55 protein-coding genes and 3 tRNA genes (2 of these 58 only partly in view) are annotated in these 55,910 nt (G+C 62.0%); 22 read left to right on the forward strand and 36 right to left on the reverse strand.

The genetic code is table 11. The annotated features are described in order from the left end of the window. Window positions 1-16, forward strand: the 3' portion of a protein-coding gene (gene nadA, locus ACQZAB_RS08880; protein WP_428389027.1) for a quinolinate synthase NadA. It extends 1,178 nt beyond the left edge of the window; only the last 16 of its 1,194 coding nucleotides appear in the window; the start codon falls outside the window, past its left edge; its stop codon occupies window positions 14-16. A gap of 80 nt (window positions 17-96) precedes the next feature. Beyond that, window positions 97-1,200, forward strand: a complete 1,104-nt coding sequence (locus ACQZAB_RS08885; RefSeq protein WP_428389029.1) for a P1 family peptidase — start codon at window positions 97-99, stop codon at window positions 1,198-1,200. A gap of 37 nt (window positions 1,201-1,237) precedes the next feature. Here the strand turns inward: ACQZAB_RS08885 and ACQZAB_RS08890 are convergent, their stop codons facing one another. The 3 genes from ACQZAB_RS08890 to ACQZAB_RS08900 all read right to left on the reverse strand — a co-directional run bounded on the left by ACQZAB_RS08890 (window position 1,238) and on the right by ACQZAB_RS08900 (window position 5,289). Continuing rightward, complete coding sequence (locus tag ACQZAB_RS08890) at window positions 1,238-2,836, reverse strand: MFS transporter (protein ID WP_428389031.1); 1,599 nt, start codon at window positions 2,834-2,836, stop codon at window positions 1,238-1,240. A gap of 206 nt (window positions 2,837-3,042) precedes the next feature. Further along, window positions 3,043-4,467: a Si-specific NAD(P)(+) transhydrogenase gene (sthA, locus tag ACQZAB_RS08895; RefSeq protein ID WP_428389033.1), complete on the reverse strand. Its 1,425-nt coding sequence runs from the start codon at window positions 4,465-4,467 to the stop codon at window positions 3,043-3,045. A gap of 186 nt (window positions 4,468-4,653) precedes the next feature. Further along, on the reverse strand, window positions 4,654-5,289 hold the full coding sequence (locus ACQZAB_RS08900) for a superoxide dismutase (RefSeq protein ID WP_428389035.1): 636 nt from the start codon (window positions 5,287-5,289) through the stop codon (window positions 4,654-4,656). Between the two features lie 223 nt (window positions 5,290-5,512). Here ACQZAB_RS08900 and ACQZAB_RS08905 point away from each other — a divergent pair, with 223 nt between their 5' ends. Next, a complete protein-coding gene (locus ACQZAB_RS08905; protein WP_428389036.1) occupies window positions 5,513-6,484 on the forward strand; it encodes a sigma-70 family RNA polymerase sigma factor in 972 nt (323 codons plus the stop codon). A gap of 283 nt (window positions 6,485-6,767) precedes the next feature. On the opposite strand, the gene ACQZAB_RS08910 is transcribed toward ACQZAB_RS08905, so the two are convergent. The 9 genes from ACQZAB_RS08910 to ACQZAB_RS08950 all read right to left on the reverse strand — a co-directional run bounded on the left by ACQZAB_RS08910 (window position 6,768) and on the right by ACQZAB_RS08950 (window position 16,296). After that, the gene (locus ACQZAB_RS08910; protein WP_428389038.1) at window positions 6,768-7,550 is read right to left on the reverse strand and encodes a type II secretion system protein; all 783 of its coding nucleotides are present in this window, start codon (window positions 7,548-7,550) and stop codon (window positions 6,768-6,770) included. Between the two features lie 116 nt (window positions 7,551-7,666). Continuing rightward, window positions 7,667-8,425, reverse strand: coding sequence for a DUF481 domain-containing protein (locus tag ACQZAB_RS08915; RefSeq protein ID WP_428389040.1), 759 nt, complete (start codon window positions 8,423-8,425; stop codon window positions 7,667-7,669). Window positions 8,426-8,502: 77 nt separating this feature from the next. Next, window positions 8,503-9,396: a mechanosensitive ion channel family protein gene (locus ACQZAB_RS08920; protein ID WP_428389042.1), complete on the reverse strand. Its 894-nt coding sequence runs from the start codon at window positions 9,394-9,396 to the stop codon at window positions 8,503-8,505. A gap of 173 nt (window positions 9,397-9,569) precedes the next feature. Further along, entirely contained in the window at window positions 9,570-10,448 is an 879-nt protein-coding gene (locus ACQZAB_RS08925; protein ID WP_428389044.1) for a PEP-CTERM sorting domain-containing protein, read from the reverse strand. Between the two features lie 246 nt (window positions 10,449-10,694). Then, window positions 10,695-11,570 carry a PEP-CTERM sorting domain-containing protein gene (locus ACQZAB_RS08930; protein WP_428389046.1) on the reverse strand — a complete coding sequence of 292 codons (876 nt, stop codon included), beginning with the start codon at window positions 11,568-11,570 and terminating at the stop codon, window positions 10,695-10,697. Between the two features lie 214 nt (window positions 11,571-11,784). Next, window positions 11,785-13,623: a CTP synthase gene (locus tag ACQZAB_RS08935; RefSeq protein ID WP_428389048.1), complete on the reverse strand. Its 1,839-nt coding sequence runs from the start codon at window positions 13,621-13,623 to the stop codon at window positions 11,785-11,787. 58 nt (window positions 13,624-13,681) lie between these two features. After that, entirely contained in the window at window positions 13,682-13,981 is a 300-nt protein-coding gene (locus ACQZAB_RS08940; protein ID WP_428389050.1) for a hypothetical protein, read from the reverse strand. Next, window positions 13,978-14,748, reverse strand: coding sequence for a 3-deoxy-manno-octulosonate cytidylyltransferase (kdsB, locus tag ACQZAB_RS08945; RefSeq protein ID WP_428389053.1), 771 nt, complete (start codon window positions 14,746-14,748; stop codon window positions 13,978-13,980). The genes ACQZAB_RS08940 and kdsB overlap by 4 nt, the downstream gene beginning before the upstream one ends. 63 nt (window positions 14,749-14,811) lie before the next feature. Continuing rightward, window positions 14,812-16,296, reverse strand: coding sequence for a tetratricopeptide repeat protein (locus tag ACQZAB_RS08950; RefSeq protein WP_428389055.1), 1,485 nt, complete (start codon window positions 16,294-16,296; stop codon window positions 14,812-14,814). A gap of 286 nt (window positions 16,297-16,582) precedes the next feature. Here ACQZAB_RS08950 and ACQZAB_RS08955 point away from each other — a divergent pair, with 286 nt between their 5' ends. Both ACQZAB_RS08955 and ACQZAB_RS08960 read left to right on the forward strand, forming a co-directional pair. Next, window positions 16,583-17,533, forward strand: a complete 951-nt coding sequence (locus ACQZAB_RS08955) for a deoxyhypusine synthase family protein (protein WP_428390151.1) — start codon at window positions 16,583-16,585, stop codon at window positions 17,531-17,533. A gap of 16 nt (window positions 17,534-17,549) precedes the next feature. Then, window positions 17,550-18,647: an MraY family glycosyltransferase gene (locus ACQZAB_RS08960; protein ID WP_428389057.1), complete on the forward strand. Its 1,098-nt coding sequence runs from the start codon at window positions 17,550-17,552 to the stop codon at window positions 18,645-18,647. 76 nt (window positions 18,648-18,723) lie between these two features. Here ACQZAB_RS08960 and ACQZAB_RS08965 read toward each other — a convergent pair whose 3' ends face one another. After that, window positions 18,724-21,990 (reverse strand): hypothetical protein, encoded by a 3,267-nt coding sequence (locus ACQZAB_RS08965; protein ID WP_428389059.1) that lies wholly within the window; start codon window positions 21,988-21,990, stop codon window positions 18,724-18,726. A 380-nt stretch (window positions 21,991-22,370) separates the two neighbouring features. Here ACQZAB_RS08965 and rpmA point away from each other — a divergent pair, with 380 nt between their 5' ends. The 5 genes from rpmA (at window position 22,371) to ACQZAB_RS08990 (ending at window position 26,142) form a co-directional block, all read left to right on the forward strand. Next, the gene (gene rpmA / locus ACQZAB_RS08970; protein ID WP_428389061.1) at window positions 22,371-22,616 is read left to right on the forward strand and encodes a 50S ribosomal protein L27; all 246 of its coding nucleotides are present in this window, start codon (window positions 22,371-22,373) and stop codon (window positions 22,614-22,616) included. 100 nt (window positions 22,617-22,716) lie between these two features. After that, window positions 22,717-23,763: a GTPase ObgE gene (gene obgE / locus ACQZAB_RS08975; protein ID WP_428389063.1), complete on the forward strand. Its 1,047-nt coding sequence runs from the start codon at window positions 22,717-22,719 to the stop codon at window positions 23,761-23,763. A 50-nt stretch (window positions 23,764-23,813) separates the two neighbouring features. Next, window positions 23,814-24,593: a type III pantothenate kinase gene (locus tag ACQZAB_RS08980; protein WP_428389065.1), complete on the forward strand. Its 780-nt coding sequence runs from the start codon at window positions 23,814-23,816 to the stop codon at window positions 24,591-24,593. After that, on the forward strand, window positions 24,590-25,099 hold the full coding sequence (locus tag ACQZAB_RS08985; protein ID WP_428389066.1) for a hypothetical protein: 510 nt from the start codon (window positions 24,590-24,592) through the stop codon (window positions 25,097-25,099). The genes ACQZAB_RS08980 and ACQZAB_RS08985 overlap by 4 nt, the downstream gene beginning before the upstream one ends. Beyond that, window positions 25,096-26,142 (forward strand): GTPase, encoded by a 1,047-nt coding sequence (locus ACQZAB_RS08990; RefSeq protein WP_428389068.1) that lies wholly within the window; start codon window positions 25,096-25,098, stop codon window positions 26,140-26,142. Before ACQZAB_RS08985 ends, ACQZAB_RS08990 begins: the two co-directional genes overlap by 4 nt. Window positions 26,143-26,154: 12 nt before the next feature. Here the strand turns inward: ACQZAB_RS08990 and floA are convergent, their stop codons facing one another. Then, window positions 26,155-27,189: a flotillin-like protein FloA gene (gene floA, locus ACQZAB_RS08995; RefSeq protein ID WP_428389070.1), complete on the reverse strand. Its 1,035-nt coding sequence runs from the start codon at window positions 27,187-27,189 to the stop codon at window positions 26,155-26,157. A 141-nt stretch (window positions 27,190-27,330) separates the two neighbouring features. On the opposite strand from floA, the gene ACQZAB_RS09000 reads away from it, so the two are divergent. Further along, window positions 27,331-28,446 (forward strand): AAA family ATPase, encoded by a 1,116-nt coding sequence (locus tag ACQZAB_RS09000; protein WP_428389072.1) that lies wholly within the window; start codon window positions 27,331-27,333, stop codon window positions 28,444-28,446. Here ACQZAB_RS09000 and ACQZAB_RS09005 read toward each other — a convergent pair. Next, complete coding sequence (locus ACQZAB_RS09005; RefSeq protein WP_428389074.1) at window positions 28,443-28,790, reverse strand: winged helix-turn-helix transcriptional regulator; 348 nt, start codon at window positions 28,788-28,790, stop codon at window positions 28,443-28,445. The genes ACQZAB_RS09000 and ACQZAB_RS09005 overlap by 4 nt on opposite strands. 135 nt (window positions 28,791-28,925) lie before the next feature. Between ACQZAB_RS09005 and ACQZAB_RS09010 the strand changes: the two genes are divergently transcribed. Then, the gene (locus ACQZAB_RS09010) at window positions 28,926-29,159 is read left to right on the forward strand and encodes a thioredoxin family protein (RefSeq protein WP_428389077.1); all 234 of its coding nucleotides are present in this window, start codon (window positions 28,926-28,928) and stop codon (window positions 29,157-29,159) included. A 159-nt stretch (window positions 29,160-29,318) separates the two neighbouring features. Here ACQZAB_RS09010 and ACQZAB_RS09015 read toward each other — a convergent pair whose 3' ends face one another. From ACQZAB_RS09015 to ACQZAB_RS09030, 4 genes are all read right to left on the reverse strand, one after another. Further along, window positions 29,319-30,086: a PEP-CTERM sorting domain-containing protein gene (locus ACQZAB_RS09015; RefSeq protein ID WP_428389079.1), complete on the reverse strand. Its 768-nt coding sequence runs from the start codon at window positions 30,084-30,086 to the stop codon at window positions 29,319-29,321. A 358-nt stretch (window positions 30,087-30,444) separates the two neighbouring features. Then, the gene (locus ACQZAB_RS09020; protein WP_428389081.1) at window positions 30,445-31,230 is read right to left on the reverse strand and encodes a hypothetical protein; all 786 of its coding nucleotides are present in this window, start codon (window positions 31,228-31,230) and stop codon (window positions 30,445-30,447) included. A gap of 225 nt (window positions 31,231-31,455) precedes the next feature. After that, window positions 31,456-31,695: a hypothetical protein gene (locus ACQZAB_RS09025; protein WP_428389083.1), complete on the reverse strand. Its 240-nt coding sequence runs from the start codon at window positions 31,693-31,695 to the stop codon at window positions 31,456-31,458. Then, complete coding sequence (locus ACQZAB_RS09030; protein ID WP_428389085.1) at window positions 31,688-32,971, reverse strand: anthranilate synthase component I family protein; 1,284 nt, start codon at window positions 32,969-32,971, stop codon at window positions 31,688-31,690. The genes ACQZAB_RS09025 and ACQZAB_RS09030 overlap by 8 nt, the downstream gene beginning before the upstream one ends. A gap of 74 nt (window positions 32,972-33,045) precedes the next feature. On the opposite strand from ACQZAB_RS09030, the gene ACQZAB_RS09035 reads away from it, so the two are divergent. Genes ACQZAB_RS09035 through ACQZAB_RS09050 form a run of 4 tightly spaced genes read left to right on the forward strand, consistent with a single transcriptional unit; the run spans window position 33,046 to window position 36,516 of the window. Beyond that, entirely contained in the window at window positions 33,046-33,696 is a 651-nt protein-coding gene (locus ACQZAB_RS09035; RefSeq protein ID WP_428389087.1) for a CheB methylesterase domain-containing protein, read from the forward strand. 34 nt (window positions 33,697-33,730) lie between these two features. Further along, entirely contained in the window at window positions 33,731-34,438 is a 708-nt protein-coding gene (locus ACQZAB_RS09040) for a hypothetical protein (protein WP_428389088.1), read from the forward strand. Beyond that, window positions 34,435-36,075 (forward strand): ArnT family glycosyltransferase, encoded by a 1,641-nt coding sequence (locus ACQZAB_RS09045; protein ID WP_428389090.1) that lies wholly within the window; start codon window positions 34,435-34,437, stop codon window positions 36,073-36,075. Before ACQZAB_RS09040 ends, ACQZAB_RS09045 begins: the two co-directional genes overlap by 4 nt. 9 nt (window positions 36,076-36,084) lie before the next feature. Continuing rightward, window positions 36,085-36,516 carry a DUF3293 domain-containing protein gene (locus tag ACQZAB_RS09050; RefSeq protein ID WP_428389091.1) on the forward strand — a complete coding sequence of 144 codons (432 nt, stop codon included), beginning with the start codon at window positions 36,085-36,087 and terminating at the stop codon, window positions 36,514-36,516. Here the strand turns inward: ACQZAB_RS09050 and pth are convergent. The 5 genes from pth to ACQZAB_RS09075 all read right to left on the reverse strand — a co-directional run bounded on the left by pth (window position 36,513) and on the right by ACQZAB_RS09075 (window position 39,845). Further along, complete coding sequence (pth, locus tag ACQZAB_RS09055; protein WP_428389093.1) at window positions 36,513-37,127, reverse strand: aminoacyl-tRNA hydrolase; 615 nt, start codon at window positions 37,125-37,127, stop codon at window positions 36,513-36,515. The genes ACQZAB_RS09050 and pth overlap by 4 nt on opposite strands. A 104-nt stretch (window positions 37,128-37,231) precedes the next feature. Then, entirely contained in the window at window positions 37,232-37,876 is a 645-nt protein-coding gene (locus ACQZAB_RS09060; protein WP_428389095.1) for a 50S ribosomal protein L25, read from the reverse strand. A 77-nt stretch (window positions 37,877-37,953) separates the two neighbouring features. Further along, window positions 37,954-38,937 carry a ribose-phosphate diphosphokinase gene (locus tag ACQZAB_RS09065; protein ID WP_428389097.1) on the reverse strand — a complete coding sequence of 328 codons (984 nt, stop codon included), beginning with the start codon at window positions 38,935-38,937 and terminating at the stop codon, window positions 37,954-37,956. Then, window positions 38,934-39,728 (reverse strand): NTP transferase domain-containing protein, encoded by a 795-nt coding sequence (locus ACQZAB_RS09070; RefSeq protein ID WP_428389099.1) that lies wholly within the window; start codon window positions 39,726-39,728, stop codon window positions 38,934-38,936. Before ACQZAB_RS09070 ends, ACQZAB_RS09065 begins: the two co-directional genes overlap by 4 nt. 45 nt (window positions 39,729-39,773) lie before the next feature. Next, window positions 39,774-39,845: transfer RNA gene (locus tag ACQZAB_RS09075), tRNA-Gln, on the reverse strand. Window positions 39,846-40,092: 247 nt separating this feature from the next. Here ACQZAB_RS09075 and ACQZAB_RS09080 point away from each other — a divergent pair. Together ACQZAB_RS09080 and ACQZAB_RS09085 are read left to right on the forward strand one after the other, a co-directional pair. Beyond that, window positions 40,093-40,605, forward strand: coding sequence for a hypothetical protein (locus ACQZAB_RS09080; RefSeq protein WP_428389101.1), 513 nt, complete (start codon window positions 40,093-40,095; stop codon window positions 40,603-40,605). Between the two features lie 77 nt (window positions 40,606-40,682). Then, on the forward strand, window positions 40,683-41,033 hold the full coding sequence (locus ACQZAB_RS09085; protein ID WP_428389103.1) for a hypothetical protein: 351 nt from the start codon (window positions 40,683-40,685) through the stop codon (window positions 41,031-41,033). Here ACQZAB_RS09085 and ACQZAB_RS09090 read toward each other — a convergent pair. From ACQZAB_RS09090 to larE, 3 genes are all read right to left on the reverse strand, one after another. Then, the gene (locus ACQZAB_RS09090; protein ID WP_428389105.1) at window positions 41,030-42,100 is read right to left on the reverse strand and encodes a protein arginine kinase; all 1,071 of its coding nucleotides are present in this window, start codon (window positions 42,098-42,100) and stop codon (window positions 41,030-41,032) included. The genes ACQZAB_RS09085 and ACQZAB_RS09090 overlap by 4 nt on opposite strands. A 29-nt stretch (window positions 42,101-42,129) precedes the next feature. Continuing rightward, the gene (locus ACQZAB_RS09095) at window positions 42,130-42,630 is read right to left on the reverse strand and encodes a UvrB/UvrC motif-containing protein (RefSeq protein WP_428389107.1); all 501 of its coding nucleotides are present in this window, start codon (window positions 42,628-42,630) and stop codon (window positions 42,130-42,132) included. 85 nt (window positions 42,631-42,715) lie between these two features. After that, on the reverse strand, window positions 42,716-43,597 hold the full coding sequence (larE, locus tag ACQZAB_RS09100; protein WP_428389109.1) for an ATP-dependent sacrificial sulfur transferase LarE: 882 nt from the start codon (window positions 43,595-43,597) through the stop codon (window positions 42,716-42,718). An 81-nt stretch (window positions 43,598-43,678) separates the two neighbouring features. Here larE and ACQZAB_RS09105 point away from each other — a divergent pair. Further along, window positions 43,679-43,752: transfer RNA gene (locus ACQZAB_RS09105), tRNA-Arg, on the forward strand. Window positions 43,753-43,780: 28 nt separating this feature from the next. On the opposite strand, the gene ACQZAB_RS09110 is transcribed toward ACQZAB_RS09105, so the two are convergent. From ACQZAB_RS09110 to ACQZAB_RS09120, 3 genes are all read right to left on the reverse strand, one after another. Beyond that, entirely contained in the window at window positions 43,781-44,923 is a 1,143-nt protein-coding gene (locus tag ACQZAB_RS09110; protein ID WP_428390152.1) for a glycosyltransferase, read from the reverse strand. Between the two features lie 162 nt (window positions 44,924-45,085). Next, window positions 45,086-45,358, reverse strand: coding sequence for an STAS domain-containing protein (locus tag ACQZAB_RS09115; protein ID WP_428389111.1), 273 nt, complete (start codon window positions 45,356-45,358; stop codon window positions 45,086-45,088). Between the two features lie 108 nt (window positions 45,359-45,466). Further along, window positions 45,467-46,399 carry a phytanoyl-CoA dioxygenase family protein gene (locus tag ACQZAB_RS09120; RefSeq protein ID WP_428389113.1) on the reverse strand — a complete coding sequence of 311 codons (933 nt, stop codon included), beginning with the start codon at window positions 46,397-46,399 and terminating at the stop codon, window positions 45,467-45,469. Window positions 46,400-46,533: 134 nt separating this feature from the next. On the opposite strand from ACQZAB_RS09120, the gene ACQZAB_RS09125 reads away from it, so the two are divergent. Beyond that, window positions 46,534-46,935, forward strand: coding sequence for a hypothetical protein (locus ACQZAB_RS09125; protein WP_428389115.1), 402 nt, complete (start codon window positions 46,534-46,536; stop codon window positions 46,933-46,935). Window positions 46,936-46,964: 29 nt separating this feature from the next. On the opposite strand, the gene ACQZAB_RS09130 is transcribed toward ACQZAB_RS09125, so the two are convergent. From ACQZAB_RS09130 to ACQZAB_RS09140, 3 genes are all read right to left on the reverse strand, one after another. Then, window positions 46,965-47,417 carry a Dps family protein gene (locus tag ACQZAB_RS09130; RefSeq protein ID WP_428389117.1) on the reverse strand — a complete coding sequence of 151 codons (453 nt, stop codon included), beginning with the start codon at window positions 47,415-47,417 and terminating at the stop codon, window positions 46,965-46,967. A gap of 75 nt (window positions 47,418-47,492) precedes the next feature. Beyond that, the gene (locus tag ACQZAB_RS09135; protein WP_428389119.1) at window positions 47,493-50,327 is read right to left on the reverse strand and encodes an EAL domain-containing protein; all 2,835 of its coding nucleotides are present in this window, start codon (window positions 50,325-50,327) and stop codon (window positions 47,493-47,495) included. Window positions 50,328-50,799: 472 nt separating this feature from the next. Continuing rightward, window positions 50,800-51,636, reverse strand: coding sequence for a hypothetical protein (locus tag ACQZAB_RS09140; RefSeq protein WP_428389121.1), 837 nt, complete (start codon window positions 51,634-51,636; stop codon window positions 50,800-50,802). Window positions 51,637-52,141: 505 nt separating this feature from the next. Here ACQZAB_RS09140 and ACQZAB_RS09145 point away from each other — a divergent pair. After that, a complete protein-coding gene (locus ACQZAB_RS09145) occupies window positions 52,142-52,843 on the forward strand; it encodes an FkbM family methyltransferase (RefSeq protein WP_428389123.1) in 702 nt (233 codons plus the stop codon). A 121-nt stretch (window positions 52,844-52,964) separates the two neighbouring features. Here ACQZAB_RS09145 and ACQZAB_RS09150 read toward each other — a convergent pair. After that, a tRNA-Arg gene (locus ACQZAB_RS09150) sits at window positions 52,965-53,038 on the reverse strand. Beyond that, on the reverse strand, window positions 53,016-54,818 hold the full coding sequence (locus tag ACQZAB_RS09155; RefSeq protein ID WP_428389125.1) for a family 10 glycosylhydrolase: 1,803 nt from the start codon (window positions 54,816-54,818) through the stop codon (window positions 53,016-53,018). The genes ACQZAB_RS09150 and ACQZAB_RS09155 overlap by 23 nt, the downstream gene beginning before the upstream one ends. A gap of 193 nt (window positions 54,819-55,011) precedes the next feature. Here ACQZAB_RS09155 and ACQZAB_RS09160 point away from each other — a divergent pair, with 193 nt between their 5' ends. Then, window positions 55,012-55,716, forward strand: coding sequence for a carbonic anhydrase family protein (locus ACQZAB_RS09160; protein ID WP_428389127.1), 705 nt, complete (start codon window positions 55,012-55,014; stop codon window positions 55,714-55,716). 77 nt (window positions 55,717-55,793) lie between these two features. On the opposite strand, the gene rpoN is transcribed toward ACQZAB_RS09160, so the two are convergent. Continuing rightward, on the reverse strand, window positions 55,794-55,910 hold the end of the coding sequence (rpoN, locus tag ACQZAB_RS09165) for an RNA polymerase factor sigma-54 (protein WP_428389131.1). The gene runs 1,437 nt beyond the window's last position; 117 of the gene's 1,554 nt are visible here — the last part of the coding sequence; its start codon lies off the right edge, out of view — the gene reads right to left on this strand; the stop codon is at window positions 55,794-55,796.

Below are 55,910 nucleotides of genomic sequence, written 5' to 3' on the forward strand. Positions count from 1 at the left end.
GCATCTGGGCTCGTGATGCCGCGGAGTGAACCGGTCGGTCTCACCCTGACGCTGGCTGTCTTTGTTGGCTTCACCATCTGGCTCGGAGGATGTCGAATGGCCGCCGAGCAACCTCAGAGATCCAAAGAGCATCGAAGCCTGGGTGAGGCCGGTGCACACGCAGAAGGTCGTCGGGCGCGTGATCTGGGTCTTCGGATCGGGGTGCTCAATCCCGGGCCGCTGAACGCCATCACGGATGTGGAAGGTGTGCGTGTCGGGCATCGGACGCTGATCGAAGGCACCGATGTGCGCACCGGTGTGACAGCGATTCTGCCTCATGGCGGGAATGTCTTTCGGGACAAGGTCCCTGCGGCGATCGTGGTGGGTAATGGTTTCGGCAAGTTCGCGGGGTTTACGCAGGTGCGGGAACTTGGCACTCTCGAAACGCCGATCGTCCTGACCAACACGCTGTCGGTGGCGGCGGGCATCGAGGGTCTGATCCGGCACACGCTGGCCCAGCCGGGCAACGAGCGGGTGCTGTCGGTGAATGCCGTGGTCGGTGAAACCAATGACGGCTATCTCAACGACATCCGCGGGATGCACGTTACGGTTGATGATGTCCTTAGGGCCATTGCCTCAGCCGATACGGGTCCGGTTGAAGAGGGTTCGGTCGGGGCCGGGACCGGGATCACGCTGTTTGGCTACAAGGGCGGGATCGGCACGGCGTCACGCGTCCTCTCGACCGAGCACGGCGGGTACACCATCGGCGTTCTGGTGCAGGCCAACTACGGCGGAGAGCTCACGATCGCGGGTATCTCGATGGGCGAGCTGCTGCTTGAGGAAGCCGAGACATCGGCCGACGGCTCTTGCGTGATTGTGATCGCGACGAACGCTCCGCTGTCTGCGAGGAATCTTGAGCGGCTGGCCCGGCGATCGTTCATCGGCCTGGGGCGGACCGGTTCGTATCTGTCCAACGGCTCGGGGGATTATGCGGTCGCGTTCTCGACCGGCTACATCGTGCGTGAGCAGGGCTTGTTGGAGGAGCCTGTGGCTCTGGTCACGAACCGGCGCATGAGCCCGCTGTTCCAGGCGGTGGCTGAAGCGACCGAGGAGGCCGTGCTGAACGCGCTGTTTATGGCGACGACGGTGACGGGCCGCGATGGGAACACGCGCGAGGCGGTGCCGGTGGAGCGCGTGCTAAGGGCCATCAAGCAGCGGTAAGGGGTCTGCTGATCTTTCGTCGTGTTATGGGGTGCGCCTAGATCCGGCTCGTCTGTAATTGAGATCTTTCTTCGCGGCGTAATCGTCGTGTGATTCTTCTTGCGGTGCGTATGGCGGTTCCGGTTGGCACCGACATCAGCCGGGTGGCACCGCCCACCGAGAAGACGCTTCGTCGTAGCGCCAGCCTCAGCTCGTAGAGCACGGCCATCTCGTCAACCTCTCCACGTTCCTGGATCGCTGCGAGACGATGCAGAGCATACAACCCGAAGAAGAAGGCAATCACGAAGAGGAAGTCGAGCCCGCGGAGGTCGAACGCAGGCGCACTCAACGGCTCAGTAAGCGTCGGGTCGAGCCAGCTCAGGCTGATCTGCAGGATGCGCTGGTCGAAGTAGTCGCCAAGGAAACCGGCGAGGATGGGAGCGATCGCGGCGCCTACGCCCGTAATCAGGGCATTGGTCGCGAGAAACGCCGTGGCCTCACCACGTGGTGCGGCTTTGAGGGCCAGATTGCCGGCGGCCAGAGCGACGCCAGCGGTGCTAACGCCCAACACAACGTGCGCGGTAATCAGTAACGGCCAGGTCGCCCAGTAGAGGCCATTTGCCGTGCTGTCAGCTGTTAGTGTGGCGGATTCCAGCGCGTTGCTGGCGTCCGCCACTACCGGCATCGTGCCGAGGGTCATCAGCGGCCAGAGTAGGAACGAGAAGACCATCAGGATTCCCGAGGCGGCGATGACCGCCTTGTTGCTGAAGCGATCCGCGAGCCTCCCCCAGATCGGGAACAGGGCGACATTGATCAGCTGGGTCAGCACGGACAGGCCTACCACCACGGAAATGGACAGGCCCAAGCGCTCGAACATGTAGACCGCAAAGAAGGGCAGGGCCAGGTTCTGCGCGAAGGCCCAGCAGCCCATGAAAATCAGCACGGCTCGGAAACGGCGATCCTGAATCGGCCGTTGGATCAGGGCCAGGGGTTTGAGCGATTCGACCCGTGGCATGGCGGGTTCCTGGACCGCGGTCAGCTGCATCGTGCCGATCATGCCGAGCACGCCTGCTACGCCGAAGATAATGGAATAGGGCAGAACTTCCCCCATCACTTCCTGTGTCCAGGATAGGCCCGCCCCGAGACCTGCTAGGAGGCTGATGACGGCTCCGGCACCAATCGCTGCCGCCAGGCGTCCGCCCATGTGACGGCCCATGATGCGTTCGGGGATGACATCACGCATCCAACTCCCGTAGGCGCAACCGCTGATGTTGGCGAGGGTGCAGTGGACCAGGATTGTGAGCAGCAGCGCCGGGATCTGTGCCTGCTCTGGCAGGATCCAGGGGATCGCGGCGACCAGCAGGAACAGAGCGCGTGCGAGCCATGCTGTGACGACCGTGATCGCACGCCGTCTCCGCAGCGACTGTACCAGGAAGATGGCGGGGATCTGAATCGCCTGGGTCATCGGCCCGATGGCGGCGATGAGTCCGATGATGCGGTTGTCACCGCCAAGAGCGAGGACCAGCGCGACCATGAAAGCGCCGCTGACCAATGCGACCATCGACTGGCTGAAAACGTGGTCGACTGCGAGCAAACGCAGGTCTCGCCTGGTTCGTTTTCGATCGTATTCGGGTTCTGTTTTCAGAAAGCCGAGCAACAACGCCACTCCGGATGTCAGTGAGTAAGGCCTTTGGTCAACTCATACCTTAGAGGCGTGGAAGGATCAGGCAACACTGATTGGCGGTATTGACTGATGCACCATGATCGCGTCTCGATATGGGGTGATGCAAGGACAGCACCCAATCATCCGAGCATCCCGGACAACACATACCGGCTCAGTCAAATGCAGAACACAGCAGCGGCTTAAACGTGCGCCAGTTTGTTCAGCCCGTTGTACGCCGCGACCTTGTACGCCTCGGCGAGGGTGGGGAAGTTGAAGACGTTGTTGATGAAGAACTCGGCGGTGCCGTCGAGGGCCATGACGGCCTGGCCGATGTGGATCAGTTCGGTCGCGCCGGTGCCGATGGTGTGGACGCCCAAGAGTTTGTGGGTGTCCTGGTGGATGAGGATCTTGAGCATGCCGAACTCATCGCCGAGGAGTTGGCCTCGGGCGATTTCCTTGTAGCTGGCGATACCTGCCTCGTAGGGGATGCCGGCGTCGGTGAGCTGCTCTTCGGTCTTGCCGACCATCGAGATCTCGGGGACGCCGTAGATGCCATATGGGAACAGCTCGGTGTTCCAGTTCTCGATTTCTTCGCCGAGCGCGTGGCACATCGCGCGGCGGCCCTGCTCCATCGAGGTTGAGGCCAGCGACGGGAAGCCGATGACATCGCCGGCGGCGTAGACGTGAGGGACGTTGGTCTGGTAGCGCTCGTTGACGGTGAGTCGTTCGCGGTCGTCGAACTCGACGCCGACGTTGTCCAAGCCGAGGTCGGCGCAGACACCCTGGCGGCCGACGGAGTAGAGCAGGCACTCGGCGCGGAGGGTCTTGCCGCTTTCGAGTTGCGCGACGACCTGCGGGCCGCCGGAGCCGTTCTGTGTCGAGCGTTCCTCGTCGGAGATCTCGTAAATCTTCTCGACTTTCTCGCCCATGCGCAGGGTGACGCCCTGGCGGCGCATGTAGAACTGGAGCGATTCGCCGATCTCGCTGTCGACAAACCCGAGGAGCTTGTGACGGCCTTCGACGAGGGTGACCTTGACGCCAAGCGTGGCCATGATGCAGGCGTACTCGGTGCCGATGACCCCGCCTCCCACGACGATCAGGCTCTTGGGCAGCTTGTCGAGGTTGAGGATGGTGTCGGAGGTGAGGATGTTGGTCTCGTTGAAGGGCACGTGGTCGGGCTTGGCCGGCCGGGTGCCGACGCAGACGATGAAGACGTCGGCGGTGAGCATCTCTGAGTGCTCGGGCCCCATGATCTGGAGGAGGTTGGGCCCCTCGAAGTGCGCCTTGCCCCAGATGAGGTCGATGCCGTTGCGGTCGATCTGGTCGCGGATAACTTCCCACTCGCCACGGATGACCTGCTGGGAGACGGAGACGAGGTCGCGGATGGTGATCTGCTTTTTCACGCGGTAGGAATCACCGAACAGCCCACGCTTGCCGGTGCCTGTCAGGTGGAGGGCGGCTTCACGCAGAGCTTTGGATGGCACGGTACCGGTGTTGACCTGAGCGCCGCCAAGCACGGAGCCCTTCTCGATGATGGCGACGCGTTTGCCGAGTTTGGCTGCCTGGATCGCTGCCTTCTGTCCCGCAGGACCCGTGCCGATGACCACCGCGTCGTAGTGCCGCATGCTGAGTGCTCCTGATACCCCCATGGGATCGCCGCGGCCAGAGACCGCCTACACAGGGTATCGACCAAGTCGCTGGGATCGAAGCGCCGTTGGTGATGCCCTTGTCCTCGCGTCCGATAACCAGACAAAAAAAGACCCACACCGTGTGGTGTGGGCCTGAGGGATGGCGTTGGGGGCAGGGGGGTGTTACTTGGCCGAGGCGTACAACTCCGACACCTTGGCCCAGTTCACGACATCGAAGAAGGCCTTGATGTAGTCGGGTCGGCGATTCTGATAGTTGAGGTAGTAGGCGTGCTCCCAGACGTCGAGCCCGAGGATGGGGGTGTGGCCACCGCCGTGCCCGCCGAAGGCTTCCGGCATGATCGGGGTGTCCTGGTTGGCGGTGGAGGAGACGTGCAGCTTGCCGCCTTCACCGACGCACAGCCATGCCCAGCCGGAGCCGAAGCGGGTGGCTCCGGCGTTGGCGAAGGCTTCCTTGAACTTGTCCATCCCGCCCAGATCACGATCGATGGCCGCGGCGAGTTCAGCAGAAGGGCTGCCGCCGGTGCCGGGCTTGGCGAGGAGGGTCCAGAACAGGCTGTGGTTGTAGTGGCCGCCGCCGTTGTTACGAACCGGTCCCTGCTTGTCGGCGGGGAGCTTGTCGAGGTGCTCGAGGATCTCGGTGATGGGCTTGTCGGCCCAGTCGGTGCCTTCCAGCGCGTCGTTGAGCTTGCTCACATAGGTCGCGTGGTGCTTGCCGTGGTGGATTTCCATCGTTTTGGTATCGATGGCAGGTTCCAGGGCGTCCTTGGCGTAGGGTAGATCGGGGAGGGTAAAGGCCATGTGGGTCTCCGTAAGTCAAGCATTAACAGGTTTCTAAGTGACATATGGGGCCGTTGGCCCCTTTGGCGTCCTGCAGTATAGGCGCATCACTTTCAAGACTGGTGAGCCGGTTCAGGCCATACGTAGGAATCGCGGGGTTGATTTGACCATCTTGGAATTATTCTAAATCCAGGAAGGTTATGTCGGTCGTAGGAGATAGATAGCCGCCAGATGGAGTCGCCGGATGGTCAAGAATGCACCCGAAACCCAGACGCGCAGGCAGGCTTCGGTCGATGGCCTGACTGCGGCCGACCTAGCCGAGTTGCAGGATCAGCTCGAGCTCGAGGTCTACGACTACATGGACCACGAGCTCTTCTCCGAGCCGGCTGCGCGGGCCGAGAAGCTGATTTTTCGTGAAGCCGAGGACATTCCGGAGCCCGACGTCCAGTGGTACAACCCGCTGATCGAAGATGTGCTCGGCGTGCACGCCCGGGCGGTGACAACCGGCACGATCCTGTTGACCGCCAAGCAGGAGCAGGCGCTGTTTCTGCAGTTCAATTACGCCCGTTGCCGGGCCTCGCGGCTGCACGACCGTCTGCGTCGGCAGCGGAAGCTCAATGCCGGCATGGCAAGAAAGTTTCTGGACTGGCATCGCAAGGCCGAGTCTTACCGCGATCAAATCGCCAATACGAACCTCGGTCTGGTCCTCGCTATGGCCAAGCGGACGCGGGCGACTGACCTCGAGTTCGGCGACATGGTCTCGGAGGGCAACATGGCGCTGATGCGTGCGATCGACAAATTCGATGCCTCGCGCGGCTTCAAGTTCTCGACCTATGCCTGCCGGGCGATCCTCAAGGCGTTCAGCCGTGCCGGTCAGAAGCAGACTCGGCACCGGAGGTTATTCCCAGCGGAGTACGACCCCAAGTTCGAGAAGTCCGACTTCAGCGAGCGTCAGCGGGCCGACCACGAAGAAGCCTGCGTGGATGAGGTCAGCGACATCGTCCGGAGCAATCGGGCGGAGCTATCCGAGGTTGAGATCGCGGTACTCGATCACCGCTTCGGGCTCCGCGAGGAGACCCGCAAGCCGAACGGCCGGGGCTTCACGCTGGAGCAGGTCGGCAGGACCATCGGCGTGACCAAAGAACGCGTCCGGCAGATCCAGAATCGAGCATTGGAGAAGATCAGGCATCACCTGGAAACCGAGTTTTTGAACTAAGTTTGCGCCTGGATACACCCCAAAATCCTCACTAGCCGCCCAGCCGGGCGGCTTTTTTTTGAGCAGAGTTTCTCATCAGCGCGCAGGCTGGCCCACGCTTCGCCGTAACCATCAAGGCAGCCATGGGGCGGTGGGCGAGAAGGCGGGGATGAGGAGGGGCGAGCCAAGGGGGTGGTGGTGGAGGAACAGGGTCGGGTGGGACCCAAACGTCGACGGCCCGGAGCCCCAGGTTCCGGGCCGCGATGCTGCGCCGGATTCAGTTCTCAAACGCCCTGCTTTGAACTCACTGCTCTTCGGTGGGGTTTTCTTCGAGGCGGGTCAGCGGAAAGCTGTACTTCGCTGTCTGGCTTATGCCGCGCTCGATCTCAGTGAAGCTAGCGCTGCCGTCGAGATAGAGCAGATTCACCCGATCGTTTTCGTTATGAAAGTTGGCATCCCACGGCGCGTCCAGAAGGCTGTAATACCACTGTGTGTCTCCCGTCAGCACGATCTGGCTGTGGGGTAGTTCGATATCGGGGGCTCCAAGGACTCCGGGGCCGCCCGGGTTCAGGTCACGATCTCGGAAGCTCTGATAGAGCAGGTTTCCATTCATGATGTAGCTGTTACCAAAGAAGTCGACGATGTGGTGTCCCTGCGTGGGACCGGTGCCGCCCGTGGCGTTGCGGATATCTCGTCCTAGCGGGCATCGGTAGATGTCCATGGCTGGGCCGGGCTCGTGACCGGCTCCCACATAGTCGTTCAGGGGTCGTCTCGGCTGGACATCCAAGCGGTCATCATTGCGCCAGATGGTGTCGGTCCCATGAAGCCCGCCGTAGGTCCACTGCGTCTGCTTCCAGACACCACCGAACTCAGGGAAGCGATCGTCCCAATCCATCCAGTAGGCCTGCCAGCCCATACCGATCTGCCGGAGGTTGGTGGCGCAGGCGAGGGTCTTCGCGGTCTGTCGGGCCTGTCCAAGAGCTGGCAGGAGCAGCCCCATGAGTGCCGCGATGATCGAGATCACCACGAGCAGCTCGATCAGCGTGAAGCCCCGCCTGGATCGATAAGAGCCGGCTCTGTCTGTCATCAAACCACCTCGACCAGAACTAAAAAACCGCCGGGCAGCCCCTGAGTAAAGGTAAGGGCAGCCCGGCGGGGGTCAAGATAATCTGGGTTGATCCGGGGGTAATCCCCGCTTCTGGCTTAGAAATCCAGCACCAGGGCGATGCGGTACTCGAAATCGTTCCGCTTCGAGCCGGCTTCGACGTTGGTGTCGTACTCGTTCTCGACGCCGATCCGCAGGCTCAGGCCCTCAGCGGCGTCCATGGCGATCACCCAGTCCACCGCCGTCAGGTTGCGGAACTCACCCAGGTCTTCGAGGCTTGGCAAGATGTAGTTTGAAGCCACCAGGTCCTGGTTCTCATTGATATCCCACTTCCATTCGACGCCGATCACGCCTTCAGGACGCAGGTCGTCGGGTGAGATTTCCTGGATGAGACCGGCACCGGCACGTCCGTTGACTTCGTGTTTCTCGTCTTTGAAGATCTCGTAGCCGGCACCGCCGTAGCCACTGATGCGCTGTTCGTAAGACTCGAACTGATCGTACTCGTATTCTGCAGAGGCCCAGTAGAAGTACTTCTGGTCGGGGATGAGCCAGTCCTTGAGCACCCGGGCAGTAAACTCGTTGTCGACGTTCTCACTGTCTTCCGTGCCGTAGTCGTACTTGAAGTCGATGTCCCAGCGGTCGGTCTCGTCGGCGTAGTTGAGCTCGAGTTGGGCAAAGAAGTTCAGCTCGGTCGTGTTGCCTTCCTGGCCGTCGATGCCAAGCGTGAACCGCCGGTCCCAGCCTTCGAGGAACTCCGTGCCGAAGAGGCCTTGGGATTCTTCGTCCTGAGCCATCACCGGGGCCGAGCAGAGGGGAAGGCCAACGAGAGCGGCCGCCAACATCATCCTTGAACGCATAACACAGGTCTTTCTCAATAAAGGGATCAATAAGGCCCGGCTCACACATGAGGCGGGTGGGTAAGCGTAAGTCGGTCTTAGTCGCCCTGCTTGAACAGGTGCACGTCCATCTGCGGGAACGGAATGCCGATGCCGGCCTGATCGAGCTCAACCTTGGCGGCCCGGGTCAGCTTCTCGCGAACGGCCCAGAAGTCCGAGGCATTCACCCAGACACGCAGGGCCCAGTTGATCGACGACCCGCCCAACTCCAGCAGGTAGACCTGAGGAGCCGGGTCTTCGAGGATGCCGTCGACGCTGTCGATGGCCTTCTGCAGGATTTCTCGGGTCTTGTCGAGGTCGGCGCTGTACTCGGTGCCGACGGAGACGTCACAGCGACGCGTCGGATGGTGGGTGATGTTCTCGATGGTGCTGCCGAAGACCGAGCCGTTGGGCACGATGATCCGGCGGTTGTCGGGCGTATCGAGGGTCGTGCAGAACAGGTCGATCTCGAAGCACTTACCGGTGGTCCCGCCGACACTGATGACATCCCCGACCTTAAAGGGCCGGAAGACCAGCAGCATCACGCCCGAGGCCAGGTTGCCAAGCGTGCCCTGGAACGCCAGGCCGATGGCGAAGCCCATCGCGGCGATCACGGCGGCAAAGGCCGTCACTTCGACGCCCGCTGTCTGGAGTGAGGTCAGACCGCCGATGAGGACGATCAGCCACCAGGCCATCTTGCCGAGGAAGCGGGTCAGGGTTTCATCGACCTTGACCTTACGCATCGCGGCCTTGGTGATGCTCGAGACCGCGCTCGCGACAAAGAGCGTGATGACCAGGATCACGATGGCCGTGATGATGGCGGGCCCGTACTGGAAAGCCATGTCCTGCCAGACCGTCGGGTCGGTGTAATCGGTCTGAGGGGTGGCTTCTTCCGGGGTAACGCCCGCGTCAACAGCTTCGGCCGCTTGGGCCAGTATCCACACCATGTTCATGTCTGTTCCCTTCCACGTAAGTGGTGATATTTCGCAGAAATATCACCGAGGAGGAACCAAAGGTCAAGCTGGGCAGACTGGGATTACCGGGTTGCTCGAGGCATCTAAAAAACAGCCGCTGGACTTTTGTAAGTCCAGCGGCTGCGATGAATCAGAGTTTTGAACCGGATCGCTTAGCGACGACGGGTCAGAGCCAGGCCGGCGAGACCCAGAAGGGCGGCCGAGGCGGGCTCGGGGACCACTTCGACAACGACGTTGTCGATGATGCCGAACGAAGCATTGAACGGATCGAAGGCCGAGACGCCGTCGTAGATGTTGGCGGTCTCGCCACCGGCGACGGAGCCGAAGTAGTCGGCGTAGCCCATGAAGACGTCACCCGAGGTGAAGTCAGAGCCGGCGATGGTGATCAGATCGACGCCATTGATCGAAAGGGTCGTGTCGTCGCCGAAGGACTCGACGCGGATCGTGACCCACTCTTCAGCCATCCTGCCATCAACGCCGACGGCCGACTGAACCAGGGCGCTGTTCTCGTCGAGAGCCTGGCCGACGAGGTACTCGTTAGAGCCAGCGACGGTGGCGTAGGGGGCGTAGTCGTTGCTGATGTCCGAAGCGGTGGTGACACCGAAGTGGTCGGCGTAGGTCGCCGAAGCCTGCCAGGGGCCGCGATCGGTCGCATTGGCGTTCACACCCATCAGCACGTGCTCGGAGGTGCCGCTCACGTTGTTGACGCCGGACCAGAAATCGAACTGGATGGCGTAGTTGGCACCGGGGGTGATGTTCGGGAACAGGTAAGCGCCGCCGGTGCTGCCGCCGACGACATCGTTGGCAGCCAGCAGGATGCCGACCTGTGAGCCGCCGTTGGGGGCGGTGCCGATGTCCGCCGAAAGACGGCCGGCGACGGAGTAGTCAAAGCCGTACTCGACGTAGGTTTCGCCGAACAGCAGCTCGGTGTAGAGGCCCGAGGTGCCTTCGGTGTCGGTGAAAAGGGCGGCCTGAGCCGAACCAGCGGCGGTCAGACCAAAAGCAGCGGCAAGAGCAATCTGAGTCTTCATCAATTCTTCTCCCTTGGGTGGATAGAGAAACACAGGCTTTCAAAAATAAGCCAGACAGGCCACACGCCTGCTCTCGGCAACGACCCCCTTAAGATGGGGTAGGTTGACAAACTAGCCAACCATTAAGTCCTTAAATTGTAACATCTTAAGGATGCCACCGGGCTCGGATGATGCAAGTCTTCGCTAAAAAAAAGCCCGAACCTCGCAGGGAGGTTCGGGCTTGTTCGTTGTAACGGGATCGCTCGATTAGCGACGACGGGTCAGGGCCAGGCCAGCGAGGCCGAGCAGGGCGGCCGAGGCGGGCTCGGGGACCACTTCGACAACCAGGTTGTCGTAGACGCCGAAGTTCTCAGGCAGTGAGACGGAGCTGAAGACATCGGCGTAACCGAGGCTCATCAGGCCGTCCAGCGAACCAGTGTAAACACCATCGATAACGGTCGTGCCGTTGTAGGCAACCTGCACACTGCCCTGGTTGACAGTCAACTCGACGGTCACCCAGTTGTTGCCCGGGCTGCCAGCCACGGTGTTTTCCGGCTCGGGGAAGATACCCTGATAAAGAGCAGCGGTACCGTTGGCACTGCCAGCGAGATAGCTGGGATCAGAGCCAGGGACCGTCAGAGGACCGCCATTGGCCGAATCAAGGAACCAGCGGTGGTCAGAGCCAGAGCCGCCGTCACCCGTAAACGAGTGGAACATGCCGGAGCCAGCAATCGGCAGGAAGATGCTGTTGGCGGTCGCACCATCACCGGAGACACCGATGTTTGCGTACTCGGTGGTGCCCGAAGTACCAACAAAGTTCATCCAGACATCGACCGTCACTTTATAACCGGGGGCGCCAGCCACCGCGGTGTTGTGGAAGGCCGTGATGGCTGAGCTGGAGCCGTCGTTGTCATTCGCGGTGAACTTAAGACCGGAGGTATCGCCAGGGTTCGAGCGTGGCGCCAGAGGGATACCCGCGGCAACGTAGTCAAAAGCAAAGGTCGAGGTGTTGTCGCCATCGGAGCTGACCACGGTGTAGTTGGCCGAGCTATCAACCTCGAAGTTGTCGGTGATGAGGGCGGCACTCGCCGAACCAGAGGCGATCAGGCCGAGAGCGGCAGCAAGAGCGAACTGAGTCTTCATAATCTTCTCCCTAACAGGAACAGAGGAACAGGTGGTACACAGCCAATAGGACATTAATAATCAGTCAGTGCCATAAACCTCTGGCACTGCTAGCTCAAAGCATAGACGCCTTTTGTGAGCAGGCAAGTGAAAGAATCAGAATGATCTGAATTCATGGTCGCAAAATCAGACTCAGTCTGAGACGTTGGCAACCCCAGGGAAGCTGGGCAATCTGTCAGGCCGTCTGAAGCGAGCCCAGCCAGCGTGCCCGCGTCGTGCTGGGCTCGGCGTCCGGCTCGGCGTGCTGGATAGCGGTCGCCAGCAGACCCATGAACATCGGCTGCGGGTCCAGCGGCCGGCTCGTCAACTCCGGATGGAACTGGGCCCCGATGAAGAAGGGATGCTGGCTCGTCGGCAACTCCAAGATCTGCATGATCGGCTGGCTCGGGTGCTTTCCGGAGAAGACCAGCCCGTGCTTCTCCAGCGTCTCGATCTGCCGGGGGTCGACTTCATAACGGTGCCGGAACCGCTGGCGAACCGTGAACGGGCTGGTGGCAGGTCGGTCCGGGTGGCCAAAGAGATGGGCCGCCAGCGTCCCCGGCTCGATGAGCACGTCCTTGCCGCCGAGCCGCATGTTGCCGCCAAGGCCCTCGATCTGCTTCTGCTCGGGCAGGATGTCGATCACGGGGGTCTCAGCCCCCGGATCGAACTCGGTCGAGGAGGCCCCCACGATCCCGCAGACGTGCCTGGCGTAGTCCACCACCGCCATCTGGAAGCCCAGACAGATACCCAGATAGGGCAACCCCGTCTCCCGGCAATGGCGGACGCAGGCGATCTTCGATTCCGTCCCACGCACCCCGAACCCGCCCGGCACGATGACCGCATCCAGACCCGCGAGCTGCTCAGGGATCTCCTCGGCCCCGTACTTGGTCGTATCGATCCAGCGGATATCAATTTCGGCTCGCAGCCGCGCCGCGCTGTGTTCCAGAGCCTTGTCGATCGAGGCGTACGCATCCCTGAGCGAGGCGTACTTGCCGGTCAGCCCGATCGTGACCCGGTGCGTGCGCTTGCGCTTGATGTCCGCCACGAACTTGCGCCACTTTTCCCGCTGGTCGTCCTCATGGACCTGATCGACACGGCCGTGCAGGTCGAGAATCGACAGGATCTCGCGATCGAGCCCGGCTTTGCGCAGCGACTCGGGGATCGTGTAGATCGAATCCCGATCGTGCATCGAGAAGACCCGGTTCAGCGGGACGTTCGAGAACATCGCGATCTTCTCGCGGGCCGAATCCTGCACCGGGCTCTGGCAGCGGACCGCCACAATGTGCGGCTGGATCCCGGCCTCCATGAGCTTCTTCAGACCCAGTTGGGCGGCCTTGGACTTCTGCTCGCCCAACGCCGGCGGCTCGATGACGTAGGTCAAGGCCACGAAGGACACGGCACCGGGCCCTTCTTCGAACGCCAGCTGACGCATGGCCTCGATGTAGAAGGCGTTCTCGTGGTCGCCCACCGTCCCACCCACCTCGATGCAGACGAGATCGGCATCCTGCTTCATCGCCAGCTCGCGGACCATCATCTTCACCTCGCCGGTGACGTGCGGGATCATCTGCACGTCCCGGCCGAGATAGCCGCCGTTGCGCTCCTTATCCAGCACCCGCCGGTAGATCTGCCCCGAGGTCGTGTAGTTGTCGGCGATCAGGTTCTGGTCAAGCATCCGCTCGTAGGTGCCGAGGTCCATGTCGGTTTCCATGCCGTCATCCAGCACGAAGACCTCGCCATGGCGATAGGGATTCAGCGTCCCGGAGTCGATGTTGAGATACCCCTCCATCTTCAGCGGCGCGATCTTGAGACCCTTGTCCTTGAGCAGCTTGCTCAGCGACGAGGAGAAGATCCCCTTGCCCAGACCGGACATCACCGTCCCCAAAACCACGAGATATTTGTGCCGGCCCTTCACGTACCCGCTCGGAACCGGGTTGAAGAACTCCGATTCGTGAGACTGCCGACCGGCTTCCTCAAGCAGTGAATCGGAAGGCGGGGTGACAGACGACGCGGGGTGGTTCCGTGAGTGGGGCATGTCCGATCGTAACACGCATGGTGGGTCCGAGACAAGAGCCCTCTAACCCTAAGCAGGCTTATCCCGGAATCCAGATTTTTCTCGACTTGATCACCATCACGTGCGACGGCAGGGTTAGCTCGCTCTCAGTCTTGAGGTAGAAGAACAGCCCACGCACCGAGGTCAGATACTGATGGTTCGTCGTGAAGAACCCGCCGGTCGATTTCACCACCAGGGGCTCATCGGCCAACTCCAGCAGGGTCAGGAAGTCCTCGGTGTCCACCTGCACGATGGCTCCTGAGGCCTTGATGGCGTTGGCGATCGCCGCTTGGTGAGCCGCTATGGCACCGGCACCGGCTCCAGCTGCTGCATGGCTCATACCTGACCACCTTTCACACGTTCGATAAACGCCGCGTACTGCTCTTGCGTATCGATCCCGAAGCAGGCGTGCGCAACTTCGATCAACCGGATCGCGTACCCGTGCTCCAGCACCCGCAACTGCTCCAGCGACTCCGCCTGCTCGGCCTGGGTTGGCGACAGCCCCGCATACGTCGGCAGAAAGTGACGCCGGTAGGCATAGATCCCGTGATGAAGCAGCACCCTTGGCTGGAAGCCTGTCCGATCGTAGGGAATCGCCGACCGCGAGAAATAGAGCGCCCGGCCCTGTTGATTGAGCACCACCTTCACATAGCTCGGGTCGTTCACATCCAGGTCACCGGGAAACACTGAGCAGGCCGAGGCCATCGGCGTCGCCCGGCTGTCCTCGTCCGCCAACGCCTCAGCGAGCTTGTCGATGGTCGCCGGGTCGATCTCCGGTTCGTCTCCCTGAACATTCAGAATCACCGCATCCGGGTCCAGCCCGCCATGCTCGGCCTCGATGTGCTCAACGGCCTCAGCGATCCGTGCCGTCCCGTTCGGATGATCGGGGTCGGTCATGATCGCCTGTGCCCCAGCGGCCTGAGCCGCTCCGACGATCGCGGGATCGTCCGTCGCCACGGCCACCAGATCGATGCTTTGGGCCTGCAGGGCTCGTTCGATCACATGAGCCACCAGCGGCTTGCCGGTCGCATCGGCCAGCGCTTTACGCGCGAACCGTGTCGAACCGATCCGTGCCGGAATCACCGCGATGCGTTGGAGCTTTGCCATCCCCACATGATGACAGGTCGGTCGAGGGGCAACCACTCGGGTATCCCCGGGTTGTGACTCGATTCAGTCTGCCGACGCTTCGAGCGTTTTCGTCAGCTCCCGGATCTGCTCCATCCGCTGCTGGATGTCCCGGTAGCCGATGTCGGTCTGGAGCAGGCCCGAAGCCACCTTCTGCGCCTCCCGGGCCGCCGCGACGTTCTTGTCATTCTCCGCGACATGGCTCAGCGCGTCCATCAGCAGGTAACGCAGGTCCATCGCCAGCCGGTCGTCCTGCAGCTTGTGCGATTCGATCCCCGCCCGGAGTGTGTCCACCGCCTCCTCGTACCAGGTCTTCTTGAGGTAGCACTGCCCGAGGAACAGGTGCGCCTGAGACCGATGCTTCGCGTCCCCCTTGGCCTGCTGGAAGGCACCAATCGCGTCGTCATAACGGCCGGCCTGAAACAGCCGACGACCGAGCTCGTACCGCAGGCCCATGTCGGTCGGGTAGTTCTTGACCCGCTCCTCGAACTCGCCAAGCTCGAACGCCAGCCGGGCTTTCTGGTGCTCCTGATAGGCAGTGGTGTCGGCCTGCTCCTTGCTGGCAGCGGCCTGCTTGAGCCGCCGGCCCTGCCGGCCCATCTGCTTCATCCGCACGTCACCGGCACGCATCTTGAACCGGTACTGACCGGCTTCCTCCCACGCCTTGGTCAGCAGCTCGATCGCCTCGTTCTCGTGCTCCTCTTCCTCGGTACGGAGCAACGCATCAACCAGCTTCGACATCCTGTCCGTGTCTTCGGGCGTCTCTTCCCACTCCGCCCGACGCTTGCTGATCATCTGCTCCTGCTCGGACTCGCCCATCCGCAGTTGCTGCTCGGCTTGCTGGGCGTTCTGCGCGTCCGCATCCTTGAGATTCGCACGGAAATCGCCCTCGCCGCCCTGACCGAAGCTGCCGCCGGAGATCATCTTCTCGGCTTCGAGGTTGCGCAGCTGGTCGAAGAGCTTCTGGTCGTTCGGGGCCACCGCGATCGCTCGCTTACAGGCGTCGACCGCTTTGTCATAGGCCCCGATCTTCGCGAACTCGGCCTGCAGGCTGAGGTAGAGCCCCTTGTCGGGCTTGGTGTTCGAGTTCTCCATCGCGTTGACGCCCATCCAGTAGGCGATCTCGGCGAGGTTCGTGTCCTCATCCTCCTGCTGGTCCGCCTCGACCGCCAGCTTCATCACATCCCGCATCAGCTTGGCGTCCAGCGGGCTCATCGCCCACTTCTTCTCCGCCGCCAGCATCTTGTCCAGTTTGCCAGAGCCTCCCCCCAGCTTGGTCCCGAACCCCGCAGGCTTACCACCCGCCAGCTTGCGCTTCAGGGCCACCTCACGCAGCAACTCGTGCATGTTCATGTTGGCTGGGTCGTGACGCAGACCGTTGATGTAAAGATCGATGGCGTAGTCATAATTACCGGCCGCTGAAACAGTTGCCGCGTGCTCAAAGAAACGGGAGGCCTTGCGTGGGTCACGGGCCGACGCCGCGCTCGGCTTGGCTTCGTCGCCACCCCCACCCGACATCTTTTTCTTCAAGCCGTCGAAGAATCCCACAGGTCAACTACCCCTATCCATTGGAGAGATCGCCGGTCACTAAAGTGCAATGTAGGCCCCGAGCCAGCCGCCAGCAAGCCAATCCTGCTCGCCTCTGGCTCCCTGAGGCCTTGCCAGCTAAACTGTTACGTTCGCTCTATGACGCACCGCCAGCCGTAAGGAGGCCCTAACGATCAACGCCAGCACCCTGCATACCGGCACGCCAACCGAGGCTGGTTCAGCCTCATCCCGCACCCAGACCAACACCCAGGGCTCGGTGCGGAGATTCATGGAAGACAACTTCTTCCACTTCAACAGCCGGGAGCTGATGCAGGCCGCGAAAGCCTACGAGGTCCACATCAACCAGGGCGGGCGCATGTTCGTCACCCTCGCCGGAGCCATGAGCACCGCACGTCTTGGCCGGATCCTCGCCCGCATGATCCGAGCTGGCAAGATCCACGGCATCTGCTGCACTGGGGCCAACCTGGAGGAAGACCTCTTCCTCCTGCTCGCCGGCAACGACTACGAAATGTGTTCCGACTACCGCGACCTCGGCACTCAGCAAGAAGCCGACCTTCTCAACCGCGGGATGAATCGCGTGACCGACATCTGCATCCCCGAGCACGCCATGCGCACCCTTGAGCGATCCCTGATCCGACGCTGGATCACCGCCGACGAAAAGGGCCAATCCTTCTTCCCCCACGAATACCTCTACGACATCATCCGCTCCGGCGAACTCGAAGGCGACTACCAGATGGACCCCAACGACAGCTGGGTCATCGCCGCCGCCGAGCACGATCTGCCCATCTACACCCCCGGCTGGGAAGACTCCACCACCGGCAACTTCTTTACGGCCCTCCGTATGAAGGGTCAGATCGAGTCACACCGCGCCGTCCGCTCCGGCACCGAGCAGATGGAGCACCTCGCCAATTGGTACCGCGAGAACGCAGCCCCCCAACCCGGCATTGGCTTCTTCCAGGTCGGTGGCGGGATCGCCGGCGACTTCCCCATCTGCACCGTGCCCATGCTTGTCCAGGACCTCAAGGAAGAAGATACCCCGCTCTGGGGCTACTTCTGCCAGATCTCCGACGCCGTGACGAGCTACGGCGGGTACTCCGGTGCCGTCCCCAACGAGAAAATCACCTGGGGCAAACTCGCCCCCGAAACCCCCAAGTTCATGATCCAGAGCGACGCCACCATCGTCGCTCCGCTCATCTTTGCCTACGTCCTCGGCGACTGAGCGGTAAAGTCCCAGCATGCTCGGGACCCTCGCCAGCCATCTCGCCCTCGCCGCCGTCGCCACCGCCGTCGCCGGCCTTGTTGTCCTGCGGATCGCCCACAGGCTCTCACTGATCGATCAGGCTAATGAGGCCCATAAAGCCGCCTCCGCGCAGGTGCCCAACGTCGGAGGCGTCGCGATCGTCTTCGGCCTGACCGCGGGTCTGATCCCTTTGCTCTTTGCCAGCACCCCGCCAGAGCCCTGGCTGCTCTGGACTCTCGCAGCCGCCATCACCCTCCATTTCCTGGGCCTCATCGACGACCGCACGACACTCTCCGCCCCACTGAAGCTCGCCGTCCAGGCCGCCGTCGCCATCACACTCACAACCGCCGCCGACATCCGTGTGCTGACCCTCCTCGACGACCTCGTCCCCTTCGGCTACGGGCTAAGCATCCTGATCTCCACACTCTGGATCATCACGATCTGTAACGCCATCAACTTCCTCGACAACATGGATGGCCTCTCCGCCAGTGTCTCAACGGTCGCCGCTCTCGTCTTCGCCGCCTCCGCCACCCTCGCCGGCCAGACCGACGTTGCCATCCTCGCCGCCGCGCTCGCTGGCGGCTGCCTGGGTTTTCTGTTTCACAACGCTCCCCCGGCACGGATGTACATGGGAGACAGCGGGTCTCTCCTCCTCGGGCTGCTGTTGGCCGTGATATCTATTCAGATCACCTACCTGGCCCCAGGAGCCCTGGGGGAGCTGGCAGCCGATCCGCTCACGACCGAGGTAGGGAACCTGCAGAGCGAAGCAGGGGGGTGGCACGCGGTCCTCACGCCCCTGATCGTCCTGGCCGTGCCGCTCTATGACTTCTTAAGCGTCGTTATCCTCCGCCTGCGAGCCGGCCGCAGCCCCATGTCACCCGATCGGAATCACCTTTCACACCGGCTCGAACGGCTCGGCCTCTCCCGCCCAACCACCGTCGCGCTCATCACCCTGCTGACGCTGGCCACCGGGCTGTCCGCCGTGACCCTCGCCTCTCTCTCCGGAAACCTGGCCCTGATCGCAGCCGGCCAGACCCTCGCCATCCTCGGCCTGATCGCCATCTTCGAAACACTCGGCCCCGACTCCCGCTAAGACGCTCCATACGCCTGCCAAAAAAAAAGCGAGGCCCGCAGGCCTCGCTCGTGTGCTCAGATTTTAATCCCTCAGATCAGAAGCCCCGTCCGCGACCCTCGTTGTACAACGCAGGGTCCTGCAGCAGGCCGGGGAACCGCAGTTCCTCTTCCTCGTTGAGGATGATGATCGTCGGCTTGACGAGAACGAGCAGCGTCCGCTCATCCTTCACGGTCGAGTAGTTCGAGAACAGACGCTTCACGACCGGGATCTTTGAGAGGATCGGCACACCCGACTCGACCTCAACCTCACCGATCAGCCGCTGACCACCGACCAGCAGCGTGCCACGGTCGGGAATCGAAACGGTCGCACGGATCTGGGTCACCTCAAGCTCGGGCAACTCGATGAAGCCCTGAATGGGGATGGGCACGTCGCTGTCATCGTCATCACCGGTGTCGAGGTCGACCGTGCCGGTGAAGGGAATCTGACGCAGTTGGGTCAGTGAGCTCAGGCTCGGACGAAGCGTCAGTGTCACATACCGACGGTCAGCCGAAATCGTGCCTTCGACGTCGAGGATCACACCCGTCGAGAAGACTTCCACTTCCGGATCGAACGCCAGGGCATCCGACACCACCTCAAGGTCGCTGATAAAGCCGGTCTGGCGGGCCACAAAGATGTAACTCCGCTGCCCGTTGGCAAAGGTCACGTGAGGCGCCGTCAGCGAAATCGACCGGGCGTGGTTCTGCGTGGCACGGACTAGCAGGCTCACCTCCAGGTCATCCAGGTAGGCCACACCCAATTCCAGAGCACGGTTTGTGGAAGCAAAGCCGGTCGCCGGGTTAAAGGTCGTCGAGCCCGGGATATCCTGGAAGATCGAGCCCATGGCCTGCGTCGGCAGGAAGCTAGCAGGCGTGTTGCCTGTCCCGGTCGGTGCCGCGATCGTCGCCGAGTCCTGAGCCACCGACAGACTCGTGTAACTGGAGCCCAGATTGTTCAGTCGGAAGTCCACATCGAAGCCGATGTCTTCAAGGAAGTTCTCATCCACCAGCAGCAGCCGGGCTTCAACGGTGATCTGACTCGATCGTGCTTCCCGGATGTCGTTCAGCAACTGACTCACCTGCCGGTGATTCTCAGGGCTGGTGCGAACAATCAACTGGCCGTTGAGTTCCTGAAGGGTTGATTCCTGATTCAGCCACTCATCGGGGGTCCCCACCGACTGCTGAACGAGCAACTCGATTTCTTCGATGGCCTCTTCGCGGAGCTGCTCATCGTCGTCGTTCTCTTCATCACCCTCGCTGAAGATGCTCGACCCACCCTCCTGCGATTCAAGGGCCGCGGTCAGGTCGAAGTCCGGAGCCCCCGTGAAGTTCGGGATCTGCACCAGCAGATCGCGGATGTCGTACACACGCAGTTCAGACACGCTACGCAGATCAAGCTCGGTCGAGACCGTCACCACGCCATCGATCACCGAAAAAGCCAGACGCTCAAAATCATTCGACAGCTGCTGTAGCACCAGTCGCAGCACGCGCTCGGCCGAGACGTTGTTCAGGTTCAGGCTGACGAGCGCGTCCCGGTCGATGCCCGCGATCTCAAGAGCGTTCCAGTTCACAAAGAAGTTCGCACCGGTCAGGATCTGCAGCTGATCAATGACTGACTCAAAGGTGTTCTGGTCAAAGGTGACCGAGATGTCCTGGCGAAGCAGCCGGATGGTGTTCCGGGTGCCCTCGGTGTCCCCACCACCGGGCAGGTTATCAAGACGACGCTGCGTCAGCTCCGGCCAGTCGGTCGGATAAACCAGTGGCTCAGGATTCGGAATGATCTTCGCACGATTTTCCAGCGACAGCTCCATCATCGCCTGACGACGCTGAGCGGACAGCTGCCGGGAAGTCACCAACGCACGATCGTTCACGATGGTTGTTTTCAGCAACTCACCCGCAAAGCTTGTCGGCTCGATGAACAGAGCCTGTTCCACCACCTCCAACGCCTCATCGTAGTTCTGGCTGGCCTTCAGCTCGTGAGCACGAATCAGCAGCTGGTCCACCTGCTCACGCCGGGTCTGAAGCTCACGCAGCCGATCCGTCTCCTGCTCAGCACGACGCCGACGCTCGATCTGGAGCGTCAACTCAGCCTGATGCCGGTCACGGTCGGTGATCAGAGCAGCCTGCATCTGTGCCGCCTGCTCCCGAAGTCCGGCCAGCCGATCGGGGCTGATCCACTGCCGGTTCCGATCCAGCACCTGCTGTGCACGGGCCACCGCGTCCAAAGCCGCTGCGTAGTTCAACGCACTGGCCGAAGCGTTGGCTTCGTTGATGGCCTGATCGAAGGCCGCGATCGCCGATTCCTGCCGGACCTGACGAATCAAAGCGTCCGTCGAGAGGGCATCGGCACGCTGCTGATTGCTGGCAAGGCTGGCCGCGACCGCAGGCAGCGCCTGCTGAGCCTCGATGTTCGCACTGTCAAGAGCAATGGCCTCTTCATACAGACGCACGGCCAGGTCCAACTGGCCCTGCCGCTGAGCTTCCTCCCCCTCCGCGAACTTCTCCTGAGAGAGAATCCGCCGAGCCTGCTGAAGCAGATCGGTCGGGGCACTCACCGCCGTGCCGCTCGGACCAGCCACCGCGGGAGCGGCGACCGGAAGGGCAGGCGTAGGAGCGTCCGCCGCCGCCATCGTCACGTTACCGATCTCAGCACGCAGCGAATCCATCCGGTGACGGTCAAACCAAGTCAACTGCACGCCGCTGGCATTCACATCATCGAGTTTGCGCTGAGCAGCAGCCAGACGACCGGAACGCACATCATCAGCCGCCAGGTCGATCGCACGACGGGCAACCGTCAGCGAACTGTTGAGCGAGCGATTCAACTGAGCATGACGAGCCGCTGCCAGCGAACGGATGTCCAGCGACGCGTCCTCGTGATTCATCAACGCGCGATACAGGTCCAGGGCCTCACGCTGATCCGCAACATCGCCAGACACCGCGAGGGCGTCGGCTTCGGCGAGCAGGTCTTCTGCGGTCTGGACAGGAGCCACAGGCTCGGGCTCAACAGCCACCGGCTCTGCCGGTTCCGCTGCCACCGGAGCCGGCTCAGCCGCCACGGGTTCGGGTGCCACCGTCACACGCCCCTCACGCAGGTCACGCAACGCACGGTCCAGTCGCAGCCGGTCCGCACGATTCAGCTGCATCCGATCAACACGCCCCAACGAATCCCGGGCCGACTCGAAGTCGCCCGTCGAGAGCTGGTTGATCCCCTGCGTCAGCAGTTCAGCAGCGGTAGGAAAATCGTCCTGAGAGTAGGCAGTCGAACTGCCGAACCACAGGACAGGAACGACCGTAACGGCGAGAGCGAGGGAGCAGCGTCGCAACACAGGGCCTCCGTCGGACTTCGATCGACGAGATTCCGCCGACCGCGGACAAATGAAATCGGCTGATCGAAGCCTAAGACTACCTTCACGGAAGGAAACGCGGGTTCACGTTCAAAGCGGTCTAACCACAAGGGATAAACCCCGCGGCGGAGTCTAAGCTGGCCCCTACGCCCCTGCAACCCATTTACGGGCACCAACCTCTCTCAGACGATCCAAACCAACAAACCCGGCCACCCCCAGCACCCGACGGCCCGCCAGGCTCCCGCCGGGTGGGCTTGAACCTCAGAACTGTCTCAACTAAACTGCGGAACGCTGCCAGCAGGCTCGCCAGCCCGCTGGTTTCTTAACTTCCACGACCACTCCGCAAGACATGGAGCCATCCCATGGCACATAAAAAAGGACAGGGCTCGACCAAGAACGGCCGCGACTCCAACCCCCAGTTCCGTGGCATCAAGCTCTATGGCGGCCAGGTCGCCAAGCCCGGTGCCATCATCGTCCGCCAGTGCGGCACCAAGTTCAAGCCCGGCCATCAGGTCGCTATCGGCAAGGACGACACCCTCTTCGCCCTCGCAGACGGCGTGGTCGAGTTCCAGGGCCGGCGCGTCCACGTCCGCCCGGCATCGGCCTGACACCCCGGCCGCCTCAGCCAATACTTTCTTGCATCCACCGAAGCGGGCACAGCAGTGCCCGCTTTTTTCTGATCCCAGCCAGCTCTAACAGACGCGCCCCATGCTCATCGATCAGGCCACCATCTTCGTTCGCAGCGGCAAGGGAGGCGATGGTTGCGTCAGCTTCAGGCGTGAGAAATACGTCGCTCGAGGCGGACCCGATGGCGGCGATGGCGGCAACGGCGGGTCCGTCGTCGCCGTCGCCACCCAGGGCGTCGACACCCTCCTCGACTTCGCCGGCAAGCACCACTGGTTCGCCGAAGACGGCGTCCCCGGATCGGGCCGAGACTGCTACGGCAGAAACGGCGACGACTGCCAGCTCAAGCTCCCGCCCGGCACCGTCATCTACGACGACGAAACCGGCGAATGCCTCGGCGACCTCACCGAGCCAGGCGCGGAGATCATCGTCGCACCCGGCGGGAAGGGGGGGTGGGGCAACATCCGTTTCGCCACCGCCACCAACCAGGTGCCCCGGCAGGCCACACCCGGCGAAGAAGCCGTCGAACGCCGACTCCGCCTCGAACTCAAACTCATCGCCGACATCGGTCTCATCGGTCTCCCCAACGCCGGCAAAAGCACCTTCCTAGCCACCATCAGCCGCGCGACTCCCAAGATCGCCGACTATCCCTTCACCACCCTCGAACCCCAACTCGGCATCGCCGAACTCACGGGCCTGCGCCGCATGGTCATCGCCGACCTCCCCGGCCTCATCGAGGGCGCGGCCCAGGGCACAGGACTCGGCAGCCGTTTCCTCCGCCACGTCGAACGCACCCGCGCCCTACTCCACCTCATCTCCTGCGAGTCAGGCGATCCCGATACATGCGTCGAAAACTATCGGATGATCCGAAGCGAACTCGCCGCCTACTCGAAGCAGCTCGCCGGCAAGCCCGAGATCATCGCCCTGAGCAAAGCCGATCTCTGGGGCGACGACGCCAACCAATTCGCCGAGGAAGTCCGCCACCGACTCGACCAACCCGTCGCCATCATCAGCAGCGCCACACGCTCAGGCATCCAGCCCGTGCTCGAAACCGCCTGGTCCAGGCTCGGCCGTGAAGCACCCGAGCAGGCCAACGCCGGCGGCTGGGGCCCACGCGCCGAGTCTTCCTGACATCTTTTCCTACGCAAACGTTAAGATGCCACGCGTCAAAGAGGGCAAACATGTCACGCGTGAACCTCCTCGCCATTAGTGTCGGCAACACACGAACACGTGTCGGTGCCTACGTCGACGGCAAGCTCGTCGAGTCGGCCACGTTCCTCAACGAACGCCACGACCGCGTTATGGACGCCATCTCCGATGCCATCCGCCCACTCCGGGATCACCAGGACGCACCCGTCCTCATGGGGTCGGTCAATCCCACCTTTTCCAATCCCATCGAAGAAGAACTCGCCAAACTCGGACGACCGCTCCACCGCGTCGAGCGCGACCTGCCCATCCCCATCGGCAGACAACTCGACCCAGAAGCCCTCGTCGGCGAAGACCGACTGCTAAACGCTGCCGGGGCTTTTGACGTGCTCAAGCAGGCCCTCGTCGTCGTCGACGCCGGCACTGCCGTCACCGTTGATCTTGTCGACGGAGCCGGTACCTTCCACGGCGGCGCAATCCTTCCCGGCGCACAGATGATGCTCGATGCCCTCGCCAGCCGAGCAGCACTGCTGCCCGAAGTCGAGTTTGCCAGACCCAACGAAATCGTCGGCCACAGCACCACCGAAGCCATGCTCACAGGCGTCTACCACGGACTCCGCGGAGCCGTCCGCGAACTCATCGAACGCTACGCCGACGTCTCAGGCCAGTTCCCGCTCGTCGTCGCAACCGGTGGCGACGCCGACCTCCTCTTCCGCGAATGGGAACTCGTCGATCGCATCGTTCCCGACCTCACCCTCATGGGACTCGAAGTCACCCTCCGAACCGCTATGGAACGCGAAACCGACAAGCCATGACCGACAAGGGAGCAGGCCAACACAAGCCGGCAGCCAAAGCCGTACAGCCCTCCAAGGAGCAGGCCCAGGCTCAGGCCAGGCAGGCATGGACCTACAGCCTGATCCTCGCCTGTGCCGTCGCCCTCGCCGTCACCGCCGCCGCCTACCTCGGTTACCAGCCCTTCGCCGTGGCCTTCCCCACGACCATCCCAGCTTTCATCATCCTGTTCCTGGCCGCACCGCTCGCCGCGATCGCGCGTATGCAGACCTACAAACGCCACTGGGTCGGCCAGGCCGTCACGCCCACCGGTTACCTGCTCGGCACACGCATCTACCTCACGACCCTGCTCGTAGCCACCTTCCTCTCCGGACTCCTGCTCAGCCTCTCCCCGACACCAACCCTCATCGGCACGGTCTTCTACGACCTCCTCGCCATCGGCTGCGTCGCCATCGCCTATCCCCATGGCGAGCCCATGAATACCCGCCTGCCCGACCTCGGCGTCGAACGCGGCAAGCGCCTCCGATGACCACCACCCTCATCATCGAAGCCACCCCGCCCCACCCCGGCGCGATCGCTCTGCTCACCCTCACCGGCCCCGGGGCTAAGCAGATCATCGAGGACTGGACCGACCGCCCCTGCCCAGCCGACGGCCGCCTGCGCCTCCGACCACTCGCCGGGATCGACGAAGGCCTTGTCGCCTTGCTTCCACATAAACAAACCATGCAGACCACCGCATGGATCATGCCCCACGCCGGCCGCGCCGTGATCCGCAGCCTGATCGAACTTGCGCTCCAACAGCCCGAGGTCGCGCTCAGTCAATCTGTCAACGCCCAGGCGCTCTACCCCGAAGCCAGATCGCAGATCGAAGCCGAAGCCTGCCTCGCCATCGCTTCCGCCCCCAGTCCCCTTGCCATCGACGCCCTAGTCAACCAGCACCACGCCTGGCAGCAACCGCTCGATCCTCCGTCCATCCGAGAGACCTCCGCCACCCTCGACCACCTGCTCACCCCACCCACCGTCGCCATCGTCGGACGCCCCAACACCGGCAAGTCCACCCTGCTCAACCAACTCCTCGGCCGCCAGGCCGCCATCACCTCCGACACCCCCGGCACCACGCGCGACTGGGTCGGCGGCCTCGTCGAACTGCCTCTCGCCAATGAACCCCACCACGCCGTCGCTGTCCACTGGATCGACAGTCCCGGACTCCGCCAGACCGACGACCCCATCGAAGCCGAGGCCATCGCCCGCGTCCAGCCGCTCCTTCACGCAGCCAACATCCTCATCGCCCTCCGCGACCCTCACCATCCTTGGCCGGAGCCAGCCGATCTCCCGCGCCCCCCAGACCTCTACGCCATCAACAAGGCCGATCTCGGCCCCGTCAACGATCATCTCTGGCAGCAAGCCCCACCCGAGGCGCCTCGTCTCACCCTGAGCGCCGATACCGGCGAGGGCATCCCCGAACTATCCGCTGCCATCCTCAACCGACTCGGTTTCACAGACCGCTGGCCAGAACGCATACAGCAGCCCTGGGCCTTCAACGACCGCCTCAGACACTTGGTCTCAAGCTGACACCCGCTCGATTTATGACGCCGTGTCGTCCCGGTGCTTGTCTTCCTCGCCGGCAATCGAGGACCGCATGTCGGTATCCGCCTGGATGTTCCGCAGCTTGTAGTAGTCCATGATCCCCAGATTCCCGCTCCGGAACGCATCGGCAATCGCCTGCGGGATCTGCGCCTCGGCCAGAACCACCTTCGCCCGGTTGGCCTCGATGCCCGCCTTGTTCTCCTGCTCGGTCGCCACGGCCATCGCACGCTTCTTCTCGGCCTCGGCCTGGAAACGCCGCTTGTCCGCCTCGGCCTGATCCGCCTGCAGCTTCGCGCCGATGTTCTCACCAACATCAATATCAGCGATATCGATCGACAGAATCTCAAACGCCGTACCCGCATCCAGCCCCTTGCTCAGCACCGTCTTCGAGATCTGGTCCGGGTTCTCGAGCACGGCTTTGTGCGAGTCCGCCGAACCGATCGTCGTTACGATGCCCTCACCCACGCGAGCGATGATCGTCTCCTCCGTCGCACCACCGATCAACCGCGCGAGATTGGCCCGCACGGTCACCCGAGCCTTGGCCTTGAGCTGAATGCCATCCTGCGCCACCGCATCGATCGTCGACTTCCCCGCCGCAGGGTTCGGACAATCGATCACCTTCGGATTCACCGAGGTCTGAACCGCTTCGAGAATGTCGCGACCCGCCAGGTCGATCGCGCAGGCCTTGTCCCAGGGAAGCTCAATGTTGGCACGGTCCGCCGCAATCAGCGCCCGAACCACACGGGGCACATCACCCCGCGCCAGGTAATGCGTTTCCAGTTGATTCGTCGAAACGTCCAGACCCGCCTTCTTCGCCATGATCCGGCTGTTCACCACCACCGTCGGGTTCACCTTCCGGAAGGTCATCCCGATGATGTCTGTGAACCGCACGTAGGCACCCGACAAAGACGCCTGCAACCACAGATTGAAGTAACGCAGCACAAACCCGCCGATCACGATGAGTACGAGAACGACGAGAACAATGATGATCCCGACAACGATCTGTGTTCCGCTCTGAGCAAACTGCAGCATGTGAAAGCCCCAAGAACCGGGTGAACCGGGCCAATTGCCCGTTAGACCGCATCATAAGCCTTTCCCGCCCGCTCGGCACGCCAACCCCTCATAACCCCTTATACTCACGCCTCTCACCAAACAATAGCCGAGGAAGAGCTCATGCGTATCGTCGTCACCGGTCAGGTCGGAATGGAGAAAAAAGCCTACCTTGAAGCCGCCGCGAAACTCGCCGGCGAGCGCGGCGAAACCATCGATCTTTACCACGTCGGCGACCGCATGTACGCCGAAGCCCCCGACGTCAAGCCCGGCCGCATCCTCGACCTCCCCATCTCACGCCTCCACTCTCTCCGCCGGTCCGCGATGAAAGACATCATCAGCGAGTCGGCCAACCAGCCCAACATCATCGTCAACAGCCACGCCACCTTCCGCTGGCGCCACGGACTCTTCCCCGCCTTCGACTTCGACCAGCTCCGCCTCCTCAAGCCCGACATCCTCGTCTGCCTCGTCGACAACATCGAGGTCGTCCACCACCGCCTCCACAATGAGCACACCCTCGACGCCACCCTCAAGGACCTCATGGTCTGGCGGGAAGAAGAAATCATGGCCACCGAGCTCGCCGCTCAGGCCCTCGGACCCCAGACACTCTTCTGCATCGTCGCCCGCGGCCGCGAGAACGAAACCCTCGAAGGCATGGTCCGACTCACCTGCCGCGAAGGCATGAAACGCGTCTACCCCTCCTTCCCCATGACCCACGTCGTCGGACTCCCCGAAGTCCAGAAAGAAATCGACGGCTTCCGCGAGGAACTCGCCAAACACTTCATTACCTTCGACCCGGGCGACGTCGACGAAAAACTCCTCCTCGACAACGCCGTCGAAGCCGCCAAAGCCGGCCAGGACTTCATCGACGCCGTCATCTACAAAAACGGCCACCGCGAAACCTTCCCCGTCCCCGTCCGCCAGATCCTCGACATCGCCGGCGACATCGACGGCCAGATCTACATGCGCGACTTCAAGCTGATCGACCAGTCCGACATGATCGTCTCCCTCGTCCCCGAACTCCCAGGCGGCATGCCCGGCCTCTCCTCAGGCGTCGAACGCGAACTCCAGCACGCCTTCGAACACGGCAAGGAAGTCTACGTCGTCTGGAAACCCGCCAAAAACCCCAGCCCCTTCATCACCGAAACCGCCACCAAAGTCTTCCGCTCCACCACCGAAGCCCTCAAACACTTCGAAGCCGAAGGCATGTTCGTCCAACACAACCTCTTCGGCGTCTAACCACCCGACCCCATCTCTTTCTCGGCGCTCTCCTCCGACAGCTCCGCCTCGAGCACACTTACTTCGTCAATCACCCGCCGAAACCGCTGGCCGAAAGCCGTCAGCCGGTACTCAACCCGAGGCGGCACCTCCGGGTACACCTCACGCTCCACCACCCCGAAACGCTCGAACTTCCGCAGACGCTCGTTGAGCACCTTGGTCGAGATCCCCACACACGATCGCTGCAACGCACTCGGCCGGGACGGCCCATCGGTTAACGCGCCAAGCACCGCCAAAGACCACTTGCACCCCAGCACATTCTCCAACATGACCGAAACCGAGATTTTTTTAGCATTTTCTTCCACAGACAACGCCTCAATTTAGACCACTTGGTAACCATCCAACCCAGGCATCACCTCTTGTCATCCTAGAACACCACGCAAGTATCTCTTTCGTTGGCCACGTGGTCGACATGTCACACCCAACCAAGGAGATTCGTAATGTCTAAAGCCGTTTTCTTCCACGCCGGTTGCCCCGTCTGTGTTGCCGCCGAGCAGAACGTCGCCGGTGCGCTCGATCCCGGAAAATACGAGGTTGAGATCGTCCACCTCGGCGAGAACAAGGACCGAATGGCCGAAGCCGAGGCCGCTGGCGTTAAATCCGTTCCCGCTCTGGTCCTCGATGGCTTTGCCTATCACATCAACCATGGAGCTGATCTGACAGACCTCAAGTGAACCCTCGAACCCCAGGGTCAACGCCCTTGGGTTCGTTTCTTAGCTCGCTTTACGAGTGCTAGCCGGTAGGCACATAGAGAAGAACACACCGCCGACCGCACGAACAAAAAAACCCCGACCCAAAGGGCCGGGGTTTTGATTCAATCAATTCAGTAGGTCTTAACGACGACGAAGCATCGCCAGACCCGCAAGGCCCATCAGAGCCGCCGAGGCAGGCTCAGGCACCACGGCCTTGAAGTTGAAGCTCGCACGGGCATTGAACTCACCGGGCACAGCCGTCGGCGAGATGGTGCCGGTGCCGGTGAAGTTGCCAAGGGCACCCAGGATCGGATCGTTCAGCGGCAGGCCAGCCGGGGCGATGTTCAGGTCGGGCAGAGCCGCCAGGTCACCGTTCGGCAGGATAAACAGCGAGTAGGAACCACCCGAAGCCGTGTCAAGGATGCCGTAGGCCGCACCGTTGCTGATGCCGGCACCGCCACCCCAGATCGGGCTGTTGAAGCCGCCGGAACCCGTGAGACCGGCAACCGACCGAACACCATCGGCACGGTCATCGGTGTAGATCTCGAATACGGCCGAGTTGGTCGAGATGAGCATCCCCACCGGATCGTTGATGTCCAGCGTGTAGCGACCGAACACTTCCACGTCGGTCAGCGAAAGGTCAACCTCATCGATGAACGAACCGTTGGCATCCGCCACGGTGATCGTCTCAATGGTGAAGATACCTTCGATCACCTCGCCCAGAATGTTGTCATTTACAACGGTCGAGACGCTGAGGTCGTTGAAGTCAAACTGAACCTGAACACCAGACAGGTTGTTGTCGGCGACAAGGTCAATCAGGATGTCGTTGAGGACATCGGCGCTCGCAGAGCCGGCAAAGCCAACACCGGAGAGGCCAGCGGCGATCGCAAAAGTCGTGACGTGCTTCATTTCAAATCTCCCTGTATGCATGAATTGGGTACCACCGAAACATTATTGTGCCGACTGCCCACCCCACCGTCAAGCACCCGAACACCCGAAATTAACCCGCACCTCGGCTTCCGGGCCGAGGAGCCCACCCCGCGTCTTAATGCCCGAGACACACGTTCGAATCCCTGAAACGAACAGCATTCATTCGCGACTGACGCGACCCGCACCGTCAATAAACACACCTCCCATCGATAACAGAGACCCGCCTAAACCGGCCACGATTCTCACACGACACCCGACTCACTCAACTCAGCCCTGACACAAAAAAGCCTCGACCCCTGCGGGCCGAGGCTCTTCAAGAACGTCTAGAGAATCGGCTTCAGACCGATCGCGGACGCTTCATCGCCAGCAGCACGCCCAGAGCCACCAGAGCCGCCGAGGCTGGCTCAGGCACCACGTTGGCCGCAAAGCTGAAACTCGCCCGGTTGTTGAACTCGCCAGCCACCGCCGTCGGTGAAACCGTCCCCGTCCCCGAGACCGGTCCCGATGCATTGAGGGAAGGATCGTTCAACGGCAGACCCACCGTCGCCACGTCCAGCATCGGCAGCACCGCCAGATCGCCATTGGGCAGCACAAACAGGTCGTACGTCCCGCCCAAACTTAGATCCAGCATCCCGAACATCGAGCCATTCGCAATCCCGCCACCTCCGCCCCAGATCGGACTGTTGTAACCCATCGAACCTGTGAGACCCGCCACCGAACGCACGCCGTCCGCACGATCATCCTCAAAAATCTCAAAGGTCGCGCTCGACATCGAGATCAGCGGCAGTGCCGCCGAACCAACCTCCAGCCGGAATCGACCAAACACCTCGATGTCCGTCATTGACAGATCGATCTCATCCACAAACGAACCCATATCGTTCACCAGCGAGATCGTCTCGATCGTGAAGATGCCCTCGACGATATCCCCGGGTGCCGCTGGAGCCGCACCGCTGAGAAACGTCGAAATACTCAGGTCATTCAGATCAAAACGCACATCCGTTCCGATCAGACCGTTGTCATCCACCAGTTCGATCAGCGCATCCTTGAGCATCGCTCCTTGAGCGAAACCAGCACCACCAAGGCCAACGGCCAAAGCCGCAGCCAAACCCTGACGTATCAACATCACAAACTCCTCCTCTAGGGGTTGTTCTCCATCCCCAAATTGACTCTCTGCCTCCGGAAACGGATCGGACCACACACAACCCGCAGGCGTGCGTGCCTCTCCACGCCAAACATACACCGGATCCAACCCCCGGCAACAAAATAGGCGAAAGACAGGAAAGAACCCGACCAGAGAGAGTAGGCAAGGCTCCGCAACTCCGCCGCCATCTACCGACTCGGCAAGGTCTTACGAAGACTCACCCTTCAGAACGCACAACGTTAAAAATCCACCCGTCGTCACCAGTGACCCCACCAGAATCACCACCAGCGCAATCATCGGCGGCAAAAACAGCAAGCCCCCAACGATCAGAAAAGCATCAATCACCAGCATCCCCGCAACCGCTGCCCAACCCTCCCACCGCACCGGTGGACCCCAACCCAACCCGTTCTTCTTCCTCGGAAACCAGTAATCCGGTCGCTCACCCATCAGCTCGAATCCCTCCAGCCTCTGCCAGCGAAGGAGCCAGCCCACCACACCCCCGAATCGCTTCCCACAAAGCAGCCGCCTTCAACAGCGTCTCCCGCCACTCCGCCGCCGGTTCCGAATCCGCCACGATCCCACCACCGACGCCATACCGGATCCGTCCCGCATCCCTCTCCCGATCCTTCGTGATCGCCGCCGTCCGGATCCCCACGTTCCAGCAGGCTCGATCCCCCTCAAACCAGCCGATCGACCCGCAATACGGCCCCCGCCACGCCGGCTCCAACCGATCAATCAGCTTCATCGCCTCCACCTTCGGCGCCCCCGTGATCGACCCGCCAGGCGACGCCAGCCGCAAGGCCTCCACCCAGTCCACACCGCCCCGAAGCTCGGCTGTCACCGTCGCCACACCATGCGTCACCGTCGGATGCTCCTCCGCGTGCCGAGCCTCCTCGACCCGCACCGTCCCGATCGTCGCCGACCGACCCAGATCGTTGCGCAGCACATCCACAATCATGTGCAGCTCCGCCGCATCCTTGCTCGAAGCCAACAGCCCATCCGCCTCCCCCACGCCCGACGTCCCCTTGATCGGTCGCGTTGTCATACGCCGGCCCTCGAACGACAAAAACAACTCAGGCGACACCGTCGCCAACACCCTCTCCGGCTCATCCGAGCCGCCCAACAACGCGATCAGCCCCCCGTACCACGCCGGCGAAACCCCAGCCAGCGCACCATAGAAAGACGCAGCACACCCCGAGAACGAACCCTCCAACGCATACGTCAGATTCGCCTGAAACAGATCCCCACGACGAATCGCCGCCACCACATCATCCACCCCTGACTGATACCGCTCTTCATCAACCGTCGGACGCAGTCCTTCAATCCTCCAGCCACCCGCCGGCACCCTGGCCGCCTCCCCGCGCCCCGCTGGCTCCCAGCACGCCCGGTCCAGCCGCTGAACCTGAAGCAACGGCCACCCCAGCGTGTCCCGCCCCACGTCCAACGCCGCCTCCAAAGAACGCCCCGCCTCATAACCCACATAACCTGCCCAGACCCCCCCGGAATCTCTCGCAAAACGCAACACCTCGAACGGCTCAGCCACCGCTCGCGTAGCCAGTACCGAGCCTTCGGCCGACAACCGCTCCCCCACAAACCCGCCCCCAGCCACCGCCCAGACACGCCAGGCCTCACAAGCCCAACCCCGAAGCGAGCCACGAGCCCATCGCTCATGAAAACGACCCGAATGCAACCAGGTCAGGCGCTCTGAAACGGGACTATCCATCCCCACAGTCTAGGACCTGCCCCAAACCCGGCTTCAACCCGATCCGATAACAACCGATATCAACCGAAAGCTACATGACACCCATCAAGGCCATCAGCCCACCGAGCCCACGCCACGCCGACCCCATCGAGGCCCTGCCTCTCAAAGGCATCCGCATCGTCGCCATCGGTGCCAGCACCGGAGCCCCCGAAGGCCTCCGCCAGATCCTCACCCAACTCCCCGCCGATCTGAGTGTCCCCATCCTCGTCGCTCAGCACATGCCCCCGAACTTCACCGAAACCTTCGCCCTCTCCCTTGCCAACGAATCACCCCTCGCCGTCCACCACGCCGAATCCGGCATGCCGGTCTTCCCAGGCGTCGTCTACATCGGACAAGGCCACAAGCACATGAGCCTCTGGAAGCCCGACGGCAAAACCCCCAAACTCAGAATCTCCGAGAAGCCCCTCGAGAAAATCTACCGACCCTCCGCCGATGTCCTCTTCGCCTCCGCCAACGAGGTCCACCCCGGCCGCGTCCTCGCCATCGTGATGTCAGGCATCGGCAACGACGGGCTCGAAGGCGCTACCCAGGTCCACCAGGCCGGCGGCGTCGTCGTCACCCAGAGCCAGGAAACCTGCGCCGTCTACGGCATGCCCAAATCCTGCGATCAGGCCGGCGTCAGCCACGCACAACTGGGACCCGAACAGATCCGACGCCTGCTTCTGAGATTCTCAAACCCGCTCTGACCCAACGCCAAATCCCCGCCGTTATCATGCCCGCATGGCAGATACAGGCGAAGCAACCCCCCAGCCCAACCAACCCACCCGATCAGCCGGCAGCACCTGGAAGATCCTGCTCGCAGCGATCCTCGTGATCGCAGCCGGCGTCCTGCTCTGGGAAGAAGTCCTCGAAGACCGCATCGTTGCCAAACGCCTCGGCGAAGTCGTCCCCGGCGAGGTCTACCGCTCCGGCCAGATCTCCCCTTACCTCATCGAAGACGTCCTCCGCAACAAACAGATCGACGTCGTCATCGACTTCACCGGCATCCCCGACTCAGGCATGACCCCCGAACAGCAGGCCGAAGCCCAGGCGATCGCCAAACTCGGCATCGAAGGACACCGCTTCCCGCTCGCAGGCGACGGCACCGGCAACATCGAGAGCTACGTCTCCGCCCTCACCGTCCTCCATCAGGCCAGGATCGACGAAAAACAGGTCCTCATGCACTGCGCCGCCGGCAGCCAGCGAACCGGCGCCGCCACCGGCTTCTACCGACTCCTCTTCGAAGACTGGATGCCCGACCAGGTCATCGAAGAAATGAAAAGCTACGACTGGCACCCCACCAAGGACGCCATCCTCATCGACTACATGAACCAGCACATGGCCACCCTCGTCGCCAGACTCGCCGAAGAAGGCGTCCTCCTCCGCATCCCCGAAACCCTCCCGGTCATGCCAGGCGGCATCCAACTCGCCGACGGAACAGCCGATTGATCCCTCAACGCCAACGCCCACTGGCTCCCTGGCTCATCGCGATCTTCGGGACCATCCTCCTCTCACACTTCCTGATCTTCACCAACCCACCCCTCGCACGCACCGAGGTCCACCGCGCCCTCGTCGCCATCGACGCCCTCGATCACGGCAACTGGATCGTGACCCGCATCCTCGACGAGGTCTACCTCCGCAAGCCTCCCTTCCACCCCTGGACCCTCGCCGCCTCCGCAGCCATCTTCGACACCCGCGAGCCCTGGGTCTTCCGCTTCCCCTCCATCCTCGCCGCCGCCACCTCCGCCACCTGGCTCGCCTGGCTCGGTTCTCGATGGTTCGGACGCCGAGCCGGCATCATCACCGGCTTCGCCTTCCTCTGGCTGATACCGCTCTGGGCCCAAAGCCGCTCCGCCGAGATCGACGCCCTCAACACCACCCTCGCCCTCATCACCTGGGGCTGCCTCCTCGAACTCACCATCGGCCGCCCCAGACACGCCTGGCGATGGACCCTCCTCGCCACCCTCTCCCTCGCCGCCGCACTGCTCAGCAAAGGCCCAGCCGCCCTCACCCTCGTCCTGCCAGCCCTCTTCGCCCCGCTCCTCACCGGCATCCCTATCCGCTCTCTGCTCCGCCCCGCGATCCTCCCCATCCTCCCGATCGCCGCCGCCATCGCAGCAGCATGGCCCTTCACCGTCGAGCTCTACGCAGCCCAGACCAGCACCGAGGTCGATCAGGCCGCCATCGCCGAAGTCATCGACCGCTTCGCCGCCGTCCTCGACCCGGCCCACATGCTCAACGTCCTCGCCATGCCCTTCGAACTCCTCGTCTTCGCCCTCCCCGTCTCCCTCGTCGCAGGCCTCGCGCTGCTCCCCTCCATCCGCCAGCGATTCACCACCAACCGACGCCACCGCCTCGCCACCCTCCTCATCGCCATCGGGCTCAGCGGGGTCACCTCGGTCCTCTTCCTCCTCGAGAACCCCCGCTACGGCTACATCCTCCTCCCGCCACTCTGCCTCCCCGCCGCTGCCATCCTGAGCCACTGGCTGTCAGGCCGCCTCCCCGCCTGGGTCCATCTCCACGCCTCCCGAACCGCCGTCATCCTCGCTCTCCTCGCCTTCGCAGGCGCCGCCGCCGTCATCTGGCAGCTCGATGCCATCGCCCGCTCCGCCGCCATCTTCGTCCTCGCCCTCACCCTACCCATCCTCCTCTTCGCGCTCGTCCGCGCTCGCCAAATCCAACCCGCGGGCTGGCTCATCGTCGCCACCGCCACCCTCGCCGCCAGCTCCACCGGGTACACGCTCATCCGCGCCGATAACCGCGTCACCCTCAGCTCCGTCGCCTACGCCCAAACCCTCAAACAAAACGACAACCTCTCCCCGGGCACCACCGTCATCACCGGCCGCCTCTGGAACGACAAGCCCGGCCTCTTCTACTACGCCGACCTCCAGCCACGCCAGCGCCTCGACCTCGCTCTCAACCAAACCCCCTCCGACCTCTCCGATCTCTACCTTCTCTACACCCGCGAACGCACCGCCCTCGAAGCAACCTACCCCGGCCAGGTCGAACCCATCCTCACCATCGACCAGCCCCGCCTCACCGCTCACCTCGTCCGCCTCCACGCCTCCCCCGCCGACACGCCATAAACCCGCGCCATGCCCCCGCTCCCGCCCGACCTCGAAGCCGCTTTCCGAAACACCACCTACACCGCCGACATCCCGTCCCGCGAACTCAAACTCCGCATCGACACCCCCTCGCCACCCCTCGCCCAACTCCTCCATCAGCACCACACCCGGACCGCCGCCTACCTCACCGCCGTCAACCCCCACGCCCAGTCGCTCACCGATGAGGCCAACCACCAACGCCTCCAGGAACTCGACACCCTCCTCCGCCACCACAACCTCACCGCCTACCCCGGACGCGCCCTGGCCGATAGCAACGACTGGCCGCCAGAACCCTCCCGCCTCATCCTCGCCATCGACCTCCAGCAAGCCACCGCCATCGCCAACCGCTTCGACCAGCGCGCCTTCCTCTGTATCGATCTCAACCGGTCCGATCCCCCCGCCCCACAACTCATCACCCTCTAACCCGCCTCGCCGTTGTACCGATTCATCGCCGTCGTCACCCCCTCCGCCAGCCACACCTCCGCCGCATCTGCCGCTCGATCCAGGGCAGGCAGAAACCGCTCCAACTGCTCCGGACTGAACCGCCCCAGCACATAATCCGACTGCGGGACCCGCCCACGATCATCAATCCCCACCCGCAAACGCGCATACCCCTTGGTCCCCAGCTTCTGCTCGATGTCCTTCAGACCGTTGTGCCCGCCGGCCCCACCCTCAGGCCGCACCCGGATCGCCCCACACGGCAGCGCCAGGTCATCCACCACCACCAGCACGTCCGCCGGTTCCAGCTTGTAGAAATTCATCACCTCCATCACCGACCGCCCCGACAGGTTCATGTAACCCATCGGCTTCAGCAGACCCACCTTCGACGACCCCATCCGCCCATCCACAAACATGCCACCAAACCGCATCTTCCCGCCCATCAGCCCGTGACGCTCGGCCAGCTTGTCCACCACCATGAACCCGGCGTTGTGCCGCGTCTTCGCATACTCAGGCCCCGGATTACCAAGCCCCACAATCACTCGCACAACATCACTCCCAAAACAAAAAATCACGCCGATGGCACCATAAGCCATCGGCGTGATCCATCACAAACAATCACCCGTTCCCTCACCCAGCGAGCCGAGCCGTGTCGGCCCGGACAGAAAAGATGGGCAGGGGGGCTGTGGGCTGCGGAGATTTACTCCTCCCCGCCCTCATCTTCCTTCGCCTTCGTGATCACTTCCGGTTCGGCCTCATCGCCGCCCGGCAGATCCTCCTCTTCCTCGACCGCCTTGGCGATCGAGATCGTTGCTACCGCGGTATCCCCTTCCGTAATCAGCTCCACGCCATCAGGCAGCTTCGCCTCGCTGGCATAGACGGGCGTCTCCTCCGTCAGATCAGCGATCGATACCTCGATCATCTCGGGAATCGCATCCGCACGACACGCCACCGTCAACGCCTGAAGCGGCTGCTCCAAAACCGCACCCGCCGCCTCAAGCGACTTCGGCGACCCCACAAACTTGATCTCCACATCCACCTCCACACGCTCGCTCCGATCCACCCGCGTCAGATCCGCGTGAATCAGATAACGGCTCAGGTGATCCCACTGGAGATCCTTGATGAGCGCCGCCTGCGTCTTACCGTCGTAGCTCACCTCGATCAGGTGCGCGTGATCCTTCACCGCATCCAGCAACAACGCGCCATCAATAGCCAGATGCGCCGGCGCCTCGCCATGGCCATACACCACCGCGGGAATCTTCCCCGAATCACGCAAACGCTTCGCGTACCGCGTCCCCACATGCGTGCGCAACTCGGCCTCAATCACGGGAATCTCATGCGACATAACTCGATCTCCTGCTGGCCCGAGCATCTCGCCGGGCATCTCTTGTGCTTCAAAAAACCAGTTCCAAGGTGTATTCGTTAACGCCGTGTGCCGTTCGGACCCTTCAGCAGACTCGACACCGACTGATGATGGTGAATCCGGTGGATCGTCTCACCCAGCAACTCCGCCACCGACAACTCCACCAGCTTGTCCTGAATCGGTGCACACCGCGGGCCCGACGGAATCGTGTCCGTCACGATCAGCTTGCTGATCGGCGCATCACGCATCCGCTCCATCGCCAACCCCACCAGCACCGGATGCGTACACGCGGCAATGATCGTTTTCGCCCCGCGATCCTTCACCAGCTTCGCCGCCTCGCAGATCGTCCCGGCCGTCGAGATCATGTCGTCGACCATGATCACGTTGCACCCCTCCACATCACCGATGATGTTCGCCGACACCACCTCCGTCCCCGACCGACGACGCTTATCAATAATCGCAAACCCCCCGCCCAACATCGACGCATAAACCGACGCCAGCTTCACGTTCCCCACGTCCGGGCTCACCAGACAGACCGGTTCGATCTCTTCCCGGATGCTCTCCAGGTGCTGCATGATCACAGGCGTCGCATTCAGGTGATCCACCGGAATATCGAAAAACCCCTGGATCTGTGCCGCATGCAGGTCGATTGTCAGCACCCGATCCGCACCCGCCGCCGTGATCAGGTTCGCCACCAGCTTCGCCGTGATCGGCACCCGCCCCTCGTCCTTCCGATCCTGCCGCGCATACCCAAAGTACGGAATCACCGCCGTGATCCGCTTCGCCGACGCCCGCTTCAGGCAGTCGATGTAAACCAGCAACTCCATCAGATGCGTGTTTACCGGGTTCGACGTGCTCTGCACCACAAAGCAGTCCCGCCCCCGAACGTCCTCGTCGATCTTCACGATCAACTCGCCATCCGGGAACATCTCCGTCTTGCCCTGACCCACCGGCAGCTTCAGGTACCGACAGATCCGCTCGCACAGCTCACGCGATCCCTTGCCCGCAAAAATCTTGATGTGATCACGGTCCGCCTGACTCATACGCCCGAACCTCCTGCCGCTGTTCCGCCCACACGAGCCTTCAGAATCCGGTCCACCTCCGCCAACTGCTCCAGCGTGTTGATGCTCAAGACATCCTCCGCCGGCACCGCGTCCACCACCGCCACCGTCTCACCACCCGCCTTGAGCAGCCCCGGCACGTCCGTCAGGTAATACTCGCCCTGCTTGTTGTCGTTCCGCACCCGCCCAAGACCCTCGAACAACCGGTCCGACCGGAACCCGTAGTAACTCGGATTCACTTCCTTGATCGCCAGCTGCGCCTCGCTCGCATCCTTCTGCTCCACAATCCCCACAAACGCCCCCTCGCCATCCCGCTCGATCCGACCATACCCCGTCGGATCCTCAATCACCGCCGTCGCCAGCGACGCCGAAGCCCCCACTTCCCGATGCACCGACAGCAACCGCTCCAGCGTCTCCGCCCTGATCAGCGGCCCATCCCCAGCCAGCACAAACACGTCCAGCGGCTCCGACGGATCAAACAACCCCGCCGCCATCTGCGTCGCATGACCCGTCCCCAGCTGCTCCGTCTGCTCCACAAAATGCACCCGCTCGAACCCCGCCAGCGACGCCTTCACCCGCTCCGCCTCATACCCCACCACCACGATCACCCGATCCACCCCCGCCCGCTGACAAGCCTCCACCACCCACTGGATCATCGGCCGCCCAGCGACCTCATGCAGCACCTTCGGCAGATCAGACCCCATCCGCGTCCCCTTCCCCGCCGCCAGGAGAATCGCATCCACCGCTCGCTTGTCACCGCTCGCCTCGGCCATCTCAGATCCGCTCCCGAGTCATGCCGGAAACGAGCCTGCCGAAAACTGGCCCACAGGGACTTGAACCCCGACTCTCAGTACCAAAAACTGGTGTGCTGCCAATTACACCATGGGCCATCGCGGGGCTCCTGTCGAGCCCCCATTCGGCAGACCTAAGCGATCCGAGGACCGCAAGATCAGACACAGAGGCCCGGAGTCTTCCCTCAGCTCAGCCGCCAGCGGTCCGGTCCGCCAAGCAGCCCCTGGGTGCGCCTCACGAGACAACCTCGCCAAACGTCACACCCGGCTTCAGGACTCACAAGCATACCCGCCCCCCACCCCGGCTTCAATCACCCCTCCAGGCCGCAACCGATACCCTCCCCACATGCACCTCGACCACCTCCGCCAGCTCTGGCGACCCGCCATCTCCTCCGGCTACGCCCGCGAACAAGACTGGACCACCTGGGCCGACCAAATGATCCTCAAACACGATGAACCCCCCATCTGGATCATCGAACTCGCCAATGCCAAGGACAGAGGGGTTCATAAAGTCATGGGCACGATTGAGTTTTCCAGCTATGCGTTCGATCACGAGTCTATTGACGAGAGCAAACTAGAAGCGCTCCTGGGTTACTTCTGGTTGACCTTCACTGCTGAACGGTGCAGCTTCGAAGATTGCATCCATCGATCACATGCTCTCGTTGACAGAATTTCGCAGAGGTTAAATAAAGCGAGCTACTGGGATCGATACGAGAGCCCGGTGACCGCACTCTGGATTTACATCACAGAGCCCGAAAACTACCCGCCACCTCGATTATCCGACTGCCAAAACCTCTACCACCCATGGCACACCCTCGCCCAGACCCAATGGAACGAACTCCAAGTCGCCGCCAGCTAATCCCCTCGGGTGGCTGTGGGCACGTCGCTCACCCACAGAACCAGTAAGCATGAATACCATCAGCCTTCGGAGCCCACATGACCCGAGTCCTGATCATCGAAGGCAGAGACATCCAGGTCTTCTCAACCCTCGAGAAGCTCTGCGAATACCTCGAACCTTGGTACATCGAGGAGGAAGAGCACTACGTCTTCGATCTGGACGGCAACGAGTACCACCTTAAAGTCCATCGCGACCGAGTCTGCTTGGATAAGGGCCCACGACCTCCGAAGAATCACGAGAGAGTTCTCGAGTATCTCGAATCCCACTTCGAGCGAGAGATCGATGGACACATCCCAGACTGGCTCGAGGAGCACAAGAAAACCCTCCCAACGCTCGACTACTTCAGGAAACTCATCAGAGAGTTCCGAGCCGAACCCAACGCCAGCTAACCCTTCCCCCCACCCACCAACCGCTCCCGCACCATCGTCGCCCGCGCAATCTTCCGCTCCGCCGCGTCCATCGGCTGACCCACCAGCCGCTGCAGATGCGCCGGCTGCGTCAACAACAACAACTCATTCAGCGTCCGCAGATCCACCGACTGAATACGCCCCAGATTCACGCCCAACCGCAGGTGCGATAGCAACGAAAGCACCTCCTCGGTCCCCAGCACCCGGGCATGCGTCAGCACCGCCCACGCCCGATGAATCTTGTCGTCCAGCTGCGCCGGCCGCTGCTTGAGCAGCGCCTGCCGCGCCTGCTGCTCATAAGCAATCACCTGCGGGACAATCGTGTGCTCAAAGTCCGACACGATTTCCTGCTCCGTCTTGCCTAGTGTCGACTGATTCGACACCTGATACAGATCCCCCAACGCCTCCGACCCCTCGCCGAACAACCCCCGCACCGCCAGATGCGTGTCCCGCGCCGCCCGCCGCACCTTCTCGATCTCACCCGTCAGCTTCAGCGCCGGCAGATGCAGCATCACCGATACCCGCAGCCCCGTCCCCACATTCGTCGGACACGCCGTCAGGTACCCAAACCGATTCGCATATGCAAAATCCAGCGACCCCTCCAACGCATTGTCCAGCCGCTCAATATGCGCAAACGCTTCACTCAGCTGCATCCCCGACCGCAGCACCTGCAGCCGGATGTGATCCTCCTCGTTGATCATCACCGCAAACGTCTCGTCCGGCGCGATCACCACGCCACGCGGGTAAGCCTTCTTCTCCGAAGCCAGCTCCCGACTCACCAGATGCCGCTCCACCAGCAACTGCCGGTCAAGCGACGGACTCGAAAGCATGTCCACCCAAATCACGTTGTCCGCGAACTGCCGCGCCGAGATCTCATCCTTCACCAGATGAAGCACCTCGTGCTGCTGACGACGATTCGACCGATGCACAAACGGAAAACCCGCCAGATTCCTCGCATACCGAATCCGACTAGAAATCACGACCTCCCCGTGAGGCCCCGTGCCCCGCAACCACTCACCCGCATGATCCGGGATCTGACTCAGACTCATAACGCCAATCCCTTACCTGCTGTAACTGCTTAAACCTCGTGCTCAAGCTGCTTGATGTCATCCCGGATCCGAGCCGCCAGCTCGTAATCCTCCGTCGCCACCGCGTCATCCAGCCGCTGACGCATCCGCATCAGCTGCATCTGACGATGATCCGACGCCCCCGCCCGACGCGGGACCTTCCCGATGTGATGCGTCCCCCCCTCATGCGCCCGCTCCAGAAGCGGCGATAGCTGATGCTCAAAATCCGTGTAGCACTGCGGGCACCCGAGCAGATGCTTCTCCCGGAACTGGGCAAACGTCATCCCGCACCCGTTGCACCGCACCTCATCCGTCCCCCCGTCCTCACCCTCCGCCTGCAGCTTCACAAAGCTCGTCAGCAGATCATTGATAGGCGTCCCCACCGGCTTTGCCAGCAACCCCTCCTCCGCCGCATGCAGATCACAAAGGTGCTTCTCCACCTTCTGACCCTGATTCACCTCCACCGCGTGATGCGTCGCCGGCCGGTCGCATTTGTCACACTTACGCTTCAAGACAGCCTCGCTTCAAAAACACCATTTAGCCCACATCCTAGGGCTCAAACCCAAACAACGCCACGATTTATCCATTCTTGGCAAGCTAACCCCCGGCCCCCACCTTCTGCCCGCCAAGCGTCAAAGCCACATTCCCCGAACCCGACCGAAAACCCTCCAGATCCACCGCCACATACACAAAACCAGCCGCTTTCACGGCCCTCACCACCCGCTCCCGTATCCCCTCATCCATCAGCCGCTCCAGCTGCTCAACCGGTACCTCCAGCCGCGCCACCTGCCCATGATGCCGCACCCGAAACCCCTCAAACCCCAGATCCGCCAACGCGTCTTCCGCCGCCTCCACCTCCCGCAGCCGCTCCACCGTCACCTCCGTCCCATACGGAATCCGCGACGCCAGACACGCCGCCGCCGGCTTGTCCGCATTCGGCAGCCCCAGATGACGAGCCACCGCCCGCACCCCCGCCTTGTCCAGGCCCGCTTCCACCAGAGGCAACACCACCTCCGCTTCCACCGCCGCCTTCAAACCCGGCCGATGATCCCCCAGATCATTCATATTCGTCCCATTCGCAATCCGCTCGAACCCCCGTTCCTTCGCCAGTGCCTGCAACTCCTCATACAGATTCGTCTTGCAATAGAAACACCGATCCCCCGCATTTGCCCGATACCCCGCATCCTCCTGCTCCTTCGGAGCCACCGTCACCAGTTCCAGATCCAGTCCCTCGGCCAACGCCACCGCCGCTCGCAACTCCCGCCGAGGCAGCGACAACGAATCCCCGATCACGGCCACACACGCCTCCCGCCCCAACACCCGACGACCCACCGCCGCCACCACCGTCGAATCAATCCCACCCGAATAAGCCACCAGCAACCGGACATACCCCCGCACCACCCCTTCCAGCGACGCCAGCAAACCAGCCGCATCCACGCCCGCCTCTCGCCCGGCCTGTACCGATGAAACCTCTGCCATGCCCCCATCCTAGCCCTGACTGGTACGCCCGAACACCATCGCTTACAATCCCGCGACTCGGCACCACCACAACGTGCCTAAGCACCCGTAGCTCAATTGGATAGAGCAGCGGTCTACGGAACCGCAGGTTAAAGGTTCGAATCCTTTCGGGTGCATTCCCTCCCCAGCTTCACGCAGCCAGAGTCAATCCACGTAAGCCGCCGCCAGCCGCTCCGCAATCCCGGGCCAGGTGTAGTTCTGCCGCACCAACGCCTTCCCCGCCACGCCCATCGCCCGCGCCCGCTCAGCATCACCCAACACCTCCAGCAACGCCGCCCCGATCGCATCCTTATCCAAAGCCGTCACCAGCCCCGCACCCGCCTCCGCCACCGCGTCAAAGTGACAACCCTCCGTGATCACCGCCGGACTCCCCAGCGCCAACGCCTCCGTGATCGCGATCGAAAACCCCTCCTGACGCGACGGTAGACAGAAGCACGCCGCATCCACAAACGCAGCCAGCTTCGCCTCCCCATACACCGGCCCGGGCATCAACACCCGCTCCGTCAAGCCATACCTGGCGATCTGCTCCCGAAACGGACCCGCCGCCTCATCCTCCGGCCCCGCCACCACCAGACGCACATCCGGCCGCTCGCGATGCACCACCGCGAACGCATCCGCCAGCACATCCAGCCCCTTCTTGTAATGCAGCCGACTCAGAAACAGCACAAACGGATCATCCCCCAACCCGGGATGCAGCCGCCGAAACGTCCCCGCTGCCGGCAAAGGCTCCAGCTCCTCCACAAAAATCCCATTCGGCACCAGCCGCACATCCGAGGTCAAACCCAACGGCTCAAACAGCCGCCTCTCTTCCTCATTCATCGCCTGGATGAACCACGCCCCATTCAGCATCTTCCGATACCCCATCGCCAGCGCCAGCCGCTTTTTCGCCCGCTTCTGTGACAAACTCCACGGGTCCAGCATCCCGTGCACCGTGATCACATAACGCACCCCCGCCCGATCCGCCGCCACCGCCGCCGCCCGCAGAATCGGATCCCACACCCCATGCAGATGCACCGCGTCCGCCCCCGTGATCACACCCTCCAACCGCCCGGCCAGCTTGCCCGGCATCAACCCCTCGAGTGCCCCCACCGGCTCGAACCGCTCGATCGTCACCAATTCACGATGCGGCAACCCCGCAAGCAAAGGCTCCTCCGCCGCCACACCACCAGGCGGCGCGTGACACGCCATCACCACCTCATGCCCCAACCCCGCCTGCGCCGCCGCCACCCGCGTCGCCACCATCGGCACCCCGCCCCACGCCGGGTCCAGATTCTGAATCACATGCACAATCCGCAAGACAGCACTCCCTGCAAGACCCCACCCACCCTATATCGACCGATATCACCCAACCCCGCAGCACAAACAAGCCCCAAACTCACCCCTCAGACCTCTCTCGCCAGCAGCTCCGCCTCCTCCACCGAGCCCACCAGCCGCATCAGCCCCGTCAGCTTAGAACGCTCCAGCACCTCCGCCACTTCCGGCTGAGCCCCCGCAATGAAAAAACGGCTTGCCCGATTTCTTCGTCGCCGTCGCCGCCGAAACCAGCATCCCGATACCCAGCGACGCCATGAAATCCACACCCGACAGGTCCACCACCGTCGCCCGATGACGAGCACCGATCGTCACATTGAACCGCGTCTCCACCTCGTTCACCCCCGAAATATCAAGCGTGCCCTCAAGCACAATCACCGTCAGATCATCCCCGTGATCCAGAATCGTCATCTCCACGCTAGAGCCTTCCCTTCTGCCACGATCGCCATCAATGAGACAGCGATGGTGAGACCCCCGAAGGCTACCCGAAGTCACACCCCCACGACAAAATCGCTGCCATCAATCGCAGATCCGAGCCTTCTGCCACCGGACCTCTTCATCCCAAGGCGACATCGCCATCGAATGCTTCTCCCAGTAGTAACACAGGTCCTTCCGCTCCCAGCCCGCATAAATCTCTTCCCAGGTCAGCGCCTGGCGATGCGGCAGAAGCGACGCCTGCTCGATCTCATCCTCCACCGACTGATAACGAAAATCACACGACAACCGAATCCGATCCCCAAGCTGATTCGGTAGCCCCTTGTGCACCGTCGTGCTCGGGAACGTCAGCACATCCCCCACCGCAAAGTCATCCTCGATCCACCGATCCTCCCCCGGACACAGCACCGTCTCCAACCCGCCAGCCCCGCCTGCTTCCGACACCGCCAGCACCCCCTTCTTGTGCGACCGCTCCAGCACCGACAACCCCCCAAGCTCACGCGGGCAATCACCCAACGGGAACCACGCCGTCCACGTCGCCACCGCCCCCTGAATGTGAATGAAGTCCTGATGCGCAGGCGTCGCATGCGCCGCCGGCCCCGGCAGCAGCACCCGCGCGATGTTCCGAGGATGCGGCAACACCGCCGTCCCAAACAACGCCTCAAAAATCCGCAGCAACGCCGGATGATGAGCCATCCGATGGAACGACTCCATCCGCTGGATATCCAGAAACACCCCCTCCGTACAACCCGCATACGGTTCCTCCGCCGCCACCTTCTCGATGTCCGCCCGGCCCTCCATCAACTCGGCGTCCCCCCGAAGCAGCCCATGCCGATCGATTACTTCCAGCATCTCCCGACGCAGATCGAGCAACGGCTCCGCTGGCAACGCCCCCCTGAAAAACAGATACCCATCCGCCTCCCCCCGAGCCCGAAGCCGCTCGGGATCATCCAGCAGCCCCATCGAATCCACGTAGCCCACGCTCGCATCCGGTCCCTGATTGGCGTAATTAGTCATGCCTAAAGCCTAGCTCAAGTAGGCCATCACACAAAGCCAAATAGTCCGCCTTTTTCCAGAAACATCCGACCTCAGGAAGCCATGAAGCCGACCTCTTTTCAACCCTAACTCCGAAAATGGTTAAATCAACCCCCATGAGCAAGCAGAAAAAAGCCATCGCCGCCATCTGGAACGAAAACGATCAAACCCGAACCATCCTCTGGCTCGACGACAAACAGAACCCCTCTCAAACCCAGGAACCCTTCGACCCCCAAATGCTCGCCATCGCCAAAGCCAAACTCGATCAGGAACTCATCACCGTGTCCCAAGGCGTCCACCGCCTGCCCATCCAGCACGTCCATGTCACCCCCAACGCCGACCGACTCGGCATCCTCGGCATCGTCCAGGGCCCAGACAAGGGCTCCATCCGATTCAAGGTCACCAAAATCGCACCAGAAGACATCAGCGAAATGAGCCATCTCTTCGCCAAAGAGCACGGCTGCAACGTCTACGCCTTCGACATCGAAGACGACTCAGCCAACATCGAAATGTGCTGACGCTTCATCCAGCCCGAGGACAAAACCGCCTACCCCAGAAAACTCTTCAACATCCAGATCGTCTTCTCATGGATCTGGATCCTCGCGATCATCATGTCCTCGGTCTCTTTGTCGTCCGCCGCCGCCGCCGCCTCACGAGCCTTCGCCGCCAGCGACACCACCTGCTCATTGCACGCCGCCAGGTGCTTCACCATCTCATCCGCACTTGCATCCTCATGAAGCTCAGGCATCCCCGCCATCTTCCCAAGCGAACCCAACCCGCCCGGCGCCAAAGCCCCTAGCGACCTCACCCGCTCGGCAATCTCGTCGATCCCCGCAAACAACTCCGTGTACTGCACCTCAAACGCCTGGTGCAACGCAAAAAACCCCGGCCCCCGCACGTTCCAGTGACAAAGATGCGTCTGCGCCAGCAGCGCATAGCTCCCCGCCACCACCCCACGCAAAGCCTCGATGACACCCGTTCCGGTTGCTGTTGTGTTCATACCAACACCATAGCCTCGCAGCGACAAACCTCCACCCCCACAACATGCCCAGATCGAGTCATCCAGCCCGAGGACTCAGGCGGCTTCGGCACGCTCCTGACCAGCAACCCACGAGGCGAACGTCTCGGCAGGCAGCGGCTTGGAGAAGTAATAGCCCTGCCCGTACATGCAGCCCAAATCCTGCAACAAAGCCAGATGCTCAGCCGTCTCAATCCCCTCGCCAACCGTCCGCAGCGACAAATGTCCAGCAAGGGTCACAATCGACGTCGTGATCGCGATCAGATCCCGACTCCGCTCCGCCGAGCGAATGAAAGACTGGTCGATCTTGAGCTCGTCAATCGGTAGCTGGTGCAGCCCGCTAAGAGACGAATGTCCCGTCCCAAAATCATCCATCATCACAGTGAAGCCGAGACCCTGAAGCTCCTTTAGAATCTCCGCCACCCCGGCTCGGTTATCCACAACCGTCGTCTCCGTGACTTCCAGCTTCAGCTCACCCGGCGCGATCCCCCACTCGCGGATGCACGCACTCAGCCGCTCCACAAACCCAGGCGACAACAGCTGCACCTTTGACAGGTTGATGCTCACCGCAAAACCCTCTGGAAGTACACCCGACTGCTTCCACGCCACCAGCTGACGGCAGGCCTCCGTGTAGATCCACGTGCCCAGTTCCTCCATCTGGTTCGACTCTTCGGCGATCGGTATGAACTCTCCCGGCGAGACCACCCCCCGCTCCGGGTGCGTCCACCGAATCAACGCCTCCGCACTCACGACACGACCCGTCTGCAGATCAACAATCGGCTGGTAATAAAGCCGCAACTGATCCTTGGCAACCGCCTCCCGCAAATCCTGTTCCAGGGCATAGCGATCCAGAGAGGTGCGATACATCCCCTCATCGAATTCAACCACACAACCCCTCCCGCCCGCCTTCGCCTGATACATCGCCGCATCGGCATCACGCAGCATCTCCAGGGCACCACTGCTGCCTCGCTCAGTCGTAACCAGTCCGATGCTGGCCGTTGACACCAGCCGGTGACCCCCCACATGGTGAGGCTCGGCACAGAGCTTGAGGAGTTTGTCGGCCAGCGGTCTGGCAGATGCTGGCGTGTCAAGACCCTCCAGCAGTATCACAAACTCATCGCCGCCAAGACGAGCCTGGATATCGATCTCACGCGTATTCGATCTCAGACGCTCAGCGATCGATCGCAGCAAGCCATCACCAACCTCATGACCAAGGGTGTCGTTGACCACCTTGAAGCGATCAAAATCCAGAAACAACACCGCGCAATGCTTGCCCGTACGCTGGCGACGACTCAACGCATGTTCCAGACACTCAATGAACCGGCTCCGGCTCGCCAGACCCGTCAACTGGTCCTGCTGAACAAGGCTACGCATCCGATCTTCAGTCTTTTTCAAACGGGTGATGTCCGCAACGGACCCCGAGACCCGCAAAGCCTCGCCATGAGCACCTCGCCGTGCCGCCGCCCTGAGAAGCACCCACAGCACATCACCCTCATCCGTCATCAGACCGAACTCAAGCTCGATCGATGATCCACCCCCACTGACAAACGCGTTGATGGCCTCTTCCACACGCCGAACGTCAGTCGACGCCACACGCTGAAGCAGCGTCCCGATAGTCGTACCCAGGTCAGCCTCAGAACAACCGAGCAGCGCAGTCCAACGCGGCGCGAAGTAAATACTCTCCCCGGCTACGTCCCAGTCAAAAATCGCATCCCGTGAACCGGCGAGAGCAAGCTCAAACCGCTCATGGGCAGCTGTCAGCGTCTCGGCCAGGTGCTGCGCCCTGTCAGCCATGGCCACCAGCTCGGTCACGTCAGATTCCACGGCGATAAAACCGCTCAGTGCACCCGCCCGATCGAACTCCGGCAGAAACTCGATGTCAAGCCAGTAATCCTCCCCCGCCTTGGATCGATTCAGCACACGACCCCGAAAGGGCTCGCCTGCATCAATCGCCCGACGCATCGCCTCTATCGTTGATGGATCGGTGTTCTCACATTGAAGCACTTCGCCAGGCTTGCGCCCGACAACTTCATCAAGCCGATAGCCCGTCACCCGCGTGAAGCCATCATTCACCCACACGATCCTCACCTCCGCATCGGTACGGATCATCATGTTGGTCGACCTACGAGCGAATTCCGCAAGCTGACTGGCTTCGTGCTCGGCTTCCTCCAAACGATGGATCACTTGCGAAGTCTCTGCCGCCGTCCGCTGCAGAAGCTTGGAAGCCGGATAAACCAGGAACCGCACGAGCGCGAAAAGCAGCAGCAGCTTGATAATCCCAATCACCAGATACACGCACCCGATCCACCAGGTCCGCGCCCTGCTCTCCTCCTCGTACAGACCGACGATCTCATCCATCACCGGCAGAAAACGCTCCGCCGCAGCATGTATCTCATGGACAAGCTTCTCGATGTCACGTGCGTCATTTGCTGTCTCTGCACCCGTGGAAGCTCGTAGGGCACGCGTCAGTTTCTTGACACCCTCGACCATCGCAGCACGGTCCTGCTCAAGAGACTCGTACAGCGAATTGACAGCCTCTGAGTTCCTGCCGCCCAGGCCCCTGCCAATGGCCCGTTCACCAAGCGCCGCCAGACTCGAATCCATTTCCGCAGCCACAGACGCCAACGCCCTGGAAGACGCAAGAAACCCAGTCCTGTCGCCAGCCACCCGACTGTCAACCACCTCGGAAACCTTGTAGGCAAGCCGCTGACTGAGCATCCGCTGCTTACCAGCCGTGTTGATCAGCCTGGCATCAGTCTCACCCACGGACAGCAGGCCGTACAGCGCGGTCTGCGAAACCACCGCCATGATCGCGATGACAACCATCGCCACCATCCCGAACGTGACAACCCGGCCTCCTACACGTTCAAGCTCGGCCACGGTCTGTTTCACACGCTCATGAGTCTCTTCGGCCACGGAATGCTCACTTCTCATTAGGGGAAGGTTCGAGATCCACCGGGACCATCGACAGCGACAATCTCAAACATCACATGTCAGAAACCCTTAGAACGTGCAAAACAGCCTCGGCACGTGCGAAACACCCAGATCCCCCCGCTTTGACACCCCGCGATGCCATCACTCCCACCAAACGGGCTAGCCTAACAATAGGTAAGAGCCCGCCACGATCCGCCAGCCGTCTCCTGAAACCGCAGCCAACCGTGGTTCCCTGCGTGCATCTAACAAGTCAACACACGCCTTCGCGTGCCAATCAGACCCCACTTATCCCAGCCGCTTGAACCCCCATCAGCACCAGCAGATACCAGGCAACCAACCATCGACTCGCGCTGACCCCCGCCCAACTAAAAAAAACAGCAGCCACCCAACCGGGCAGCTGCTGCGGAAGAAACGTCACTCACCGCCTACGTCAGGCCCTACGACGCAGAGCCACGAGACCCAGCCCCACAAGCCCCGCCAAAGCCGCCGTCGGCGTCGGCACGGGCTCAAAGTCATACGAAGCCGAGTACCCGTCATGACGGATGCTCACATTATCAACGTAACCCAGCTGACCCTGATTGAAAGAACCCACACCAAAGCCAACCTCAAACAGCGTCGAGGACGAAAAATCCAGTGAGTTACTGTTGAACGCACTCAACCACTCATTCAACGTCCGAAGCGGCGGGCCACCCGCGGTGTTCGGCTGGCCGAAACCACCCGTCCACCAGAACAGCCCGGAGTCCCCGTCAATCGAAACGCTCGTCCACGTGTCCGTCGGCACAGCTACGCTGGAACCCTCATTCCCGGGCTGATTCCAGGTCGGTTCATAAATCAACTGCCCGTAGCCATCACCCGCCGAAGACGGATCGAGCGGACCGCCATTAAAGAAGGCCAGCTTCAGCGAAGGCGCCGCGAACGCATTGCCCCCCGCAACAAAAGCCTTGTGATAGTCAAAGGAAATCTGCAGTGTCGAGAAGACGTCGCCCGGCGCACCATAATCATCCTGAACCACCGCGTTCGCACGGTCGTTGTTGTCGAAGGTCGTCGTGAACTGCAGAGCACCCACGGGCAGTGGCTGATTGCCCTCAAGATCGCCGCCGGTACCAGTCAGATCCACAGTGCCCACCGTCCCGCTGCCCGTGTTGAAACCATTGGCCCAGACACCCGCCGTCGTCGGGCTCGCATCCAGCGTGCGCACCACCGTCGTAGCCATGGCCCCCGAAGCAGTCGCCAGCGACACCAGAACCGAAGTAGCTAAAAGCTTCATGTCTCTACTCTCCTGAAAGTTCAATCAGATAACCGCCCAAACGCACGAACCCACCCGCCAACAGATCACCATAGCCGTATCTCATATCCCGAAACAAGGAAATACCCAGACATACGGGTAAACCCAAGCCGACCACGATTCGGCACGCCCGGACCGCTGAGATCCACCAGTCCGCTCTTCCGTCCATCCAGCCAAGCCTCGTACGAGTCAGCGACCAATCTATCCAGCTTGCCCTGCTAATGGAGCCGCAGTCAAGGCCCTGGCGAGAACGCACCGTCACTCTAGTTCTTGGTGACCCGGTCACACCCCGCTAGGATGCACACCCCCAAAAGAACCCGGAGATCCACGAGAAAGCAGGCATTATCTCTTGTGCAGAACCAGGACGGGTCACCGACAACGGCATGACACGCCACCATCTGCCGGATAACCAAATTTGCTCCCTAGAACCAATCCGAGAAGAGAACCAGTGAACGCACTCCGAAGAATGAAGAAGGAACTGGTTCGCATGGCAGCAGAGACCAGGGTGAGGCTCCATGGCGTCCCCAAAGCCTCTGGCGACGGCCTGACAAGAGAAGCACTCAGGCAGCTGGTCGACAAGGACAACCCTGTCATCTTGGAAATCGGCTGCAACGACGGCTCACACACCCGCTGGTTCCTGGAAGAGTTTAAGAACCCGGTCATCCACTGCTTCGAACCGGACCCCCGAGCCATCAAACGCTTCAAAGAAAACCTGGGCGAGAACGAATACGTAACGCTCCACGAGATCGCACTGTCCGCAAGCAACGGAACCATCCAGTTCCACCAAAGCGACGGCGTACCAGACAAGCACCGAGAACTCGCCGAAGGCTGGGACCTGTCAGGCTCCATACTCGAGCCCCACAAACACAAAGAGATCGTTCCCTGGTGTAAATTCGAGTCTGTCATCGATATCGAATCCCGAACCCTCGACACCTTCATGGCCACCGTCAATCTCGACACCATCGACCTGGTATGGATGGATGTCCAGGGAGCCGAATACCAGGTGCTCGCCGGAGCAACAAACACACTCAGGAAGATCCGATACATCTACACCGAGTACAACAACGCAGAACTCTACAAAGGTCAGAAAGACCTGCTCTGGCTCGTGAAGTTCCTCAGAGACTTCACCATCAAACAGCGATTCAAAGACGACGTCCTCTTCGCCAACAACGCACTGAAACCAACCTAACTGCCATACCGTGAGCCCGCGGGGCTCAGCCGCTGTCAGCCAACGCTGATAAGCCTCCCAGCCTGAGTAGTCCAAGAAAATACCCGCGGTTGCTGGAGTACTCACAAACGATTGACCCCAATACGCCCGGCAGGATTCGAACCTGCGACCTGCGGATTAGAAGTCCGCTGCTCTATCCAGCTGAGCTACGAGCGCTACGTCCACCAGTGTAGCCCAGCAGCCCCATCAGCATCAGCCCGCCCAGCCCCGGCGACGGCACCGCCAACCCGTTCACACGATCGAAACCGAACGACGTCGCTAACACCGATAGATCAGCCAGGTCCACCGTCCGGCTGCCATTGAAGTCCCCATCCGCCCACACCCCCGAACCGCCAAAACGCTCCGCCAGAATCGATAGATCAATCAGATCCACCGCCCCATCACGATTCGCATCACCCATCCGCGTCCCCCACACCTGCTCCACCAGCCAGACCAGATCATCCCCATCAATCAGCCCCGACCCGTCCAGATCGAATGCCGCATTTACCGTCCCGAACCGACCCGCCAACGCATCAATATCCGACTGACCCACCACCCAGTCACCATCGAAATCCGCCGCCATCGGCCGCCGATCCGCCAGCAACTCCACCTGCGCAATCTCCAGACCCAACGGCAACTCATAGTCCCCAGCCAGGTAGTAATCTGACGACAACTCCCACCACGCCGAACCCTCACGCACCACCAGCCGGTACTGACCCTCCGTCTCGACCGTGAACGTCCACACGTCAGGCAGGGGGGTCGTCAGCCCCGCCACAATCGGAGCCGGCCGCCGACCCGCCGTCAACTTGGGCGACTCCGCCAACTCCGGGTTCTGCGCATAAAACGCCCCCAACTCGTCCGCCACCTCCAGCACGCCCCGCGAATACCACAGCACATGCCCCGCACTCCCCGCATCCCGCGCATCCTGAATCATCGCCAGCAGATCCGACGTCGCCGTCGCACCCGAACTCACATCCCGAGCAATCCCCACCACCAGGTCCTCAAGCCGACCATCCGCCGTCCGATCCGCACCCGCCATGATGTTCACCTGCGTCGGCAACGTCGAGCGATACGACGACAACGAATTCCGATACACCTGCGGGACAATCTCATCGAACAACCCCGCATCCGCCCAGTTCTCCCAGTTCGCGTTGTACTGCGTGAAACTGAACGTCATGATCGACGGACTCACCGACACAATCAGGTCCGGCCGCGCCGTCTTCACCGCCGTGTACCACTCCGTCGCAAACGCAAACACCTTCGCCGCCCGCCACTGACGAAAATGGCTGTCGTTCACGTTCGACGGCAGGCTTCGCCCCGTCTCTGCTTGATACAACGCCGCCGTCGTCGCGTCCCACCCAAACTCCCGCGGCCACGCCAGCCGATCGTCCAGCTGCACCCCATCCAGATCGTTCTGCTCGATCGCCTCCAACGTGATGTCGATCAGCAACTGCCGAACCTCTGGCACCGCCGGGTTCATCCACGCAAACCCGTTCGAGCTGTTCCCGTAATTCCCAAACCGATCCTCAAGCAGGTACCCGTTCGACATCGCCCACTGCGACAACGGGTTCACAGGCGTCCCGAACGCCCCCACGAACTCCGACGAAAACCCATACTCAAACCAGGCCACATGCGCCATCTGATGACGATGCGCCTGGATCGTCGTCTCCTCCAGCAGATTCCGATTCCCCCCCAGCTGCGGCCGCCGATCCACCCCGATCAACGCCTCCATCGTCGCCGAAGGAAACTGCGTGTAACCGTTCTTCCACGACTCCACATACACCGTGTTCAGTTTCGCCGTGTTCCGCAACGTCCCAAACACCGAAGCCGTGTTCGCCCCTGAAGCAATGTGATCCGGCCCCGTCGTCGTCAGCCACGTTCCGCGCACCTCAGCCCGCACTAGCGACCCAAGCCCCAGAACCACACACACCATGAACAACAAACGGAGGTTCGACATAAAAGACCTCTCAGCACGCTTCAACACGAAAAAACACAACCAGACCCGCCCCAACAACCCCCAAAGTAAACCACCCATTCCCACCCACGCCATTCTTTTAGAAGACCGACGAATGACGCAGGTTCATCCCCGCCTAGCCACCCCAGCCCGCCTACCTTTCCACAGACACAGACACACCCAAGGAACAACATACATGTACAAAGCCTTTCTCACCGCCGCCCTCGCCCTCACCCTGCTCGCGGGCTGCCAGTCCCTCCACAAGTCATCCCAAGTCGACACCGTGATGACCGAAGACCGCCAGGACGACCTCATCCCCGCACAGGCCTACCAGCAACTCAAAGCCGGCAACGCCCGCTTCGTCGCCGGCCAGTCCACCGCCTTCGACTATCTCGCCCAAGCCGAAGCCACCGCCGACGGCCAGTACCCCAAAGCCTTCGTGCTCAGCTGCATCGACTCCAGAGCCCCCGTCGAAACCATCTTCGACCAGGGTCTCGGCGACCTCTTCGTCGCCCGTGTCGCCGGCAACATCGAAAACACCGACATCCTCGGCAGCATGGAGTTCGCCACCGCCGTCGCCGGCACACCCCTCGTCGTCGTCCTCGGACACACCGCCTGTGGCGGCGTCAAAGGCACCATCGCCGACGTCGAACTCGGCAACCTCACCAGCCTCCTCCACGAAATCAAACCCGCCCTCAACCAGGCCGACCCCACCGACGGCCCCAAAACCGCCGACAACACCGACTACGTCCACGCCGTTACCAAAGCCAACGTCAGACAAACCATGTCCGACATCGTCAGCCGCTCCGAAGTCGTCCGCGACCTCATCAACGACGGCGACCTCATGATCGTCGGCGGCGTCTACGACATCGCCAACGGCGAAATCCTCTGGCTCAACTAACAGGGCCTGCAATCAAACCCGAAAAAACCGCGTCCTTCCAGTGACGCGGTTTTTTTATGGTCTTCGGCAGGCAGACCTCAAAACTGCTTCCGCTGCCGCGCCGAAGCAATCCCCAACTGCTTCCGATACTTCGCCACCGTCCGCCGAGCGATATCAATCCCCTGGCCCTTCAACGCCTCCGCCAACGCATCATC

Source organism: Mucisphaera sp., assembly GCF_965279675.1.
Lineage (GTDB): Bacteria > Planctomycetota > Phycisphaerae > Phycisphaerales > Phycisphaeraceae > Mucisphaera.

Excerpts from the sequence above, each read along its gene's own strand:
- ACQZAB_RS08885 (WP_428389029.1), top strand. The coding sequence starts at position 97 with ATGGCCGCCGAGCAACCTCAGAGATCCAAAGAGCATCGAAGCCTGGGT.
- sthA (WP_428389033.1), bottom strand. The coding sequence starts at position 4,467 with ATGCGGCACTACGACGCGGTGGTCATCGGCACGGGTCCTGCGGGACAG.
- ACQZAB_RS08900 (WP_428389035.1), bottom strand. The coding sequence starts at position 5,289 with ATGGCCTTTACCCTCCCCGATCTACCCTACGCCAAGGACGCCCTGGAA.
- ACQZAB_RS08905 (WP_428389036.1), top strand. The coding sequence starts at position 5,513 with ATGGTCAAGAATGCACCCGAAACCCAGACGCGCAGGCAGGCTTCGGTC.
- ACQZAB_RS08910 (WP_428389038.1), bottom strand. The coding sequence starts at position 7,550 with ATGACAGACAGAGCCGGCTCTTATCGATCCAGGCGGGGCTTCACGCTG.
- ACQZAB_RS08915 (WP_428389040.1), bottom strand. The coding sequence starts at position 8,425 with ATGCGTTCAAGGATGATGTTGGCGGCCGCTCTCGTTGGCCTTCCCCTC.
- ACQZAB_RS08920 (WP_428389042.1), bottom strand. The coding sequence starts at position 9,396 with ATGAACATGGTGTGGATACTGGCCCAAGCGGCCGAAGCTGTTGACGCG.
- ACQZAB_RS08925 (WP_428389044.1), bottom strand. The coding sequence starts at position 10,448 with ATGAAGACTCAGATTGCTCTTGCCGCTGCTTTTGGTCTGACCGCCGCT.
- ACQZAB_RS08930 (WP_428389046.1), bottom strand. The coding sequence starts at position 11,570 with ATGAAGACTCAGTTCGCTCTTGCTGCCGCTCTCGGCCTGATCGCCTCT.
- ACQZAB_RS08935 (WP_428389048.1), bottom strand. The coding sequence starts at position 13,623 with ATGCCCCACTCACGGAACCACCCCGCGTCGTCTGTCACCCCGCCTTCC.
- ACQZAB_RS08940 (WP_428389050.1), bottom strand. The coding sequence starts at position 13,981 with ATGAGCCATGCAGCAGCTGGAGCCGGTGCCGGTGCCATAGCGGCTCAC.
- kdsB (WP_428389053.1), bottom strand. The coding sequence starts at position 14,748 with ATGGCAAAGCTCCAACGCATCGCGGTGATTCCGGCACGGATCGGTTCG.
- ACQZAB_RS08955 (WP_428390151.1), top strand. The coding sequence starts at position 16,583 with ATGGAAGACAACTTCTTCCACTTCAACAGCCGGGAGCTGATGCAGGCC.
- ACQZAB_RS08960 (WP_428389057.1), top strand. The coding sequence starts at position 17,550 with ATGCTCGGGACCCTCGCCAGCCATCTCGCCCTCGCCGCCGTCGCCACC.
- rpmA (WP_428389061.1), top strand. The coding sequence starts at position 22,371 with ATGGCACATAAAAAAGGACAGGGCTCGACCAAGAACGGCCGCGACTCC.
- obgE (WP_428389063.1), top strand. The coding sequence starts at position 22,717 with ATGCTCATCGATCAGGCCACCATCTTCGTTCGCAGCGGCAAGGGAGGC.
- ACQZAB_RS08980 (WP_428389065.1), top strand. The coding sequence starts at position 23,814 with ATGTCACGCGTGAACCTCCTCGCCATTAGTGTCGGCAACACACGAACA.
- ACQZAB_RS08985 (WP_428389066.1), top strand. The coding sequence starts at position 24,590 with ATGACCGACAAGGGAGCAGGCCAACACAAGCCGGCAGCCAAAGCCGTA.
- ACQZAB_RS08990 (WP_428389068.1), top strand. The coding sequence starts at position 25,096 with ATGACCACCACCCTCATCATCGAAGCCACCCCGCCCCACCCCGGCGCG.
- floA (WP_428389070.1), bottom strand. The coding sequence starts at position 27,189 with ATGCTGCAGTTTGCTCAGAGCGGAACACAGATCGTTGTCGGGATCATC.
- ACQZAB_RS09000 (WP_428389072.1), top strand. The coding sequence starts at position 27,331 with ATGCGTATCGTCGTCACCGGTCAGGTCGGAATGGAGAAAAAAGCCTAC.
- ACQZAB_RS09010 (WP_428389077.1), top strand. The coding sequence starts at position 28,926 with ATGTCTAAAGCCGTTTTCTTCCACGCCGGTTGCCCCGTCTGTGTTGCC.
- ACQZAB_RS09015 (WP_428389079.1), bottom strand. The coding sequence starts at position 30,086 with ATGAAGCACGTCACGACTTTTGCGATCGCCGCTGGCCTCTCCGGTGTT.
- ACQZAB_RS09020 (WP_428389081.1), bottom strand. The coding sequence starts at position 31,230 with ATGTTGATACGTCAGGGTTTGGCTGCGGCTTTGGCCGTTGGCCTTGGT.
- ACQZAB_RS09025 (WP_428389083.1), bottom strand. The coding sequence starts at position 31,695 with ATGGGTGAGCGACCGGATTACTGGTTTCCGAGGAAGAAGAACGGGTTG.
- ACQZAB_RS09030 (WP_428389085.1), bottom strand. The coding sequence starts at position 32,971 with ATGGATAGTCCCGTTTCAGAGCGCCTGACCTGGTTGCATTCGGGTCGT.
- ACQZAB_RS09035 (WP_428389087.1), top strand. The coding sequence starts at position 33,046 with ATGACACCCATCAAGGCCATCAGCCCACCGAGCCCACGCCACGCCGAC.
- ACQZAB_RS09040 (WP_428389088.1), top strand. The coding sequence starts at position 33,731 with ATGGCAGATACAGGCGAAGCAACCCCCCAGCCCAACCAACCCACCCGA.
- ACQZAB_RS09050 (WP_428389091.1), top strand. The coding sequence starts at position 36,085 with ATGCCCCCGCTCCCGCCCGACCTCGAAGCCGCTTTCCGAAACACCACC.
- pth (WP_428389093.1), bottom strand. The coding sequence starts at position 37,127 with ATGGCTTATGGTGCCATCGGCGTGATTTTTTGTTTTGGGAGTGATGTT.
- ACQZAB_RS09060 (WP_428389095.1), bottom strand. The coding sequence starts at position 37,876 with ATGTCGCATGAGATTCCCGTGATTGAGGCCGAGTTGCGCACGCATGTG.
- ACQZAB_RS09065 (WP_428389097.1), bottom strand. The coding sequence starts at position 38,937 with ATGAGTCAGGCGGACCGTGATCACATCAAGATTTTTGCGGGCAAGGGA.
- ACQZAB_RS09070 (WP_428389099.1), bottom strand. The coding sequence starts at position 39,728 with ATGGCCGAGGCGAGCGGTGACAAGCGAGCGGTGGATGCGATTCTCCTG.
- ACQZAB_RS09080 (WP_428389101.1), top strand. The coding sequence starts at position 40,093 with ATGCACCTCGACCACCTCCGCCAGCTCTGGCGACCCGCCATCTCCTCC.
- ACQZAB_RS09085 (WP_428389103.1), top strand. The coding sequence starts at position 40,683 with ATGACCCGAGTCCTGATCATCGAAGGCAGAGACATCCAGGTCTTCTCA.
- ACQZAB_RS09090 (WP_428389105.1), bottom strand. The coding sequence starts at position 42,100 with ATGAGTCTGAGTCAGATCCCGGATCATGCGGGTGAGTGGTTGCGGGGC.
- larE (WP_428389109.1), bottom strand. The coding sequence starts at position 43,597 with ATGGCAGAGGTTTCATCGGTACAGGCCGGGCGAGAGGCGGGCGTGGAT.
- ACQZAB_RS09115 (WP_428389111.1), bottom strand. The coding sequence starts at position 45,358 with ATGACGATTCTGGATCACGGGGATGATCTGACGGTGATTGTGCTTGAG.
- ACQZAB_RS09120 (WP_428389113.1), bottom strand. The coding sequence starts at position 46,399 with ATGACTAATTACGCCAATCAGGGACCGGATGCGAGCGTGGGCTACGTG.
- ACQZAB_RS09125 (WP_428389115.1), top strand. The coding sequence starts at position 46,534 with ATGAGCAAGCAGAAAAAAGCCATCGCCGCCATCTGGAACGAAAACGAT.
- ACQZAB_RS09130 (WP_428389117.1), bottom strand. The coding sequence starts at position 47,417 with ATGAACACAACAGCAACCGGAACGGGTGTCATCGAGGCTTTGCGTGGG.
- ACQZAB_RS09140 (WP_428389121.1), bottom strand. The coding sequence starts at position 51,636 with ATGAAGCTTTTAGCTACTTCGGTTCTGGTGTCGCTGGCGACTGCTTCG.
- ACQZAB_RS09145 (WP_428389123.1), top strand. The coding sequence starts at position 52,142 with ATGGCAGCAGAGACCAGGGTGAGGCTCCATGGCGTCCCCAAAGCCTCT.
- ACQZAB_RS09155 (WP_428389125.1), bottom strand. The coding sequence starts at position 54,818 with ATGTCGAACCTCCGTTTGTTGTTCATGGTGTGTGTGGTTCTGGGGCTT.
- ACQZAB_RS09160 (WP_428389127.1), top strand. The coding sequence starts at position 55,012 with ATGTACAAAGCCTTTCTCACCGCCGCCCTCGCCCTCACCCTGCTCGCG.